Below are 57,316 nucleotides of genomic sequence, written 5' to 3' on the forward strand. Positions count from 1 at the left end.
CCAAGGCTAGCCGTTGCTGTAGTGGCGGATAATAGCTTTCATTTAGGGATTCCCGTCGCGTGTACGCCAAAGCAAAGCCATTTGTAGCATGGCGGGGACTGTGTCACGCCTTGCCGCGACTCCGCCATCGGATAAGCCTCATCAGAAATTCTTGCCCCCTATAACCGCCTCGGCCTGTGATTTCGAGAAAATCGTCAAAGTCAATTTTGGCCGGCACCGGATGCAGGGGCAAGCCCGCTTCCGCCAGAGCGTCTTTCGCCAACCTGCGCAATTTGTGCCATTCCTCGGAGTCTACAAACGATTCGTAAGTTTGGGCAAGCCCCATAGACCCGGCAAGGGCAAACAACTCGACGGCAAGGGGGCAAGGATAAAACTCGTCAATCCATCCGACCTCAAAATGCCCAAAGACACAAGCAAATAGAGAGGCTCCATTATGATTATGCTCATACTGCCTCGCCGCCAAACAGATGGTGCTGTCTTCCAAAACCGCCTGGGTCGGCAAAGGGCCGATTATTTTCACTTGGCTTTCTATGTCAAGCGCCAGGAAGCTTAAACACATCCAAATGATGTCAGCCGAACAATCAAGCTCAATAGTATATTCCGTCATTGGTGCCACATATCCCAAGAAGGAGTACAGGAAGCGAAACGGAAGTGGAGCGGTGTACGACGCCCCCCGCGTAGCCGTAGGGGCCGGGCGTGTTGACGGAGTTGGAGCGCAAGCGGAAGCGTAGTCAACATGCAAGGCCATCCCGAAACGGCGTCAAGTCATTTGCGCAGGCCAGTGGTGCACAGCGTACCGAAGGGGAGTTGTGTATCGCGGCCGGAGCAGGACGAAGGCGGGCAGCCGAAGGCAATAATCGCCAGGAAAATTTTTCGCCGCTAAAATCGGATGGATCCCATTTTAGCTTTCGCGAAAAATCCTGGCGCGCCTGTCAAGGTTTTATAGGTTCACTATATAATCGTGGAAATAGATGCTCACTCTATTGCGCCCTATGGAATGCGCTTTACTGCGTTATGAGGCGTTCTAGTGGTGACACTCCAACCGAAGCCTTGATTTTGGTTGCTCATGTCATCCATACCTCGCTCAGGCAAATAGGGCAAATCCCTTGCCTGATAAAACCGACCACAAAAGCTTGGCAACGCTCACATCGCCCGCTTTGGCATAAAGTATCATTTGATACGGCTTTATAGTCACTTGGAGGCAAGGCGACAACTTGAACTCCCGTTGAATCATCGCCAGCATCCACAAATATCACCTCAGAAATAACCAATGCCTCTTCAACGACTTCCCTGCCATCAGTTTCATCAACATACTCTATGCGGCGTGGACGAACGGCTTCATAAAACAGCCTGACAAACTCAACTTCGTTCATATTTTGTAAATAGCTTAGCACTTCACTTCGGTTTATCACCTTACCCCCTTAGAGCCGCTATCGAATGGCTTTTGCTTTTGCTTGCGCTTCGCAGTTGCCCCGCGCTTTATTATCCAGACCACCCCACGGATTTATAACATGACATCATCAGCATTTTGCTTGATTTTGAGGTGGGCCTTAAAAAAATAAAGCAGGCCAAGACAAGCAATAACATTAAGGCTTCAAAACCCGGCTGTCTTGTTGCTCGTCGGGCCATATTTGCACCCTATAATAATCATTAGTCTCGCCGTCCAGTTGTAGCGTATCTTGACCGCCATAATAGATTCTGAGGCGATAATGGCCGGGGCCGGTCTCAAGTGCGCAAAAACAGTCGGTATCAGGCCCGCCCGGACAACCCACAAACACAATGTCCTCAGATTGGATTGCCAGAGAACATTCGATAACACGGTCCCATTTGGCAAAATCATGGGGTTCGGGGGCGTTATGGTCAAACTCAACCGTAATGGGAATTTGTGAGTATTCGCTGCTTACAGACACAAGGACAATCCCTTCCCCGCAACCAAAACCGTTTTTTAACATTTCATCGTGATTGCCTTGTAAATCATCCACAGATTGCCGATCTTGGATATAAAATTGAAAATAATTTGGGGTATGAAAAATCATGAACCTTAACATGCTTATTCTCATTTAAAATGAACGTTTCCAGAACGGTCTGTATAAAAGCTTTTAGCTCCAGGTATTCCTAAAGCAATAAATCTGGATTCTGGGCTAAAGCCATCCTTCTGTATGCAGGCTACTTTATCAATACCCTCGCCACACGCGAAAAGTGATTGTTTGTTTTGATAAATCCGCGATAGGAAAAGTTTATGAGCAGGAATGCTAGCTTAATTGATATTTTGGGCGGTGTTCTTGCGATATCTTAATGTCAGAATAGTTACTTAAACTACTTTTCATAAAAACACTAATGCAATTTATATTTGTCCTAAATATCCATACAACACAGTCAATACACTGACATATTACGCCACATAAATTATCGCCTTTATTCTTGAAGAAATAAATATCCGTCCAATCAAATCCTATACACTTACCTTCTAGCAATTTTTTAAACGCCCGCGATGAAACAGAAAAATACTCGATATTATTTTCATCAAAATGGAGATGGCTTTCATATTCATACTCTGTTTCAGTGCCCAAATAGCATGGCTCGTAAATACGCCACTCACCAAGCCCAGCTAGTTCAATAATTTTTATCAAAGCTAGAGATGCCTCAGCTTCACCCATTTTACAAACAATAATATTATTTTCCATGATTGCGACGAATTTGACGTTGAGCGGCGATGCCATGAAGGCGGTGCATCAGGGTCGTTGTAGGCAACAAAGCGTTTCTGGCAGGGGTGACTGTGACTTTGCGGTTGCCGATGGGACTGAAGCAGAGCTTAAATTGGCCTGGCTACCGTTGGGACGGATTTGACGCTTTATTACAGGTTTTCGGAATTGGGAATTATGGGGTTGCAAATCCCGTATTCCGCTAACGCTGCATATCGGCTACCTCGCCCATTAAAACGGGGAGTACTTTATTTTTATCTGGCGTACGATTTGATTTCGCTGAAAACGAGCGAACGGCAAATCGCTCACCGTATTCTTTTGATTCCACGCAAAGCTCATAGTAGCGTTTATGATGCTCGTTTAGAAAAAACAAAAATGTTCCCCAAGATTCTAATTCAACTAAAGTCAGATAATGCGGGGATGGAACATAAACGGGACTGCCACTTTCAAACTTCTCCTTATCACACAATATCCTGTCGGATTCTTCGATAAAGAAAAATTCCTGTTCTAAGGGAACAATTCCGAGAAACTGTTCGTAAAGCTCAAAAAACAGGGGGATTTCGCTGATTTTAGAAGACGCATGATTTTCGATATGCCTTACCAAAGATATTGCCTCCTTTGAGTCTGCGAAGTTATTTGCCACAAAAGCTGAAAACTCCCTTACATGCCCGAAATCTAACTCACTACGCGCTACGGAAAAACCACAGATAAACCCATATAACGAGCATACCCTTTCCTCAACCCACATCTGGTAACGTTGACGAATTAAATATATCAGCTCTTTGCAGGTATTGACTTCTTCAAATGATTTCATCTAATTATCCCATTTAAATTATCGTCGGGCGCAGTTGAATGGTGAACCCATTTCTTATTCAACGGATTCCATCATTGCCCTCCTGAACCAGAATCAATATACCTAGCTGACCACCTGTTGACTAAAACGCCCATAAATTCGGATGAAAAAGTCTTACGGCTTTCAAAGCAGACGACCCTAACTTACTTGCCAAACAAAAACTAAAAATTTCAAAATAATTAATGTTTAGTTTAATTTTGAAAAAATATACTGCGCTAAATTACCATGAAAAATTAACTCTGCTAAGGCACCATTTTTTGATGTTGATATGGTAAATTCATTTGAAACCTTATGCCATTTAAAAGCGCTTAGCATACTGAATGAAATAACAACCGTATCAATGTATAAATGTATCGAAATATTTACCTTCTGAGTAATTGTAGCGTTATTAATTATTGGCTCCTCACCTCCCCTAATAGGAGTAAGTGAGAAAATGGGAAACTGTGATGATTCAATTCCAATATCAGAATAGTAGGATTTCCAAATACTGCATTGCTCTTTATTAATTAGCAGCCCATTTATTGAACAAAGCTTACCTGAAAGCAAGGATAACTGTAAATAGTGATGTGTATCTAAACCTGCAATTAAAAAATCATACGAAATAGACACTTGAGCATCCATTTTATCATCACAATCATCAAGCTGAATAGAAAATATATAAGGACTTTCTAAATTACTTTTTACTAAACATCTTGATGTACCAACATAATTGATTAGCGTTAACCAGAGCATATTTAAAAAACCTGAAGTAGGTGATAAAGTCGACCCATTTGGCCACTAACATTTGGAACGCCAATAATGATCTCATAAGTGATGCTTCCGGGAGTAGTAACAATCATTTTCTCTTTTGATTTCGGTGAGGCGGTCTTGGCTGGCGGTGGTAACGCCGCGCGGGTCGGTGTGGGCGGCGAGTTCGCCTTGGGGGTTGTAGCTATGTTGGAGGCTTTGGCCTTGGGGGTCGTGCGGCCTTAGCCGTCGCGCTGGAAGGCGACACTGGGGCCGGCGCTGTGGACGATGCCGTTTTTGCTGTAGGTCAGGGTGTTGCCGAACGGGTCTTGGACGTTGTCGAGACCCACGCCTTCGGTGAGGTAGTAGGCAGTGCCGTCTTCGGTGGTTAGCTTGAAGTGTTTGGGGTTCCTTTTCCTTTGCTTAAGTACACTCTGTAACAGTTCCACAAAATGGACATAAAGCTAATTTTTCAGAACACGTCAGATCCAAACCGCATTCAATACAAATGCCATTCTGCAAAAACTCGGTCTCATTAGTAAAAACAGTCAGCGGCAATGCCAAATATTCAGGATCCAGTAAATATTCCGCTTTTAAATAGCCTGTATTGCGATCTAAAATGCCACTATGCTCTACAACAAACCAGCGTCTTACTTCAAATTCAGTGTGGGCAAGCTTATAATCGCGTAGCCTAAATACTTCCTGTAGCAAAGCGAGGAGGTGATTACTGGGCAATGCCGCCAGAATTTCCACATAATCGCTATCATGTGGGTCATAATTAATCATGGCCATGGGGAAATATTACCATACTCAAGTATTATCATTACTTTGTCAATACGCTCTCTTCGGAAAGCCTGCACTTTATTCCAGCCTTTTTGAAAAGTCTCCCAAGTCAGACTGCCCCGGCCATCCAATACTATGCGAACTGGTTTACCTGGATTGTGCTTTTCAAATTGGTCTAAGGTTTTGTCCAAGTTAGATTTAACACTGTACGCAGAGCCATTGATTTTTTTAGTTTCTATAGCTTACCAGAAATAAAACAATCAGCACCTGCCTGACTGTTGCCACATCATTATGGCGCGTTCCCCTTACAGAGGACGGGTCGGCATCCTTTTCGCTTGCCAAACCTCCAAGAAAGGGTCAGATTTCAGTATCGGATAACGCACGTCACATGCCGCCAAATAGGCTTCCAGCTCTTCCACCACATTGTATTTTATCTCGCGCGGATAAGGATGCCGCTCTTTTATATACAACTGCTTGGCACTTTTTAAATCTTCAGTGGCCCAATCGTAAAATAAAGGCCATCCCAGTAACCGGACCAATCTTGCCCGCAAGGCGGCGATGCGCTCACCGGTATAACTACCGACAGAAAACACACACCGCCCTTTGTAACTGGTGGCGCATTGTAAGGCATCCTTGTCCATAAACACGCCATTTTCGACATCTTCAATCGCGTTGGCCAATAGCAGGCAGGACTCTTCAAATTGGCGCGGTGGTGACTCAAATAGCTGATAATCAAGCGAGGAAGGTGAATAAAGGGCTTGGTCGTCTATTTGTTCCTCAGGAAAAGGGCGGATGAAGAACCAGCCCAGGCTGTCCGCCGCCCATTCCAGCCTCGCCAAAAAAATAGCCTCGCACTCCTCGGTTTGTGGCACCAGATAAGGCTCAAATAATAATTCGCATAAAGGCTCGACTTTCCAGCCAATTCTGGATACGGCGGGTTCCGCCGCATCCCCGCTGCCATAAGCGTAAAAATTTAACGGAATTTTGGCCAGCTTTATGCCCCAGGATTGATGTTCTTTTACAAAAGCGTCGGTGATATTTTGAGGGCTAACAAAAGCCATCCGCCAACGCTGATGTGTGGAAGACAGCAACTTGTTGTGCATACCGACTATATGCCCTTTGGGCGCACAGAGCAGGTAGGAAGTCCACGGCAATGCGGTAAAGCGCAAACGCAAAACCCGGATGTCCTCCCCCCTCAATGAAGCTAGCCATCCGGCCAGATCGGGTCGTTTTAAGTCATCCCATGCCAGATCGATTATGTTTAGCTTTTCCATGGTTTGGGGTCGAATTCTTTCCGCTGCAACAGGAAACCTTTCAGTTTTGCTTTCCTGATCCGTTCCTTAAAAACGTCGTTGACATATAAACGGACTTGCGTCCTTTGGTCATCAGGCACGGTAAATATTTCCGCATCGCCGACGCGTTCAGGCAAAAATACGGGTTCCATCACTAAAGAGCCGTGACGCTTAGTTAGCGTATTGTCCAAGCCATCAATAATGGTCGTCGACCAATACCAAAAAAACTTTTCCGTACGTCCTTGCAGTTCCACCGGAAACAGCCGCCCCGACTCGGCAAGCCGCAGGGCTTCCACGGCGCGTTCTGAAAACAGCTGTAATGGTCAACAAAAACCGGACACTTTCTTAGGCAACCTTGCTGTAAAATTCCCGCTCAAATTCCAAAGGGGTTTTATAGCCCAATGTCGAATGCGAACGTCTGCCGTTATAAAAAGCGAAATAATCAATAATGCTTAGTTTTGCGGCTTCTTTTGTCTTGAACCTTTCGTAGTTCAATTGCTCGTGCTTTAGGCTCATTAGAAAAACTGCCCGTGTGGCCGAATAGCCGCATTGATGAATTGTTGCCTTTGACCCCCGAACAAATAACGGCGATTAAACAAACTTTACCTGAAAAGGCAACGTGGTAGGGACGCACGCTTACGAAATACTTGGCCATCATTGTGCGGTTTCAAGCCAAATAAATCGTTGTTGTAGCTATTCAGGCGTTCCCGAAAATTGCCGCCTAATGATAAATAAACATCATCCCGGTCAGACAACAACGGCAGATATTTGAAGTTGTCATAAACATTTTTTCGGGGTTGCTTGGCGAGATATTGATAGTTTTCTTGCCAGCGGTTGCTATTAAATGCGGGTTCGGATTCTTGTGCCGAACCCGCCGGGCTAAGCAGCAATGAGGCAAGAAGCAGCAGGGCTGGTTTCATTGGCTTTGTATGAGGATTTAGCATGCTTAATAAGCAAAACACCCGCAACCCATGGCCCATGGGTTTTCAAACTGAGGCTGTTTTTCTGTGCTATCAAGACCTAACCACCGGGAGAGTTTGCCGTCATGCCCCTTATGGTTACCATGAACGGCACAGGAAGATGCTATGCAGGCATTTGCGTGCAGGGCATAATGTGTTTCCGGCGATTGATAACCGCCAAAATGGCGTACAGGTGACCAATCGGGGCTGATAGGGGGGAGGGGGGCATCAAACTGACTAAACGCATCGGCAGCATAGACAATCTTACCGTTTACCATTGTCAGCACCGAGGTCAGGGCTTTGATGGCGGCATCGGGGATGGTCATAAAGTCACTGGAAGTCACCACCAGATCGGCATACATACCAGGCGATAGCGTGCCTTTTACCGATTCTTCATTCGATTTGTAGGCGCTGCCTGCTGTCCATAACCGTAAGGCTTCTTCGCGTTCCAGACAATTGTTTTCGCTATAGAGCGACAACCCGCCAACCGTTTTGCCTGTTACCAACCAATACAACGAAACCCACGGATTAAAGCTGGCAACACGGGTGGCATCAGTACCGCCGCCAACCGGAATACCCATTTCTAACATTTTACGGATAGGCGGAGACTGTTCAGCGGCCTTTTTGCCGTAGCGGTCAACGAAATATTCGCCTTGAAAAGCCATGCGGTGCTGTACGGCAATGCCGCCACCGAGTTTTTTAATGCGTGCCATGTTTTTTTCGCTGACGGTTTCGGCATGGTCGAAAAACCAACGCAAATCATCGAAACGGGTGTCTTGGTTAATTGACTCGAATACGTCCAGTGCCCGCCCTATGGTTTCGTCATAAGTCGCATGTAATCGGAATGGCCAACGGTTTTCCACCAGAAAGCGGACGACATCGCCCAAGTCTTTTTCCATTCTTGCCGCCATATCGGGGCGGGGTTGTAAAAAATCCTCGAAATCGGCGGCAGAAAATGCCAGCATCTCACCCGCACCATTTTGACGGAAATAACCGTCGCCACTATAGGGTTTAACGATATCGGCCCATTTTTGAAAATCTGCCAATTCATTGCCCATGTTTTGGGTAAACAAGTTATAAGCGATACGCACGGTCATTTGGCCATCGTCATGCAGTTTTTCGATGACTTGATAGTCTTCCGGGTAATTCTGGAAACCGCCGCCCGCATCAATGCAACTGGTTACGCCTAAGCGATTGAGCTCGCGCATAAAATGGCGGGTGGAATTGATTTGGTCGCTTAGCGGTAACTTTGGGCCTTTGGCGAGTGTTGAGTACAAAATCATGGCATTGGGTTCGGCAATCAACATACCCGTGGGATTGCCGTTTGTATCGCGCTGAATTTTGCCGCCGACGGGATCAGGCGTGTCTTTGGTGATGCCTGCGGCACGCAATGCCGCGCCGTTCAATAAAGCCCGGTCATAAAGATGTAAGATAAACACGGGGGTGTCAGGCGAAACGGCATTGATTTCCGCCAAAGTCGGCATTCGCTTTTCTTTAAACTGGAATTCGCTCCAGCCGCCGACTACCCGTACCCATTGTGGCGCAGGCGTTCTTGCCGCTTGCAATTGCAGCATCGCCAGCGCATCCGCGACGCTGCCGACACCTTCCCAACGCAGTTCCATGTTGTAATTCAGGCCGCCGCGAATCAAATGCAGATGCGAGTCATTTAAGCCGGGAACAACACGTTTACCCTGCAAGTCAATGGCCAGGGTCAACTCTGTGGCTAAAGCCTGAATATCCAGATCAGAGCCCATCGCAATGATTTTTCCTGCGGCTATGGCAAGTGCGGTGACTTCCGGTTGCTGAGCATCCAGCGTGGTGATTTTGCCATTAAATAAAATGGTTTCTGGGCTTGTGAGTTTCATCTGCTAGATACCTCAATGGTTTACGGCTATGTCATTCAATATAAGTGCCTAGCTATTTTTAGGCGTACAAACCGAGGTTTGTACGCCTGTCTGATTTAAACAAATCGGAACATAGGTAGCATGGGTACTTATGTGGCATTCATAAAAGAAAGGTTGCCTTCCCGACGCGCTTTACTTATTGACTTTATGAAGGTATTTCGCACGTTGGCCATAGTCATGCACCATGCTGGCCGCATAGTCGATACCCATGCCATAAGCGCCAAAATGTTCACGCGCAATATCAGTCGTGCCGACATAGGTTTCTGTCCGGCTCCAATCGCGTTGCAGTTCCAAAAGGACTTGCAGTGAGGTAATGGATTCGGCGCCATGTTGTTCGCCCCGTCTAATCGCGGCGTTATGCGCTTCTACAGAAGTGCCGCCGGAAGCATCCGTATTCATAATGACTTCATAGCCTTCGGCAAGTGCGCAGATGGTGGGGAAGATGAGGCAAGCTTCTGTCCATAACGCGGCGATGACCAGTTTTTTACGTCCGGTTTGTTTAACGGCGGCAACAAAAGCTTCATCTTCCCAGCTATTCATGCTGGTGCGCTCAATCGGGTCTTGTTGTAACACATCCATTAATTCCGGCCAGATATAGCCACTGAAAGATTCGGTTTCGACGGCGGTCAAAATAGTCGGAATATTGAACAGCTTAGCCGTTTTTGCCATGGCAATCGTGTTATTTTTGAGTAATTGGCGGTCGATATTGGTCACGCCAAAAGCCATTTGTGGCTGGTGGTCGATAAACAAAAATGCACAATTATCGGGGGTAATCAGTTTTTCGGTTGCTGCGCTCATTGTCTTTTCCTGTGAATTACGGTTAGTAAGTCAGTAACAATTACTGAACTTCATTAAAGCAGGTTGGCTTGCTTGCGTATTGAACAATATTGACTTTATTTAAATAGCTATATATTTCAGTAAATTAAATTTTATTGGCCAAGCGGCATTAAATGATTACAAATTGGCCTGGCGTTACGCCGACTTTTCTTTTAAATACACGGGTCAGGTGGCTCTGATCGGAAAAACCGCATAACATGGCGACATCCGTTAAGGCAATACCAATTGAAATGAGTTTTCTCGCTTGAATGATCCGATACGCTTGCAGATATTCATGGGGGGTAACTCCTAAGCTTTTCTGAAAATTTCTCAACAGTACAAAAGGGTTGGTTTCTGTTATTTCTGAAAGTTCTGTCAGTGAGATGTTTTTACCGTAGGAAGTCCGCAAATACTCAATGGCGACCTTGACTTTAGAAGGGGCCAGTTGATAGGGGCAATTCAATGTTCTCGCTGTGACATGCTGAAAAAATTGATTTAAAAATAGGGCCAAGCAAGTTGTTTTTTCGAGGTTGCAATGGCTAGTTTCTATCGTGCCATGCATATAAGCAAATTGATTGCGTAAAGGTAAGTTATCGATAATGGGATTTTTAAAATCCAAAAAACACTTATTTATCTGATAGTGTTGGCATAATTCTTTAAGGCGGGGCGGACTAACTTTAATTTCCCGGCAGGTTGCTCCGTCCGCGCTGATAAAAGCCGATGCTAAAGAAAATATTTGTCCGGCATCGCGCATCACGAGATAATTGGGCGTTTCAAGATAGTTTTGACCATTTTGGTGGCTTTTCCAAACGGCTCCTGAAAAGCCAATAATGACCATTTCATCATGAAAGATTTTTTCTAATAAAACGGGCTTATCAGGCGATATGTCAAACCGTGAAAAATGGCAGCCATCAATTTGCCAGTTTACAATTTTACTGCTAGCTTGTCCCATGTTGGTTAGCCTATGCCGGGTCGTTTAAGGATTGATGAAGTGATTCATTGGTTTATCGTTGTGAAAAGGCCTCACCATTAGGTGGCAAGGTAGGGCGTATGGGATTGCTTTTAGCTTTTAAAAAACCATTTGGCAATCAGCCGGACATAGATCGGCATGATGATGTAAACCACCAAGCCGACAATCACTAAAGCCAATACGCCTTGACGTGTGCCAAATTCACCTAACTGCGGATACTTTACAAACAAAGGTTCCATTGCTGGCGGCACATACATCGTCAAAGGCCAGATCACCGAAGTCGTTACCAGCCACTGTTTCCAACGGCGCGGATGTCTGCCGACCGTCGGCGGGGTGAACCAGTAATCAATGCCGGTTTTTATATCAATCGCCTCTTCACTATCCAAAATAGCGGCGATTTCCTTAATCAAGGCCTTGCGTTCTGGTGATTGCTGCCAGAATTGCAGATCATGAATGCTGGCAAAACGCACCACAATCAGGTATTCATTGTGCCCTTCCGGCGGACGGACGATTTGCACCCCTAAATGTCCGGGAAATGTCGCCGCCTTAGGGACGATTTTCGTTAACCAGTCCTCATATTTTTCGAGTTTGCCTTTGCCTTTTTTCAGCCGATGGCGGATGACAAAAAACACTTGTTCATTGTTGGGCGTGGCTTGAGTTGACGTGTCCATAATGGGCTAGCGACCAGGTTGTTCTTGTGGGCGTAAATCAAACACCAGGACTTCGGCATTATGACCTTGTTGTAGGTCAATTTGGCTTTCATTGCGTATACGCGCACCATCGCCAGCGTTTAGTGCTGTGCCATTCACCGTCAACGAACCCCGTACGACATGGACATAGGCATAGCGGTCATCCGCCAACGTTAACTGTGCCTGTTCGCCGGCACCGAAACACCCCGCATAGACCCGGACATCTTGATAAACGGCTAACGCCTCTGCATCACCGTCGGGTGACATTAGCAAACGTAACTGGCCTTGTTTATCGGCACGGCTAAAATGGCGTTGCTGATAACGTGGCTGAACGCTTTTTTTATTAGGCACTAGCCAAATTTGCAGGAAATGGACTAACTCGGTTGGCGAATGGTTAAATTCGCTATGGGCAACGCCCGTTCCGGCGGTCATGAGCTGGACATCACCCACTTCGATGATTGAGCCGGTACCCATCGAATCTTTATGTTCCAGCGCACCATCGATCACATAAGTGAAGATTTCCATATCGCGGTGTCTATGGGTGTCAAAACCTTTGCCGGCTTGGACAATGTCTTCATTAATCACCAACAAATCGGAAAAACCGCTTTGTTTAGGATCGTAATAGTTGCCAAAAGAAAATGTGTGCCGCGAGAACAGCCAGTCAAAACGGGCGATACCTCGGTGTTGGGCGGGGCGGACTTCAATCATGGTCTGATTCCTTGTAAATTATCGAATGAATGTTTGCAGGTCTTTTGCTTTATGATGTTCTGCTTTTAAGCGAGTGAATATATGATAATCCTTAGTTCGTGTTATTTATAACGAGTTAATTTGCTTTTTATATTCGATTTTTTCGAAAGTAGATTTGAGGCCATTATGAAATTATCGCTGGAAGCTATTCAGGTTATTGATGCGATCGACCGTACCGGTTCGATGTCGGGTGCGGCGGATTTGTTGCATCGCGTGCCGTCTACAATTTCCTATGCGGTCGGCAAGTTGGAAGAGCAACTGAACCTTAAGCTCTTTGACCGCAACGGCCCTAAAGTGACGTTAACGGCGGCGGGTATCGAGCTATTGCAAGAAGGGCGTTGGCTATTGCGGGCGGTTGCCGATTTGGAAAACAGGCTTTATAAAATAGCCTCAGGGTTTGAATCCGAGCTGAGAATTGTCTATGACTCACTGCTGCCCAGTACGCTCTTGATTGACGATTTACAGGCTTTTGCCGCGCTGGAATGCGGAACTAGGTTGCGGATTACTTCGGAAGAGATGACCGGAGTTTGGGAAGCTTTACGCGAAGGGCGGGCTGATTTGATTATTGCTGTCGGTGATTGTCCGAGTTGGGGCGGTTACCAAATCAAACAGATTGACACTGTGGAATTTATTTTTTGTGTCGCGCCCAACCACCCGTTGGCGCATACCAAGCAACCGGTTCCGCAAGATGCTTTACACGCTTTTACGGCTATTGCCGTTGCCGATAGTGCACGGTCGTTACCCGCCAAAACTATCGGGTTGTTGTCAGGGCAACAGCGGATTACCGTGGCAAACATCGAAATGAAACGGCAATTCCAACGCGCCGGATTGGGTGTGGGGTTTTTGCCCAAAGTGCTGGTTGCGCAAGACCTGCAAGACGGTACGCTGGTTGCTGTGACGCTTGAAGAACCACGGCAACCGGAACCTTTGTGGTTGGCTACGCGCTCCGGCGATAACGGCGAAGCCGCCAATTGGTGGTATAAAAAATTAAATCGCCCATTACTGTAATGGTCACTGATTTTACGCCGTTATTTTTGCAATATTGAAAAATGTGGCAATAAGCTGCTATCGCGACAGTTTTTTAATCGGAGAATATGTTTGAGTAACATCAGTTAGGAGTCAACTGCGTGAATCTCAAGCGCGGTGTCCGTCTGATCTGTTTACTTAGGAAAAGCGGCACATAAAAAATCCTGTTACAATTACCTGACGTTCGTGTAATTTTATTTTAAGAATATCTTGAGAGAAGTGATGCTAACAATGAAACGATATGGCTGGTTTGAGTACGGCGAAACGCCAATCGAAATAACAAACTACCTTACGGGTCAGAGATTGGCTGTTATATCTGGATATAGCCTAACGCCAAACTTGGACTTGAAATGCGTCTACTCCGATGCCGAGCTACAGCAACCCGTACATATTTCGATTTTTCGCGAAAACTGTTCTTCTGGTGGCCGTATTGAGATGGACTATGGGGACGTATTTTCGGTGCCACCGGCTTACAGCCATTGGCGCCGCTTAGACGATTTCTTGCTTGATGCCCTTTCATGCTGGCCTGAATTTGTGCTCAATGCGCTTTGGGGGTCTTTGATCATAACGGGTGGTTGGCGTAGCGGCTGTTGGGAGCCGAAGTTAAAACGTCTTTTTCTCGCTGGGAAAAGCAAGACTCCCGAACAATTAAAAAATTATCCGATTGCTGAGCCGTACGTTTATCCCCTTGACAAAACGACACCTGGGCGTTGGCGTTATTCGGATGTCGAATTACCTGCCGTCAAGGCGGAACTGATGTTTGAGAGGGACGCACCTTTATTCATTCCTTATTTGAGCGCCAAAGCGCCTATTTGCGGATTTCAAGGATCGGTGCCGTTTCTCGAACGGGAAGATAAAGGCACTTACTTATTTCCGGCAAAACTTGAACCGGCTTCAGATCGGGGCGAAGACCCGATGACATATCTCTGGTACACATATGTGGATGAGAATGTGTTTTTTACGTTCCGTACTACACCCTGGCAAAATGTAGAGTTGTTTTACTGCAAAGACTATGGGTTCAGGCGCTTTCCGCCCGAAAAAGAGTTTTGGGTTACTGATGCTATGGGGAACCTTATTCCAGGAAACACACCCAGAAATCCAGAAAATATACACGCCCGCTCATCTTACCTGTCATATCGGGCTTGGTTGCAGGTGATGACCAGTATTAACGACGCTTGGCCGATGTGGCGAAACCCACCCCGCAAAATGGAGATTGATGCTTCTGTGATCCTTCGGAAATACTACGGTAGAACTGCTTATGTTGGGGAATACGGGTCAGCAATCCGCTATGGATTTAGTGCGGGTATGAGAAACACGGATTTTAGGCTGCAATTTAAAAATAAGTAAGTCCTGTGTATGCCAAAATACCGTGAAAGCACTGCATAAATGGCAAGATAACGCTAAATGCCGCGCTTACTTATGGCTTATCTTTCAACTGCGCCAAATTGTCTTTAATGCGCTGTTTGGCCGTGTCGGATAAGGCCGTGAGCCGGGGGTTATGGTCGGTGATGATTTTTTGCATGAACAACAAATGGCGGCGGTAGCGGCGGCAGGTGGCGCAAATGAGCAAATGCAGGCGCATGGCCGAGCGTTTTGGCCAAGGCAGGCGGGTTTCTAGGCTGTCGGAGAGCAGTTGGGTCATTTGTTTGCAGCTAGGCATCGTCTTATCCTCGGTCGAACCATTGGGCTTCCAGGCATTGCCTGAGTTTCAGGCGGGTGCGCGATAACGCGACACACAATTGGTTAGTCGTGGCTATTGCCAAAAGCTTACAGCATTCTTCACTGGATAAGCCGTCTACGGTGCGTAAAATAAATAAATCCGCCATGTCTTGCGGCAAACGCGCCAGACAACGGTAAAACACCTGCCAGAACTGCTCGTCGGTGAGGGCTTTATCGGGTGTGCCCCAGTTAATCAGCGGAATTTTCCAATGGCCGTCGGCATCGAAAGAATGGGCTAACAAAGCGTCATCATCGTCGAAATTGTCCAGCGATTCGCTGTCGCGTTCGTGGCGGTATTTGCGGAAATGGTCGATGATTTTATGTTTCAGAATACCGATTAGCCAGGTCTTGACAGAAGATTGCCCATTGAATTGGGCAAACGACTGCCAAGCCGCCAGCAGCGTTTCCTGTACCATATCTTCGGCTAAGGGCTCCGAACGTAGCTGTAACAGGGCATAACGGTAGAGTGCGTCGCCGTATTCGTCAAGCCATTTGGCCGGGTCGCTGGTTGCTTGCATAACTGTCCGTTAAGCCTGTTGTTGGTTTAGTTTGCTATTAAGGCTGCAATTTGGCATACACTTGCAGATACTCTTCGGCACTGTGCCGCCAGGTAAAGTCTTTGCCCATGGCGTTGACCTGCATTTGCCGCCATTGTTCGGGTAGATGGTAGAGCAGTAGCGACCGTTTGATGGCTTCCAGTAACGCCCCTGCATTCGCTTCGTTAAAGACAAGGCCGCTGGCGGTGCCGTCGGCAAGGCTTGTCGCAGAGGTGTCTATGACAGTATCCGCCAAGCCGCCGGTTTTTCTGACCAGCGGGATAGTGCCGTAGCGTTGGCTGTACATCTGGTTCAAGCCGCAGGGCTCAAACCGTGACGGCATAAGGAACATATCGGCTCCCGCTTCAATCAGATGCGCCAAGCCTTCATCATAGCCTAAGGTGACGGCGATTTTATCCGGGTTGGCGGCTGCCAGAGCCTGTAAACGCTGTTCAAAGGTTTTATCGCCACTGCCCAGCAACACAAACTGCATGGGCATAGTAAGCATTTCCGGCAGACAATCCAGCACCATATCGATGCCTTTTTGTTCGACCAAGCGGCTAATCAGGCCGAATAACGGCACTTGGCCGTTAATGGGCAGGCCAACACGCTGTTGCAGGGCGGTTTTATTATGGACTTTATCTTGCAGGGTGTCGGCATTGTAGCGTTGCGGGATATAGCCGTCGGTTTCGGCATTCCATTGCTGGGTGTCAATGCCGTTAATAATGCCGACCAAGGCCTCTTTGCGGTAGCGCAATAAGCCTTCCAAGCCGTAACCGAAGGCGGCGGTTTGGATTTCTTGGGCGTAAGTGGGGCTGACGGTGGTGATGCAATCGGCAAACGCTAGGCCGCCTTTGATAAAGGACAGCATGTTGTGGAACTCCAAGCCTTCGGGGTTCCACAATTGTCCTGGGATGTTCAGCGTGACCATGCGGCTGGCGGAAAACAGCCCTTGGTAGGCCAGGTTGTGAATGGTAAACACCGTAGCCGGGCGGTGTTTTTCCAGCGATAACAGCGCGGGTACCAAGCCGCTTTGCCAGTCGTTGCAGTGGACAATATCGGGCCACCAATTTTGGCCGATTTTATCCAAGGCGCAGATTACCGCAATCCGGCAAAACAGCGCGAAGCGTTCGGCGTTATTCGGCCACGGGTTGCCGTTTTCGTCGGTGTAAGGGTTGCCTGGGTAATTGTAAAACTCAGGACAATCAACCAACCAGACCGGAATAGTGCTATCCGGCAATTGGGTTGCCAATATATTGATCTGGCGGTTATCGACGCGTAACGAAAAGATGTTGTGGACATCGCCGGTGAGCTTAAGTGCCTGATAGTTTGGCATGATAATGCGCACGTCTTGCGCCAGTTCCGCCAAGGCTTTAGGTAAGCTACCAGACACATCGGCAAGACCTCCGGTTTTAATCAAAGGATGTGCTTCACTGGTAACAAATAATATTTTTTTCATTATGGCTTCCTTTAGGTGATCGGCTTACAGCTTTAAGATCACGCCTCCTAAGGGGGGTAAGGTTAAGTTGATCGAATGCGGCAAATTCATCCACGGTTTCGGTTCCGAGGTCACCGCGCCATTGCCGGCGTTCGTACCCGCATAATAAGTCGAATCGGAATTGAAGATTTCCGTATAAACGCCTTCTTTCGGTACGCCAATCCGGTAATCGTGGCGGGTAACGGGTGTGAAATTTAAAACGACGCACAATTCGTCGTCGCCATCTTTACGCCGGAAACTGATGATGGATTGTTGGACATCATGGCAATCGATCCACTCAAAACCCAAATAATCAAAATCGTGCTTGTAGAGTGCCGGTTGGTTTTTATACAGGTTGTTCAGATCTTTAACTAAAGTCTGAATGCCTTGGTGGTAGGGGTATTCTAAGACATACCAATCCAGGGTTTTATTGAAGCTCCATTCGGTGCCTTGAGCAAATTCACAGCCCATAAACAGCAATTTTTTGCCGGGATAGGTGTACATCAGGGTATACAGCAGGCGCAGGTTGGCAAAGCGCTGCCATTCGTCGCCGGGCATTTTGTTTAACAACGAACCTTTGCCATGCACCACTTCGTCATGGGAGAAGGGCAGGGCGAAGTTCTCGGTAAACGCATACAGCAGGCCGAAGGTCAGTTGGTCATGGTGGTGCATCCGGTGGATAGGATCCAAGCTCATATAGGCCAAGGTATCGTGCATCCAGCCCATATTCCATTTCATCGAGAAACCTAAGCCACCTGTCCAAGTCGGGCGGGTAACTTGCGGCCAAGCGGTCGATTCTTCGGCCATGACCACCGCGCCGGGGTGCTGTTCGTGCATCACCGCATTCAGTTCCCTGATAAAGTCAATCGCTTCCAGGTTTTCGTTGCCGCCGTATTTGTTGGGTATCCAGTCGTTATGCTTGCGCGAATAATCCAAGTACAGCATGGAGGCGACCGCGTCGACGCGTAAGCCGTCCAGATGGAATTCTTCTAGCCAGAACATGGCGCTGGCCAGCAGGAAGTTTCTGACTTCGTTGCGCCCGTAATTGTAGATTAATGTGCCCCAATCGCGATGTTCGCCTTTGCGTGGGTCTTCATGTTCGTATAAGGCGCTGCCGTCAAAACGCGCCAAGGCAAACGCATCTTTAGGGAAATGCGCAGGTACCCAGTCGAGGATAACCCCAATGCCGTGTTGGTGGCATTGGTCGATAAAATAACGGAAATCATCGGGTGTGCCGTGGCGACTGGTCGGGGCGAAATACCCCGTGGTTTGATAGCCCCATGAGGCATCCAGGGGATGTTCGGTGATGGGCAGCAGTTCGATATGGGTAAAGCCCATTTTTTGTACATAGCCGATCAGTTGTTCCGCCAGCACCCGATAGTTGAGGAAGTTGCCTTGTTCGTCGCGTTGCCAAGACCCCAGATGCACTTCGTAAATGGCGATAGGTTCGTGCAGCCAGTCGTAAGCGGCGCGATCGGCTAGCCATTGCTGGTCTTGCCAAGCAAATTCGGTTTCGTCAACGATAATCGACGAGGTGCTGGGGCGGAACTCAAACTGTTGCGCGTAAGGGTCGGTTTTTAATAATAATTGGTGGGTTTTGGCATTGAGGATTTCAAATTTGTACAAACAGCCCACGGTCAGGCCAGGGATGAAAATTTCCCAGATGCCGCTACCGCCTAAGCTGCGCATCGGATTACAACGGCCATCCCAGCGGTTAAAGTCGCCGACGACGCTAATGCGTCCGGCATTGGGCGCCCAAACGGCAAACAGCACACCGTCGATACCGTCAATGGTGCGCAAGTGGCCGCCCAATTTTTGATAAATGTGCCAGTGCTTGCCTTCGGCAAATAGGTGTTGGTCAAACGCAGGCAATTGCGGGGCAAAAGTATAAGGGTCGTACATTTCATGGCTATCGCCGTCTTTGTCCACCCAAGATAGGCAATAGTGGACGGGCAGAACTTGGTCGGTGTCGGTGTAGACAAAGAAGTCTGTGCCGCTGATTCGGGTCAGGCCCGCGCCGTTGTCTTTAAAGCTGACCGTTTCCGCGTAAGGCAAGTAAGCTTTTATAATTGTTTGGTTATTAACGGTATGGCGGCCCAATACGGAAAAGGGGTCATGATGTTTGGCGGCTATGATTTTTAACGAATCAGCGTCAAGCGTACTGGTTGATTGCTTTTTCACTTTGCTTTGCCTCGATTTAGTAGAATAATGGTTGCGCAAATGTTACCAAAATAAAACAATTCTTGTGAATCTATTCCACTCGGAGATGAAAAATGTCGGCACCGACCCCCAAAAAGCATGACCTGAACATCCAGCATTTAACCCGAAATACGATTGCCTTGATTTTAGCGGGTGGGCGTGGGTCAAGGTTAATGAATATGACGGATTGGCGTGCCAAGCCTGCCGTACCCTTTGGCGGCAAGTTCCGCATCGTCGATTTTCCGTTGTCCAATTGCGTCAATTCCGGTATCCGTAAAATCGGTGTCCTGACCCAATACAAGGCCGATTCGCTGATTAGGCATATCCAACAAGGCTGGGGGTTTTTACGCGGCGAATTTGGCGAATATGTCGACCTGATGCCCGCCCAACAGCGCCATGATGAAGATTCTTGGTATAAAGGCACGGCGGATGCCATTTTCCAGAATATCGACATCCTTAGAACCCGCAAGCCCGAATATATTTTAGTATTGGCCGGCGACCATATTTACAAAATGGATTACGGCGCGATGCTGGTCGACCATGTGGAAAAGAACGCCGACCTGACCATCGGTTGCATCGAAGTGTCCTTGGAAGATGCCACGGCTTTCGGGGTGATGGATGTCGACACTAACCGCCGGGTACGCGCTTTTGTCGAAAAGCCCGAACATCCGCCGGTCATGCCGGGGCGTACCGACACCGCGTTGGCGTCGATGGGCATTTATATTTTCAATGCCAGCTTCCTGTTTGAGCAATTGCTCAAAGATGCCGACACCCGCGGCTCGTCCCATGATTTTGGCAAGGACATTATCCCATCAGTGATTGACAAATACATCGTCAATGCTTATCCGTTCTTAGACTTACAAAGCGGCGAACAGAGTTACTGGCGCGATGTCGGTACGATTGATGCCTATTGGGCGGCCAATATGGAACTGATTGGCGTTAACCCTAACTTGAACTTATACGACAACACCTGGCCGATCTGGACTTATCAGGCGCAAACGCCGCCTGCGAAATTCGTTTTTGATGACGATGACCGCCGTGGCCAAGCCGTCGATTCTATGGTATCTGGCGGTTGTGTGGTGTCCGGCGCCACCGTCCGGCACTCCTTATTATTTACTAACGTGCGGGTAAATTCCTATACCACCTTACAAGACACCATCGTGTTGCCGGAAGTCAACATCGCCCGCCATTGCCGCATCACCAAAGCCATTATTGAAAGGGGCTGCCAAGTGCCGGAGGGTACGATTATCGGTGAAGACCGCGAAGCCGATGAAAAACGCTTCCATGTCAGTGCGGGCGGTGTGGTGTTGGTGACGCCGGATATGTTGGGGCAACGCCTGCATTATGTCAGATAGGCGTGTCCGGCATTCATTTAGGCATGGGCAGGATAACCTCGGCAAAAAGCCCTGTTGTGGGGTGTTTTGCCTTGGATATGCGGTCTCTCCCGTCTGCCTAAGCGTGGGTAGCTTGGCTTAAATTATGTATTGCCATAAAATCCGATAGGTGCGGCATTTACCCTTAACTTAATAGGATACGCTTTGTGAAATTAGTATTATGCTGGCACATGCACCAGCCTGAATATCGGGATTTGCAAACAGGGGAATTTAAGTTGCCATGGACTTATCTGCATGTCATTAAAGATTATGTAGATATGGTCGCGCATTTGGAAGCCGTGCCTACGGCGAAGGCGGTGGTCAATTTCGCGCCGATCCTGTTGGAGCAGATTGAGGAATACGCCAAGCAAGTCAATAGTTATTTGCATGACCGGGTGACCATGACCGACCCCTTATTGGCGGCGCTGGTCGATGTCAGCATTCCGGCCAATTCAGAAGCGCGTTTGAAATTGATTAGGGACTGTTTGCGTGCCAATCGGGAACGGCAAATCGACCGCTATCCGGCGTATAAAAAATTGGCGGAAATGGCGGAATGGCTTGAGCTGCATTATGATGCGTTGATGTATGTCAACTCCCAGTTTTTGAGCGATTTTTTGGTTTGGTACCATTTGGCTTGGATGGGTGAAACGGTTAAATTGAGCGACAGCCGTGTCAAAAGCCTGATTGAAAAAAATACCGGCTATTCCTTGCATGACCGGATAGAGATCGTCGAAATTATTGGCGATCTGCTTGCCAATGTTATTTGCCGTTATAAAGTCTTGGTGAAAAAAGGCCAGTTGGAATTGTCGGTGACACCTTATGCGCACCCGATTATGCCGTTGTTGCTGGATTTGCAGACTACCCAAGAGGCTATGCCTAATGCCCTGATGCCGGAGTTGGCGGCCTATCCGGGCGGTGAAGAGCGGGTCGCTTATCATCTTGAGAAAGGTGTACAAGTTTTCAAACGTTTTTTTGGCTTTAAGCCGAAAGGTTGTTGGCCCTCCGAAGGTGGCATTAGCACCCAAACCTTAAAAGTGTTGGGCGACTTTGGCTTCGAGTGGACGGCCAGCGGCGGTAGCGTCTTGCGTAATAGCCTGCATTTGCCGGAAAATACCGTGCCTGCTTGCATCCATTATCCGTTTAAATTAAAAAAAACGGCCATTGCCTGTTTTTTCCGTGATGACGGCTTATCCGATCTTATTGGTTTCCAATATTCAAAATGGCACGCCGATGACGCAGTCGCCGATTTTATCCGCCATTTGGAAACCATCGCCGCCACCCAACCTGCCGATGCTGTGGTGTCGGTGATTATGGACGGTGAAAATGCGTGGGAATATTTTCCCGAAAACGGCTATCATTTTCTCAGCGCCTTATATAAAAACCTGAGCCAACACCCTGCTATTGAACTGGCCACTTTTTCCGAATGCCTAAAGGCCAAGGCGGTTGTTAAGCCCTTGGCAAAATTGGTGGCGGGCAGTTGGGTATATGGTACGTTTTCGACGTGGATAGGTGATAGCGATAAAAATCGCGGCTGGGACATGTTGGGCGAAGCCAAAGCCGCCTTTGACCAAGCGGTGGCAGGTAAGTGCCTGTCCCCCAAGCAGCTTAAGGCGGCGGAAATCCAGCTCGCCGTCTGCGAAGGCTCGGATTGGTTTTGGTGGTTTGGCGATTATAATCCCGGCGAAGCCGTCAGTAACTTTGAAAAACACTTTCGCTTGAATCTGGCTAACTTATACCGTTTGTTGGGCGAACAACCCCCTTCTTATCTGGCACTGTCATTCACTCAAGGCTCCGGTGCGCCAGCCATGGGTGGAGCGATGCGTCCAGGCGTTGAACTTTAACTTGAGACCCGCCACATTGAAAGCTATAGAAAACGATATCTTAAACAAACGCCGTGCAGGCATCTTATTGCATATCACCTCCTTGCCTGGTGCAGGCCGCCAAGGTGATTTGGGTCAGGATGCCTACTATTTTGTCGATTTCCTCCATAAGGCCGGCATTACCGTCTGGCAAACCCTGCCGTTGGGGATGACCCATGCCGACGGGTCGCCTTACCAGTGTTTGTCCGCCCATGCCGGCAACCCCGACCTAATTAATATCGATTGGCTGGTCAGGCAAGGCTGGCTGGATTTGTCCGAGCGTTGCGAAGAGTGTCAGGGAACCCATAAATTTAACAAAAACTGTCTGGTTACGAAAGCCTTTAACGGTTTTATGGAGCGCGGTACGCCGCAAGATAAGGATGGTTTTACCGCGTTTTGTCAGGACAAAGCCTTTTGGTTGGACGATTTCGCGTTATTTTTGGCTTTAAGGACGGAATTTAACCAACAATGCTGGAACCAATGGCCGGATTATTTTAAAGAGCGCGACAGCAAAGCTCTGAAAGAGGTGCGGATCCGCTTAGGCCATACGATTGACTGCATAAAATTTGAGCAATATGTATTTTTCCGCCAATGGATGGCATTAAAAAGCTATGCCAACGCCAAGGGCGTGTTGCTGTTCGGCGATATTCCTATCTTTGTCTCTTATGACAGTGCCGATGTCTGGGCGAACCGCGATGTCTTTAAGCTCGACGATAATGGGGAGATGTCGGTGGTGGCGGGTGTGCCGCCGGATTATTTTTCCGAAAACGGCCAGCGCTGGGGCAATCCGCATTATAACTGGACGTTCTTGAAAAAAACCGGCTTTAACTGGTGGGTAGAGCGGATGCAGACCCAATTGGAGCAGTTTGATATTTTACGCATCGACCATTTCAGGGGTTTGGAAGCGGCGTGGGAAATCCCCGCTTCTGAGCCGACTGCGAAGCAGGGCGAATGGGTCAAAGCGCCGGGCAAGGCCTTATTGAACGCCATTAAGGCGGAACTGGGGGCCATTCCGCTGGTCGCCGAAGATTTGGGCATTATCACCGATGAAGTCACTGCCTTGCGCGACGAATTTCAGTTGCCGGGCATGAAAATTTTACAGTTCGCCTTTGGCGGCGGCTCGGATAACCCGTATTTACCGAATAATTATGAAAAAAATTGTGTGGTGTATACAGGTACGCATGATAACGACACGACCTTAGGTTGGGCGGAGCAGTTAAATGTCGATGAAAGGAAGTATGTTTACGAATATTTGGGCAACCCCTTGGCAACCTTGCATTGTGCATTGATCCAAGCCGCCTTGGCTTCGGTCGCTAACTTGGCGATTATCCCTATGCAAGATATTTTGGAATTGGGCACTGAACACCGGATGAACACCCCCGGCACCATCGTCGGCAATTGGCAATGGCGTTTCGCTTGGGAACAGTTATCGCCCGAACGCGCTTCACGCTTGGCGCATTTGGTGGAGTTGTTTAACCGCAATTAAGGATAGGGAAAGTCGCCCCCAGATTTGTCCGGCAGTGTTTGTGCCGCCTTTATTGCCTATTTGCTATGACCTATCAAGATAAACTTTTTAAACAGATCACCCGTGTCGAGGATTTTGCTTTTGATGAGCGGGTCGCGGGGGTGTTCGATGATATGGTGGCGCGGAGTGTGCCGTTTTATAACGAAATACAACGTATCCAAGCCGATTTGATTATGGACTTTCTGCCCGCTGAGGCGGGGGTAGTCTGTGATTTGGGGTGTTCGACGGGTACGACACTGGCGCATTTGACCGCCCATCCGCGTTGCCCAAGCCAAGCCCTGTTTATCGGTTTGGACAATTCCGCCCCGATGCTGGCTAAGGCGCAGGTAAAGTTGGCGGCGCAAGCCGCTAAAGGGCAGGTGTCTTTGCGCTTGGCGGATTTAGCTGACCTTACCGACTTGCCGCCCTGCAATGTGGTGATTTTGAACTGGGCATTGCAGTTTGTCCGGCCTATTGACAGGCAAGGGCTGTTAAATACTGTTTACCAAGCCCTCAGGCCGGGTGGGCTGTTGTTGCTGTCCGAGAAAATACTCGCGCAAGACCCGTTGCTGAACCGAGTCTATATTGACCATTATTTGCATTTTAAAACCTCCCAAAGCGGCTATAGCGATACCGAAAACCAGCGCAAGCGTGAGGCTTTGGAAAATGTGCTGATTCCGTACCGCCTTGATGAAAATATGGCGCTATTGGAGCGTGCCGGCTTTGCCCATCGGGATACTTATTTCCAATGGTTCAACTTTGTTTGTATGATGGCGGTTAAGAGGTAGATACACCGCCGTTAATAGGGTTTATGGCGGCAATTAGACGTTTTAAGGATAAAGGGCAGGGCTATGTTAAAAAACCGCTTCATTAGGCAATTATTCAGCAGTTGTTTGGATTTGCTGCCGATTTTGGCGGTGGTGTTGGTTTTCCAAGTTGCCGTTATCCGCCAGCCTATTCCTGATGTCGCCCATTTGCTTGAAGGGATGGTGTTGGTTGTGTTTGGCTTGGCCTTATTCGTCCAAGGTTTGGAGCAAAGCTTGTTCCCCTTAGGGGAGTCTATGGCTTATGCTTTTGCGCGTAAGGGCAGCGTGTTTTGGTTGCTGATTTTCGCTTTTTGCTTGGGGTTCGGCACGACCGTGGCGGAGCCGGCCTTGATCGCTATCAGCGACGAGGCGGCGCGGATCGCCGCCCAAGGCCATATTATCGCCGATTCTGACGCGGCGCGTAAAAGCTATGCTTTAGGTTTGCGCCTGACGGTGGCCTTATCGGTAGGGGTGGCTGTTTTAGTCGGCGTGTTGCGCATTCTTCGCGGCTGGCCGTTGCATTATCTGATTATCGGCGGCTATTGTGTGGTGACGGCGGTTACGCCATTTGCCCCCGCTGATATTATCGGCATCGCCTACGATTCCGGCGGTGTGACGACGTCCACGATTACCGTGCCGCTGGTCGCCGCGTTAGGGGTGGGCTTGGCGACCGCCATTAAAGGCCGTAATCCGATGATTGACGGCTTTGGCCTGATTGCCTTCGCGTCCTTGACCCCGATGATTTTTGTGATGGCTTACGGGATGTTACGATGAGTGCATGGCTCTGGCATTTTGCCGATATGCTGTTGGCGACTGGCCGCGATATTTTGCCGATTGCCGCGATTATTATCGGCTTTCAGTTGTTGGTGATCCGCAAGCCCTTGGCAAACCCGCGTAAAATCGCTATCGGCTTTTTTTATGTGGTGCTGGGTATCGCCTGTTTTCTGGAGGGCTTGGACATGGCTTTATTTCCGCTCGGCAAGCTGATGGCGACACAACTGACCTCGCCAGAATTCTTAGGCATCGCCGCAACCGGGCCGCGCACTTGGCTGACCTACAGTTGGGTGTATGTGTTCGCCGCCTGTATTGGCTTTGCCACCACCTTGGCGGAGCCGTCTTTGTTGGCGGTCGCCATGAAAGCCGAGCAAATTTCCGGCGGGGCGATCCGCGCCTGGGGTTTGCGTATTGCCGTGTCCATTGGGGTGGCGGTCGGCATTGCCTTAGGCACCTTCCGAATCGTCACCGGCACGGAGCTGTATTTTTATATTGTGGTCGGCTATGTGGTAGTTATTATTCAAACAATGTTTGCACCGAAAATGATTATTGCTTTGGCTTATGATTCGGGTGGTGTGACCACTTCGACTGTGACGGTGCCGTTGGTGACGGCTTTAGGCTTGGGGCTGGCCACCACCGTACCCGGACGCAACCCTTTAGTGGACGGTTTTGGCCTGATCGCCTTTGCCAGTCTGTTCCCTATCATTGCCGTATTGGCTTACGCCCAGTTAGCGCAGACGCTAGGCAAGCCGCACCCGAAACCTTGAGGTCTATCAGTTATGCACTTTAAATTAATTATCGCTTTTGTTGATGATGACAAAACCGATCTGGTGTTGGCGACGGCGCGTGAGTATGGCGCGAAAGGCGCGACGGTCATTAACAATGCGCGGGGTGAGGGCATGAAGCAGTCCAAAACCTTTTTTGGCCTGAATTTGGAGGCCCAGCGCGATGTCTTGCTGATGCTGGTTGAAGAGCATCTGAGCCGCCATATTTTGGAAAAAATCGCCAGTGTCGCCGAATTTGACAACAAACCGGGTACTGGCATTGCCTTTCAGATTGATGTCGAAGATGCCATCGGCGTGACCCGCCAGATGGAAACCTTAACCCGGGAAATTGAGGACAAATTATGATAACTAAACCTGTGGTCATTCGTGTCAAAGATGTGATGAAAACCGAATTTGGCACGATTGACGGCATTGCCACGGTCGCCGAGGCTTTACGCACCATGAAGGCATTAAAGACCTCGGTGCTGATCGTCAATAAACGCCATGACGACGACGAGTATGGGCTGATTAATTCCGGCGATATTGCCCGCCATGTGTTGGCGAAAGACCGCGCCCCGGAACGGGTGAATGTTTATGAAATTATGAGCAAACCGGTCATTTCCGTGCATCCTGATATGGACATCCGCTATTGTTCGCGCTTGTTCGCCGACTATAATTTGGTGCGTGCGCCGGTCATTGCCAACCGTGAGGTGATCGGCATGGTCAGCCCCAATTCGTTGGTGTTGGACGGGCTATATCTGTTGTCCGAGCAACGCTGAAAATTGCCGACTGGTTCACAAATTTACGCGCTTCTGTGTTGAGAAATAGCATCGGGCAAAAAATATCAGTACAATTCGCACTCACAGAGTCAAAATGTTGAGCCAGTGGAAGTCTCTTTTAATGCTTATCCGGTTATCAATGTTGTCGATCTGTTCTAACCATAAGTTTTAATCTCAGGAGTTTTCTAATGACAACAGGCACCGTAAAATGGTTTAACAACACTAAAGGCTTTGGTTTTATCGCCCCTAGCGAAGGCGGCGAAGATGTGTTCGTGCATCATTCGGTGATTCAAGGCGAAGGTTTTAAGACGTTGGCAGAAGGCCAAAAAGTCACTTTCGATATTGAATCAGGCCCTAAAGGTTTGACCGCCACCAATGTAAGCACTAAGTAACCCGCGCTTACATAACCTTAAAAAAGCTTTTGTGGTGTTCACAAAAGCTTTTTTTATGGCCGCTGTTTAGCGGCCCAGTCCCACAGGGTTCGGCGCGGATTTAAGGGTATGTTTTAAAAACCCATGATGGGTCTTGACATTTTTCTATAATATGGATATATCAATAGAATATGTTCTAAGGAGAATGCCGTTATGCCCAAGTCCAAACAGTATTTGCAAGAACCGTCTGCTGATCCGGTCGCCGCCATTGTTAAGGCGCTGGATAAGGATGTCGAACGCGGTGAAGATATTCTAATGTTAGGCTTGGGCGTGGTGATACTGTCGTCCACGTTCGCGCCGCTCATGCCGCCGACCGTGCTGCTGCCCTCGGTCGCCTTGGTGTTTGCTGTGTCTTCCGGTTGTGCGCGGAAAAATTATCACGATATGGAACGTAAGCTGGCCGAGGCGATGGCTCAGCTTGAGCGCCGCGATAAGCTGCGGTTGCGGCCAATAGCGGCCGTATTTGCCGAGCATCAGATGCCGCCCTTGGTCGATTCTTATAACATACTGAAAAATGTCCGGCGCACTTGGAAAAGCGTGTTGGGCGGTATCCTTATTAACCCGTTTTGGATGCCTATTTTTTATGTGATGGGTATCCAGATCGGCGAAGAAAAAAATCTGGGCATTTTAAACCGTGCCGTCTATACCGTTGAGCAACGGCTGGCGCCGTCCTTGCCGGAGATTTTTGAGGAAGGTCAAGGCTAGGCGCTTGCCTGCTGCCCTTGGTTTTGCCGTTACTGCCCAGTTGCCCTTATACACAGGTAAAGGTTGCGTCGTTTTGTCAATACAGTTTTGCCTGTTCATAGCCTGTTCAGGTTATAATGCCCACCTAAAAGAATCTTAATGGATTCGTCATTGTATTATGCTTACAAATACCCTATGGCCCAACAGCGCTAAACTTGTGTCCGGCCTTAGTGATTTTCAGATGTTTACCCTAAAAATATGACCCAAAAACTGTATATTCAAACAAACGGCTGCCAGATGAATGAGTACGATTCCGACAAAATGCGGGATGTCCTCCATGCTTCGCACGGTTTTGAATTGATCGATGACCCCACCCAAGCGGATGTTTTGCTGCTGAACACCTGTTCCATACGCGAAAAAGCCCAAGAGAAAGTCTTTTCTGCGTTAGGCAAATGGCGGATGATTAAGGAAAAACGCCCTGATGTAGTGATTGGGGTCGGCGGTTGTGTCGCCAGCCAAGAAGGTGCTGACATCCAAAAACGCGCCCCGTTTGTCGATATGGTGTTCGGCCCGCAAACCTTGCACCGTTTGCCGCAATTGCTCGACCAAGTGCGCAATAAGCACTTGCCTGTGGTCGATATTTCTTTTCCCGAAATTGAAAAGTTTGATGCCTTGCCGGAACCGCGTGCCGAAGGCCCAAAAGCGTTTGTGTCAGTAATGGAAGGGTGCAGCAAATATTGTACGTTCTGTGTCGTGCCTTATACGCGCGGCGAAGAGATCAGCCGCCCGCTTGATGATGTGCTGGCCGAAATCACCTCTTTAGCCAAGCAAGGCGTGCGTGAGGTCAATTTGTTAGGGCAGAACGTCAATGCCTATCGCGGGCTGATGGATGACGGCGATATCGCCGATTTTGCCTTATTGCTGCATTATGTCGCGGCGATTGACGGTATTGAGCGCATCCGCTTTACAACGTCGCATCCGGTCGAATTTACCGATAATCTGATTGAGGCGTTCGCGGAAATTCCGCAATTGGTCAACCATTTGCATTTGCCCGTGCAAAGCGGCAGCGATTCTATTTTAAAAAAGATGAAACGCGGACATACCCGCGCCGAGTACATCGAAACTATCCGTAAATTGCGCCAAGTGCGCCCTGATATATGCTTGTCTTCGGATTTCATCATTGGTTTTCCTGGCGAAACCGATGCGGAATTTGCCGAAACCATGGCGTTTATTGAAGAAGTGGGCTTTGATTTGTCGTTCAGCTTCATTTATAGCGCCCGGCCCGGTACACCTGCCGCCGACTTGCCTGATGATGTGCCGATGGCGGTAAAAAAACAGCGTTTGGAGCAGTTCCAAAACCGCATTAATGCCATGGCGACGGCGATTGCCAACCGCATGATTGGGACGGTGCAGACGGTGCTGGTCGAAGGCCAATCCAAAAAGAACCCGTTGCAAATGCAAGGCCGTACGGAAAATAACCGCGTGGTCAATTTTATCGCCCACCCCCGCCTAGCAGGCCAATTTGTTGACGTGTTGATTGCCGAAGCTTTACCTAATTCCCTACGCGGGCGTTTGGTGGAATCGTCGGTCGCTAAAATTGCCGCCACTGTTTAATTAATCTTATGATCTCACAGGAAATCGCCCTGCTGCCTGCCGATAACGGCAGGTTATCCAATTTTTGTGGTCAGCTTGATGCCCATTTACGGCAAATTGAAGCCCGTCTGCAAGTCGAAATCGCTAACCGTGGTAACCAGTTTAAAGTGACTGGCTTAGACCGCTCTGTGAAAGCCGCTTGCGCCATTATGGAAAAGTTGTTTGCCAGCACCGAAACGGAGTGCTTGACGGCGGAAATGATCCACCTTGCCATGCAGGACTCTTCCATAGACGCAATGCTCGAAGAAGAGGCGCAAGCGCAACCCCAGCCGGCTAATGTCGCCATTAAGACCAAATGCGGCATGATTAAAGGCCGTGGGGCAAACCAGCAAGACTATTTGCGCAAAATTGTCAGCCATGACATTAACTTTGGCATAGGCCCTGCGGGTACGGGCAAGACTTTTTTAGCGGTGGCATGTGCCATTGAGGCTTTGCAGAATGAGCGGGTCAGAAAAATCATTTTAGTGCGTCCGGCGGTTGAAGCGGGCGAAAAATTGGGCTTTTTGCCGGGTGATATGGCACAAAAAATTGACCCTTACTTACGCCCCCTTTATGATGCCCTCTATGATATGCTTGGCAACGAGCGGGTCGAGAAAATGATCGACCGGGGCATTATTGAAGTGGCTCCGCTGGCCTTTATGCGTGGGCGTACCCTTAATGATGCGTTTATCATTTTGGACGAGGCGCAGAATACCACCGTCGAGCAAATCAAAATGTTTTTGACCCGTATCGGCTTCGGCTCGACGGCGGTAGTGACGGGCGACATTACCCAAGTCGATTTGCCTTCGGAAAAAATGTCCGGTCTGCGGCATGTACTGGAGGTTTTACAAGATGTAGAAGGCATTAGCTTTACCTTTTTCAATAACCGCGACGTTATCAGGCATCCTTTAGTGCAGCGTATTGTCACCGCTTATGAAGCTTACGATAAAAAATCTAAAACACTCCCCTTATGAACTGGCTTGATGTCCAGCGGGTATTTGCATCTGATGGCCAGCCTGACGATGCCAGCCTGCAACGCTGGGTCGATACGGCTTTAGCTGCCCTTAACGAAGATACTGAAATTGTCGTGCGTATTGTCGGCATTGAAGAAAGTGCTGAACTGAACAGCTATTACCGCGCCAAGCAAGGCCCTACCAATATCCTTAGCTTCCCCTTCGAAGCCCCTGACATTGACGGTTTCGAATCGGCTTTGCTGGGCGATTTGGTGGTTTGCGCCCCGGTTTTGGCAGCGGAAGCTGAGCAACAAGGCAAGCCATTGCTTGACCATTGGGCGCATATCATTATCCACGGCGTTTTGCATTTGCTCGGTTATGACCATATCGACGAGGCGGATGCCGAAGAAATGGAAAGTAAAGAAATCGTTTTTTTGCAACAATTGACTATTCGTAATCCTTATTTACAGGTAACAGACCATGAGCGATGACCATCCTCCTAGTAGACAGTCTCCGCCGAGAAGCTGGGTTGAAAAACTCGGCCATTTACTTAGCGGAGAGCCGCAAGACTTGGAAGATCTCAAGGAAATATTAAGGGAAGCCCGCGAAAATGAGTTGCTGGATACGGACGCGCTGGCAATGATCGAGGGGGTTTTGCAGGTTTCGCAAATGCGGGTCAGAGATATTATGACTCCACGCATCCAAATGGTGGTTGTGCCACAAGAAGCCGAGCTAGAAGCCATTTTTCCTTTGGTCATTGAATTTTGCCATTCCCGTTATCCGGTGATAGAGGATGACCGTAGCAAGGTGGTTGGGGTGTTGTTGGCTAAGGATCTGCTGACCCATGTCCTGCAAAATAAATCCATGACCGTGCAGCAGATTATGCGCCCGGCTTGTGTGGTGCCTGAAAGCAAACGCCTAAATGTGTTATTGAAAGAATTGCGCACCAACGGCAACCACATGGCGATTGTGGTGGACGAATACGGCCAAGCGGCCGGCTTGGTGACGATTGAAGATATTTTGGAACAAATTGTCGGCGATATTGAAGATGAACATGACGACCACGAGGATCATGGCTACATTTTTAAGCGCAACGATTATGAGTATCTAATTAAGGCACTGACTCCGATAGAGGAGTTTGACGAGTATTTTGCCACTCATTTGGCTACCGACGAGTATGACACGGTGGGGGGGTTTGTGGTCAGCCAGCTCGAGCACATGCCCAAAAAAGGCGAGAGCGTGGTGGTGAGCGACTTGCGTTTTGAGGTGGTTAGGGCCGATAACCGCCGCGTCCATTTGATTAAGCTGAAAATAAGGAAGCCTAAATGAGCGGTCAAGGCAAAATTTTGGTGACGGGCGGGGCCGGCTATATCGGTAGCCATGCTTGTGTGGAATTGCTGCAAGCGGGCTATGAGATTGTGGTGGTGGATAATCTGTCCAATAGCAAAACCGAAGCGTTGGTACGCGCACAACAGCTTGCGGGTAAGCCCCTGACGTTTTATCAGGTGGACATCCGTGATAAAGCAGCATTAACGGCCATTTTTGCCCAAGAAAGCATTACCACGGTGATCCATTTTGCAGGCCTAAAATCAGTCGGTGAGTCCTGTGCCCAACCGACCTTGTATTACCATAACAATGTCTATGGCACATTGGTACTGACTGAGGTGATGGCGGCGGCGGGTGTGAAGCAATTGGTGTTCAGCTCTTCGGCGACCGTTTACGGCGAGTCTGTGTCGCCGCAATATGCCGAAGATTTTCCTCTAGGACCTATTAACCCTTACGGGCGGTCGAAAGCGATGGTTGAGGACATTTTGCGGGATTTAGCGGCCGCCGATGCCATTAATGCGGAGCCGATGCCGTGGAAAATCGCCTTGTTGCGCTATTTTAACCCGATAGGGGCACATGCCAGCGGGTTGATTGGCGAAGATCCTAATGGCATACCGAATAACTTGATGCCTTATGTGGCGCAAGTGGCGATAGGCAAATTGCCGCAATTGTCGGTGTTCGGTAATGACTATCCGACTCCTGACGGTACGGGTATCCGTGACTATATCCATGTTGTCGATTTGGTCAAAGGCCATATTCAGGCGATAACCGCCCTGGCAGGCGAGAGTTTCGCCAAAGGCGGCTGCCGGCCTTATAACCTCGGCACGGGTCAAGGTTACAGTGTTTTAGACATCATCCATGCCTTTGAGCGCGTTACAGGCTGTCCGGTCAAGTATAAGGTAGTTGGGCGCAGGGCAGGGGATTTGGCCGAGTGTTTCGCCAATCCCGACAGGGCGTTGCAGGAACTGGGTTGGCGGGCGGAAAAAAATCTTGATGATATGGTCGCCGACACTTGGAATTGGCAGAGCAAAAATCCGCAGGGCTACACAGCTTAAAAGCCAAGAGACGTGACCGCTCCTCGGTCTATGCCAGGCTTGTGGGGCGTGGGCGGATCAGGTTAGGCTTCCCACACCAACCCATTGTCACTTTAGGCTATTGTTATGAAAAAGCTATTCAAACTGCCGTATTGGCTGCTGTTGGTGTTTTCTTGGGAAAAATCATTCCGTAACAATCCGATTATCGGCAATTACTGGCTGAACCGTTGCGGCCTGCATGTCGCCCGACTGGTGGTGGCGCATTTGCTGTTCCGGTTCCGCCTTATGCTGCTAAGCCCGTTGCTGGCTAAGCAAGACCGCCAAGCCTTTCTGGACAATGGGTTTATTTTAAAGCCTAACTTTCTGCCTGAAGCGGATTTTGCGGCCTTAAAACAGGAGCTAAAGGCTTATAACGGCCCCATCAGTGAAACGCTGGAGGGTGACACGCTGACCCAGCGCCTGTTTCTCGACCGTGCCAAGGCTAAGCTCTTGCCGCAATGCCAACGCTTTATTAACAATATCGCCTTAAGCAAGTTAATGCGCTATTGCTCTTCTAAAAACCGCCTGCCACTTTTTTATGTGGAAAACTTAAAATTCCATAGCCTTGACGCAACGGCTACCGACCCCCAACAAGACTTACATATCGATACTTTTCATCCGTGCATAAAAGGCTGGTTCTTTATGGATGATGTCGATGACCGTAATGGCCCGCATGTCTGCATTCCCGGTTCCTACCGTTTGAGCTGGCGGCGGCTGCGCTGGGAATACCGCCAAAGCCTGCTGGCAAGCCGCCCTGTGGGGCAGGATGCGGCGGCGCGGTATTGGGACGGTTCGTTCCGCGTCGGCCCCGACGATTTGGACTTTATGCAATGCCAGCCGCCGAAGGTGTTCTGCGTTCCTGCCAATACCCTGCTCATCAGTAATGTCCACGGCATCCATAGGCGTGGTGATGCCCAAGGGCAGGCCACGCGGATGGTGATATGGATGCAGGCGCGGGATAATCCTTTTAACCCCTTTTTTACGCCGTGCCCACGGTTGACGGCGCGGGCGTTTGAGTTTTTTTGGCGGCGCATGATGGCTAAGCGCGAACAACGTTTGGCAAAAAACGGCTTGCTGCGTTATACAGATACGGGGTTTTATTAACAGGCCTTAGGATAATCTAACAGCTTATGCCGATAACGACTTAAACTTTTCTTCAATGCTGGGGATATGGCTTTTATCTAAAGTAAACATCACCACATGATCGCCTTCTTCAAACAGTGTGTCATGATGTATGCCTATGGCTTCGTTATTACGGATGAGCGCCCCTAAGATAATGCCTTCGGGTAGCTTGACGGTGTCCACCTTGCGCCCTACCACAGAGTTTTCGCCGTGGCTGTGGTGGGCGATGGCCTCAATGGCTTCGGCGGTGCCGTTGCGCAATAGGCTGACTTGGGCGACATCGCCTTGCCGGACATGTTTGAGTATACCCCCTAAGGTTTCGACATAAGGCAGCACGGCGAGGTCTATGCCCGTACCCGGCAGCAATTTGTTGTAACAAAGATTGTTGAGGATGCAGATGGCCTTGCGGGCGCCATGGGCTTTTGCCAAGGCGGCGGCAATAATATTTTCTCCGTCATTATCGGTAATGGCACAAAACAGGTCGGTCTTATCAATGGATTCTTCCAGCAACAGCATTTCGTCGCCGCAATCGCCTTGCAAGACGATGGTGTTATCCAACTCATTCGCCAATTTGCGGGCCCGTTTCGGATTAAGTTCGATAATTTTCACATAATGGTCTTTTTCCAATGCCAGTGCCAAGCGTTTGCCGATATGGCCGCCTCCCGCAATGATGATGCGCTTAAGCGGTTTTTCCAAGCAGCCTAAGTCCTTTAGCAAGCGGCGCACTTCGAGTTTAGGGGCGAAAAAGAACACTTCGTCATTGGCGGCAATTTCCGATTCGCCGTTGGTCGGTTGGGCGATACCGTTACGGAAAATCGCCGCCACACGGATTTTACCTTCACTTAAACGCCCTTTGAGGGTTTTGATTTTTTTTCCGGTCAAAAAGCCGCCCGCCGCCACTTTTACCGAGAACAGGCGCACTAAGCCGTTGGCAAAATCCGAAATGTGCAATACACCCGGCAATTCTATGAGATTGCGGATGGATTCCATGACACTTTGTTCGGGGCTGATGACAATATCTATCGGAATGCCGCCTGCGCCAAACAGGTTGGGGTTTTTCATATAATCAATGGCGCGTACCCGCGCGATGGTTTTTATGCCGCCGTAGAGGGTTTTGATAATGGTACAGGCGAGCATATTGGTTTCGTCACGGTCGGTGACGGCAATAACCAAATCGGCTTCGCGCACCCCGGCCAACTCCAGGATATGGGGATAGGCGGCATTGCCGACCACGGTGCTGATATTCACGCGTTCTTTTAAGGCCTCAAGGCGGGTGGCATTATCATCGACCACGACAATGTCGTTATCTTCGCCCGCTAATGCTTCGGCAACCGATGTGCCGGTTTTGCCTGCCCCTAAAATTAATATTTTCATAACGCTCCGTTTTACTGCCGATAATTAGGGATATTGTCGCATTATTGCACGGCAATGCTAAGCGGCGAGGGGAAAAATACGCGTTTTTCAGCGAATTTTTCGCGTCGGACAGTTGCCATTTTGCCAAGAGAAAGCGATGATAAAGCCACCTATTGTTTTTAAATCCCATAACGGCAAGAATGCGCATGACTACCGATAACGACCGCCTGAAACCGATCTTATTTTCCCTTCCGTTGGCTATCGCCTTATTAAGCCCCTGTTCTGTTTGGGCGAAGACCTATACGTTTAGTGCCAGCAGCAGGCCGGGCTATTTTAGTTCGGCACCGAAAAGCAGCAGTTCTTCGGCATTTAAAAGTTATAGCGGCACCCGCTCTTCGGTAGTAAAAAGTGCTGGCAGTTCGGTGGGGGCAAAGTTTGGCAAGCCTTATAATTCATCTTTATTGCAACCGTATAGTTCGCAAGCTAAGCGAAAAGCCGTCGCTGATGCTAAAACTGCCGCCAGCAATACCTCCCAGTCACCGTCGGCGGCAAAACCCAAGCATTTTCCTGTGGCGGATTTACAAAAATATCGGCAACGTTATGCCGATAACAGCCTGTATCAACAAGCGGCCCAAGAGCCTGATGCGTGGGGGACAAGAAGCCGTTACCAGCAGGCCCAAACCCAAGCGCCTGCAATGGTTAATGGCGGCAGTGATACGTTCGGAATGCTCTCCGGGCAATTTTTGTATAAATTGCTGAATAATCCGAATGCGGCGGGCGAATATGCTTATCATCACCAAGATAATAGGGATTATCAGCAATGGCGGGCGGAAGCGGAGCGTTTGGCCGGGGCTAATGCCGAATTACGGGCGCAGTTGGTGCGATTGGATGCCGCCCGCCGCCACTATGGCACAACGCCTCCTAATCCCGGTTGGTTGCCCCAAGGGGTTCCCGCAGCGGCTGTGGTCTCCGAGGCGGCGTTAAAATCCGGGCAAGCCGATTTTAATGTCTGTGTCGGTTCGGAAGGCGGCCCTTATTATAAGGTGGCGCAAACCAACCTGTTGCCTGAATTGGTTGAATGGGTCAACGTAAACCCGGTCATTACCTTGGGTACGCCGGAGATTTTAGCAAAACTGGCGGTAGGGGAATGTGATGCGGGCTTTATCCAAGGCGATGCGCAGGCCGATAGCCAACAAATGGACGTGGTGTTTAGGCCGTTTCTTGAAGCTGCCCACTTAGCCTGTCATGTTAGCGCCCAGACCTCCACCATTGCCGATATGACAGGGCAAACGGTATGGATTCCCCGGTCTTCCGGGGCGCGTCTGACTTGGGATAAGTTTGTCGCCCTGAATCCCCGGTATGGGCAGGTCGCCGTCAAAGATGCCGCCAGTTACGTCGATGCCATTAATAAGGCAGTGCAGACCAAAGCGTGCCTGCTTTATATGGCCGCACCCCACGCGGCGGCAATAGACCGTTTATTAAACCGTAAAACGCTGAAGTTAGTGGCCATTGATGACCCGGCGTTACTGGGCAGTGGCGGTTATCAGGCCACCTCATTGTCATCTGGCGATTACAGCCAAGCCATTCCCGATGCTTATAGTATCCAGACAGTAGCGGCACCGGCGACCTTTGTGGTCAGTAAAACGTGGCAAAGCCAACATGCTGACATTGCCGCGAAAGTGACCCAGAAATTGGCGGATGTTGAGCAGCAAATCACGCGTAATGTGCAGCAATAAAGGCTAAAAAAACGGGTAAATATCCCCTGCCGGGCTTTTTTGGCATTGTTATTGCCGATTGGGGCGGCGGGGTTAGCGTAAATTGTGTTGAAAAAATACGTCATGGCTTATATCCTGAGCCACATACCGTTTTTTTATCGTCAATTTATCAGGAATACCCATGTCAAGCATAGATAAGGCAACTGTCGAGCAGTTGCTGAGAACGTTTATAGACCCTAACCACGGGGTCGATTTAGTCACGGCAAAATCAGTAAAGGCGATTACCGTAGACGGCGACCATGTCACGGTCGCTATTGAATTGGGCTATCCTGCCCAAAGCATTGTAGCGACGATGCAGGCCGCTGTTGAGCAGCACTTGCACAGTTTGGCGACTTTTGGCAGTTTAACGGTGACGGTTGGGGTTAAAATTATTGCCCATGCCGTCCAACAAACCTTAAAGCCCTATCCGCAAATTAAAAATATTATTGCCGTCGCATCGGGTAAGGGCGGGGTGGGCAAATCGACCACAGCAGTGAATTTGGCCTTGGCCTTAGCCGCAGAAGGCGCGACAGTGGGCATTTTAGATGCCGATATTTATGGGCCGAGCATCCCGACCATGTTAGGCCTGTCGGGTACGCCGGAAAGCCACGATAACAAAACCATGATGCCCAAGGTGGCCTATGGGGTGCAGACCATTTCTATCGGCTATTTGGTACAGGCCGAGCAGGCGATGATTTGGCGCGGGCCGATGGCGACCAATGCCTTGCAGCAATTGCTCCGCGATACCAATTGGCAAGGCCTGGATTATCTGGTGATTGATTTGCCGCCGGGTACGGGCGACATCCAATTGACCTTGGCGCAGCAGATTCCGGTCAGCGGTGCGGTCATCGTCACCACACCGCAAGATATTGCCTTGATTGATGCGCAACGCGGCCTAAGCATGTTCGCGAAAGTCAATGTGCCGGTCTTGGGGATTGTCGAGAACATGAGCCTGCATATCTGTTCGCAATGCGGCCATGAAGAGGCGATTTTTGGCACGGGCGGCGGCGTGGTGATGGCGGAAGCCAACCGGGTGGATTTTCTGGGGGCGTTGCCGCTGGACATCGCTATCCGCCAAGATGCCGATTTGGGCAGACCGACCGTGGTCGCCGACCCTGATGGCCGTGCTGCCGAAATTTATAAGTCGATTGCGCGTAAAACGGCGGCAAGGCTGGCGTTAAAAGCCAAAGATTTCAGTAGCCGTTTCCCGACGATTGTCGTGCAGAACAGCTAAGGGGTAGGGGAGTTTGCCCGTTCCAAGCCGCTACCACTGGTAGTGGTGGTAGCGGCTTGGAATGTTATAGGGGCTTACTACTTGTAATCGCTATGCCATGATTATGGGGCAGCATCAATTTTGCCATAAAGCCCATTGGTTTCGTCGTTCGGGCCTGCCGTAAAGAACAGGCTATTAGTGGCTTGATTAACTACGCCGTTGCCGAATGCTAGCCCCCACAGGCCGTCAATCTTGATTTTCTTACCGTCCAAACCGCGTAATGCCCCACCAGGACGGGCGGTTACGGGATTAAATGTGTTGATGGCGCCATCGCCAAAATTACCGATCAGCACTTGGTTGCTATGGATACCGAAATTGGCGGGAGCCACGGCCACTGCCCACGGGGCGTTTAATGCCCCTTGGGAAGCGAAACGTTTGATCAGGCAACCATTGGCATCGAACACATTGACATAACCTAGGCCTGGGCCTGAGACATTATCTTCCTTAGCGGCATCTTGTTGGGCATAGGTCACATATAAAGCGCCATTGATGTTTTGGATGCCGAACGGGGCAAAACCGGCTGGGATGCTGGGGTCGGTAAAATCACAGCCCAAGGTTTGTTTGGCGTTCACCAAGGCAAACGTGCTGTCAAATACCCGGACTTTGGCATTATGGAAGTCGGTGGCATATAAGAAATGTGCTGTGCCGTTAGCGGCCAGTGCCAAGCCTTTATAAATGGGTTTTCCGGCGATAGGCGTACCGACAACTTTGGCGTTGTGCAAGTCGACAGTGGGGTTCCAAGCGGCTAACGAGCCGCTTTCATTGGCAAAAATGAAAGCCGCCGGATTATTGGGGGTGATATTAAAATCTTTGCTGGAATTAAACACAGCCCCGGTCGGACTGCCTACCGCGCCGCTGGCATCCGGCACGTTCACCACAGGTAGGCCGGCAATAGGTACGCCGTTGCCGTCGTACAGCGTAGTGGTGCCGGTATGGTTGTTGGCTATCCATACCGCCCCGTTCGGATTAAAAGCAATGCCCCACGCATTTTGGAGATTGGGATCGGTTTGGGCTGCAACACCGGGTTGGTCGGCTACCAGATTAGTTTGGCGGTAGGTGCCGTTAGTATCGGCTTGTGCAGTCGTGCTAATGCCCACTAGCCAATAAGTGGCGGCCAATGCTATAAAAGGGAAAGTAGGCGTTGGGGTTAGGTTTTTCATAAATGTTGTCCTCGGACATTAAGTAAAAGCGGAATGTTGGCTTTATTGACGGCCTGAAAATTTGGGTTTGTTATAGCTGGCTTAAGCGCTGCCGTTCCATAACATATTTGTATCCCCGATAATGCCGGGAAGGTTCAGCCGGGTAGTGGAATAGGGGAGGGGAAGCCTTAGGTAGGTTCCGGTCATAATGGGAATACCAAGTCTGTGCAGCCAGACGTGTTGCCGCCAGTTTATGATAAAATGGCGGCATTTTTAGTTAATTATGGGATTTATAAGACAATGAGCATTAAGTGCGATAAATGGATACGCCGTATGGCACAGCAGCAAGGGATGATCGAACCTTTTGCGGAAGGTCAGGTCAGACAGTCGGAACGCGGGCCAATTATTTCTTACGGTACGTCCAGTTATGGTTATGATGTCCGTTGCTCGGACGAGTTTAAGATTTTTACCAATATCAGTTCGGCGATTGTTGATCCGAAAAACTTCGATTCCAGTAGCTTCGTCGATGTCCAGTCGGATGTCTGTATTATCCCGCCCAATTCTTTCGCCCTGGCGCGTACTGTCGAATATTTCCGCATCCCGCGTGATGTGCTGGTGATTTGTTTGGGCAAATCCACTTATGCCCGTTGCGGCATTATCGTCAATGTCACGCCGTTAGAACCGGAATGGGAAGGGCATGTGACCTTGGAGTTTTCCAATACTACAACCCTACCCGCGAAGATTTATGCCAATGAAGGCGTGGCGCAAATGCTGTTTTTAGGAGCCGACGAAGTCTGCGAGACTTCGTATAAAGACCGGGGCGGAAAATACCAAGGGCAAACTGGCGTGACCTTACCTAAAGCCTAACGGACAAGCCCCTTGCCGAAGGGGCTGCCACCTTTTCTTTTCTACCGCCATTATCAGGAACCTTAACCATGCAGGTCGATACCCTTATCCACGCCCGTTGGGTGATTCCCGTAGAGTCCGACAGCACCTTAGAACACCATTCGCTGGTCATTCACGAGGGCAGGATTATTGATTTATTGCCGACCGCACAGGCTATCGCCCAGTATCAGGCCGCAAGCACAGAAGACTTGCCCGACCACGCGCTATTGCCCGGTTTTATCAATAGCCACACCCACGCGGCCATGACCTTGCTACGCGGCAGGGCAGATGATTTGCCGTTGATGGATTGGCTGCAAAACCATATCTGGCCTTTGGAACAACGCTGGGTCAGTGAAGAATTTGTCAAAGACGGTACCGATTTGGCGATTGCCGAAATGCTGATGGGCGGGACGACCTGTTTTAATGACATGTATTTTTTCCCGAACATCAGTGCCCAGCAAGCCATACAGCACGGGATACGCGCCAGTATCGGCCTGGTAGTGTTCGACTTTCCGACCGTGTGGGCGGACAACAGCGAAATGTATCTGAGCAAAGCGGTGGCCTTGCATGAAGCGTTGCACGGCGAGCCGCTGATTACCACCACGTTTGCCCCCCATGCCCCTTATACCGTTTCCGATGCACCTTTACAAAAGGTCTTAGCCTTATCCGGGCAATACCAAACCCCCATCCATATCCACGTCCACGAAACCCGCCACGAAGTGGAACAGGCGCAAGCGGACGACGGCAAGCGGCCTTTACAGCGCCTGCATGAACTGGGGCTGGTTAACCCGTCGTTATTGGCCGTCCACGCGACCCAGTTAAATGACGAAGAAATCCGGTTAATGGCTGATGCGGGGGCGCATATCATCCATTGCCCCGAATCTAACCTTAAGCTGGCAAGCGGTTTTTGTCCGGTCGCTAAATGCTTGGCGGCGGGCATTAATGTCGCCTTAGGTACAGACGGTGCCGCCAGCAATAACGACCTGGACATGCTGGGCGAAATGCGCACGGCGGCGTTATTGGCGAAAGCCGTCGCCGAAGATGCCAGCGCCGTACCCGCCATGACAGCGTTGCGGATGGCGACGCTAAATGGCGCGAAAGCCTTGGGCTTGGATAAGGAAATCGGTTCTTTAAGCATCGGTAAAGCCGCCGATGTGATTGCCATAGACTTAAGCGGCTTGGAAACCCAACCCGTGTATTGCCCGGTTTCGCAAATCGTTTACGCGGCTAACCGTCGGCAAGTGACCGATGTTTGGGTGGCGGGAAAACAGTTGTTGAAGCAAGGCCAGTTAACGGCCTTAGACATCGCCGCGTTGCGGGCCAAAATCGCGGTGTGGCAACAGCGGTTGGCAGGTTGAGCTGGCTATGCTGAAGCCGCCCATTCTTGCCGTTGAGCATTTGCGTGTCGCCTTCAAGCAAGGCCAGCCAGTCGTCGATGACATCAGTTTTGCCGTGTATCCGGGCGAAACCTTCGCGCTGGTCGGCGAGTCCGGTTCGGGCAAGTCAATTACCGCCTTATCGGTGTTGCGCCTATTGCCCGACACAGCGCATATCAGCGCCGAAGCCATTACATTGCAGGGTGAAAACCTCTTGGCTTTGGCGGAACTGCACTTATGCAAAATCCGGGGCCGCCGCGTCGCCTATATATTTCAAGACCCCATGTCGGCGTTAAATCCGGTGATGACGATTGGTCAGCAAATCGCCGAAGTCATTAGCCTGCATTTTACGTTATCGGCGCAAGCCTTAGCGCAACGGGTGTTGGAATTGTTGCAACAAGTGGAAATCCCTAACCCCCAGCAACGCCTGAAAGATTTTCCGCACCAATTGTCCGGGGGGCAGCGCCAGCGGGTGATGATTGCCATGGCCTTAGCCGGGCAACCGGATTTGTTGATCGCCGACGAACCGACCACCTCCTTGGATGTGACCATACAAGCGCAAATTTTGGCATTGTTAAAACAGATCCAACAGCAAACAGGCATGGCCTTATGGTTAATCAGCCATGATTTGGCCTTGGTCTCCAGCATCGCCGACCGTGTCGCCGTCATGCAGCAAGGCAAAATTGTCGAAACCGGATTGGCCGGGCATTTTTTCCGGCAACCCCAGCACCCTTATACCCAGAAACTGCTGGCGGCGTTGCCGTCCATCAACCACGCCAAAACCCCATCTGAAACGGCTACGACACCGTTATTGCAAGTCAAAGATTTTTGTTGTTATTACCCCATCCGCAAAGGCCTGTTCCAGCGCGTCGTCGATTACGTTAAGGCCGTGGATGGGGTCAGTTTTGAACTGCCTGCTGGCAAAACCTTAGCCTTAGTCGGCGAATCGGGCTGCGGCAAAACCACCCTAGGCAAAAGCCTGTTAAACCTATTGCCGCATAACAGCGGCCAAGTGTTTATGGACGGCATAGCCTTGCATGAATTAAGCGGCGAAGCCTTAAGGCAGCAACGCGCGGCGATGCAGATGGTGTTTCAAGACCCGTTTGCGGCCATGAACCCCCGGATGTTGATAGGTGACATTATCGCCGAAGGCATTACCGCCTTATACCCCGAAGTCAGCGCGATCGAACGCGCCAGCCGTGTCCGGCAATTGCTGCAACAAGTCGGCTTGCCGGAAGCCGCAGCCTTGCGCTATCCGCACGAGTTTTCAGGCGGCCAACGCCAACGCATCTGCATTGCCAGGGCGTTGGCGGTCAAGCCCCGCCTGATTGTCTGCGATGAGCCGACCAGCGCCTTGGATGTGTCGGTGCAAGCGCAGATTATCAGCTTGCTGAAAACCTTACAGCGCGAGCAAGGTGTGAGTTATCTGTTCATTACCCATGATTTGGCGGTGGTGGCGGAAATCGCCGATGCCGTGGCGGTGATGTATAAAGGCAAAATCATCGAACAAGGCGATGCCAAACAAGTGCTGACCCAACCCCAACAAGCTTACACGCAAAAATTATTGGCGGCGGTGCCGGTTTTGCGGGTGGGGTGAGGGGATGTTTGTTATTGCGGTTGAAAGAAGATGATTGACGGGATTAAATTTACCTAAAATGGCTAACTGTTTACATAAAAACTGATTGTACCGGATTATGGGGTGCATATAAATCGGGTATTTTGTTGATTTTGTTGCCTAAGTGGAGTAATTTGACCCCCAAAGCGTTGAGGGTGTGCCATGAAAACCAAGCTAAGGAAAAGCCATACCATTTGCCTTCCGTTCGAGAAAAACCGCTATGACGGCCTAATAAAAGACCCCAAGACATTCAGGGGGCATGTTGACGGCCAATGGTCGGCACACCCTGAGCTGTTCCCGGAGGGGATGGGGCGGGGCTATGCCATGAAGGACATCCGCCGCTCAAAGAAACTGGGCATCGCCATCCGGCGGATAACGGTTAGCGGCACGGACTACAGCATACGCCCGTCATTCGCCATGCCTTATATGGGCGGTTTCACCACCGATACCGAAAAGGCGCTGTATTTGCGCAAGTACGGGGTACCCTTCCATGCGTTGGCCCACGTTTTCGGGCGCGGCCCGATGTATTGGTACCGGCTGGAAAACCACTTGGGGCGGAACAGCGTGGTGGGGACGACCGTGCGGGGCGGCACCGCCTTGCCTAAGCATGTGCTTGCCGACGAGAAGCACACCCGTTTGGGCGGGGGGAAGTGCTATGTCGCCACCACCGTGGCCAAGGAATGCGTCTTGGGGGTCGCGGTGGCCGAAAACGCGGGCACGGAAGCCCTGACCGAAGCTTATGGTGTGTTTGCCGGAGAGGCCAAGGCCGCCGGCCCGGGTTACCGCCCCGAAACCGTCAACACGGACGGGTGGGCGGCCACTCAAAACGCCTGGGCCGCCCTGTTCCCCGGCATCTTGGTGCTGTGCTGTTTCCTCCATATCTTCATCAAGATGCGTGACCGCGCCAAGCTGAAATATGGCGCATTGTTCCTTGGGGCCGCCACCAAGCTGTGGGGCTGCTACCGTGCGGCCAGCAAAGCCGCCTTCAGCCAACGGGTCAGAAGGCTGGTGGAATGGTGCGCGGCGGGGCCGGCCTTGCCGGCCGCCATTACCGGCCCCATCAGGAAACTGGGGGAAAACCGTCGGCGCTACTCCGCCGCCTACGGCCATCCGGGGTGCCACAGGACCAGCAACATGCTTGACCGGGTCATGCAACGGATGGACAGGCACCTTTTCGGCACCCAATACTTCCATGGCGGGCGCGCCACGGCGGAACTCAATATCCGGGGCTGGGCGCTCATTTACAACTTTGCGCCGTCAAACCCGATGACGGTAAAGAAACACTTGGGTAAAAAGAGTCCGGCGGAGAGGTTGAACGGTTTTTCATACCAAGACAACTGGTTGGAAAACCTACTGGTTTCCGCTTCCTTGCAGGGAGTTCGGGCCTCCCCATAATCCGGTACAATCAGCATAAAAATCAATTAAGTTGCGGTATATTCGCCAAGTGGCTTACCAAAATACGCTAGGGATTGAGTTTCCTCTCCCCGTATTGCTTTTAGGAGAAAATAGCTATAGCCTAGTACGATACCGTTAGAAAGTTTAGCTATGGCACACGAAAAAAACTACACGCTACGCATCCTACATATCTCCGACTTGCACGAACGCGGCCCGCGCGAGACGGAATCTTGGCGGCGGCAGCGGGTTTTGGGGGCAACCTGGGAACATAATCTGGAAGCCTTCACCGCTGCCGGCCCTATTGATTTGGTGTGTTTTACTGGCGATGCGGCGGATTGGGGTAAGCCGGGGGAATATGCCGCCGCCACTGCATTCTTCCACGCCGTATTGAAAAAGCTGTCCCTGCCACCTGAGCGGTTTTTCCTTGTGCCCGGCAACCACGACATTGACCGAGGCCTCCATCTGGCGGAATGGCAAAAACTGCGCGAAACCTTCAGCCAAATGGATGGCCTGACGTTATCGCGTTGGCTGAGAGGCAGCGGTAAACCGCCGCCCGGTGCGGATACGGGTTGGCTTGAACCGGTGTTGGCACGGCAGGCCGCTTATCGCCAATGGCTTACGGAACTGGGTCGGGAAGCATTGCTGCCGGAGCGTCATGACCACGGACGGGTGGGTTATCACGTCTGCCCGGATTTTCCGGCTTTGCCTTTTCCGATACACCTTATTGGTCTGGATACCGCCTGGCTGGCTGGGGACGAGCACGATGCCCAAAAGCTTTGGCTCACCGATGACCAAATCATGCTTCATGCCACCGACAAGAAAGGCAACAAATTCCCTGGTTTGCGCCTTGTCCTCTGCCATCATCCGCTTTGGGATCTGGCCGATCACGCCGCTGCTAAAAATCTGTTAGCTGAACATGCCGACCTGTTGCTGCGCGGCCATTTGCACAACGCCGTTCTTGAACGCAGTGACGACCCCGACCGGGGGCTGGTGGAATTGGCGGCTGGCTGTTTGTACGAAGGCCACCACGCAGACCAATACCCTAACGGTTGCCAACTCATCACCTTACAACTTGATGGGCAAAGGCGGCCCATCAAGTTGAACCTTGGTTCCGGGCTTGGTCAGAGCGAGGCCATTGGCACGACGATGACAGCCGTTACAAGCAAAGCCACCAAGGGCGGCTGTTGTGGCCATTAGCCCAAGCCATAGCCCGGATTGACCCTAGCTCCAATCCCTACGATTTCAATCGTCCGGCCCTTCCGCCTAATTTCGTGGGTCGGGTGGCCTTAATGGATAGCCTGATTCAAGCTTTGGAAGAGGGTTCCAGTGTGTCCTTGGTTGGTGACCGATGTATCGGCAAAATGTCGGTGCTGAAAAATTTCGAACAAAAAGCCCGCACCATGGCCCGGACAGTGGTTCTGCTCCGTGGTGAAGGGTCGGAAGCGGCTTCGCTGTCTGCTTTTGTGGCCGCCATTACTGGTAACGCTTGTGCTGACTGCGCCGACCCTGCCGCCGACCGGCTGGCGGCTTGGGTCGACAGTGTTGGCCTGCCCGGCCTGCCGCCTGTGCTGTTGCTGGATGAAGCGGAAATCTTCCTGCGCAAGTTTGAATACCGTTTCTTTGAGCGGCTCCGGGGGCTTTTGGATAGGTTGTGCTTGGTGCTGGCCACCCATCAGCCTATTGACTTGGTGTTCGAACAGCTGGGGCGTGGCTCGCCTTTTGACAATAAACTGCGCATCGAACGGCTAGGCCTGCTCGAATCCGCCGCCGCCGAGCAATTGGTGCGGCGCGGTGAGGGTAAGCTGGACGGGGAAGACCAAGCGCTGATGCGCCGCTGGGCTGGTCACCACCCCTATTTTTTGCAACTTCTGGGTTATCGCTTGGCCGAAGCCCGCCGTCACGGCAAATCCCGCGAATGGGCGGTAGACCAAGCCCGATCAAATGCCTACCCCCGCCTGCGCCAGCTTTGGAAAACCTTACGCGACAAGGATAAGCAGGCCTTGCGGAATGTTGCAACTGGCGGTTTTCCTTCCACTAACAGTGCCTTACGACTGCGGGGCTTGCTGGATGAGAACGGTCGGTTATTCGGTGAGGTTTTACGTCAATGGCTGGAAGAAGAGGACGAAGCGTGATGGTTGCCAGCACACAGCCGAAGGCACGCTTACCAGGCTATTGGGAACTGCTCTGGCTGCTGTTCATGCAGCCAATGACCTTGCATAGGCGTTTGCGTGCTTTGGGGATTGATAAGCCTGATGCACTCGCTTGGCGGTTCTGGCGGTGGGGTGGGGTGGAACGGGCTTTTATCTTACGGATGCTTGTATTGCTTGTGACGGCTACACCACTGTTAACTGGCGCATTGGTTTTAGCTTTCCAATCCCGCGGGTTCGTAGTGGATTACTTGAACGTGGTTTTTGGCGTGGCTTCGGGCGTGGCTGTGGGCGTGGCTTTGGGCGTGGCTTGGGGCGTGGCTTCGGGCGTGGCTGCGGGCGTATCTTATATCCGGTTGCCGTTTTATCTTATGGAGATTCAGGCTGAATTCCTCTCGTATTTCATCCAGCGTTTCACGGGTCGGCCTACCCTAAGTTGGTCTCCGGTGCTGCACCATGACTTGATCTATTTTCCCTTGCCTTTCTTAGTCAGCCATATAACACTCACAGCAGAAACCGACCCGTCCTTGGCGCGCCGGACACTTGATGCTTGTGCCATCGCGCCGGGTCAGCGGCGGCTTGGCCGCATCGCTTTAGCCCGCTTGCAAGCGCGGGAACTGGCTCAATATGCCCAGACCAGCCGCTTTGCCGAGGCAGCGGAACTCCAGGGGGATTGGTTGCCGGGGGTAGAGGGTGCAGACCCGCTGCTGTCGGGTTTGGCCGAAATGGCCCGTTATTTTCAAGCGGCGCAACAATCCGAGATCGCCTATCACCGTTTAGGCCATCTGGAACGGGGAGAAAAGGCTTTTAAGTCGCTGGAAAACCAGTTGCTCAATACCCCCTCCTTTTTAGCCCGCGAACTGCGGCCTATCCTACCTGCTTGGTACGCCGCTCTGGCCGCTTTGCGGCGGGAGGCGGAACAAGCCGCCGAACAGCAATTGCCCAATCCCTTCCGCTCTGGGAATCCTCTGGAGCCGGAAACGGGGCGGGAGGTTTTTCGGGGGCGGGAAAATCTGGTGCGGCAGGTGGATGAGCTGCTGGCCGATGCCGGGAATGCCGCGTCTTTGGCGCTTTTAGGGCCGCGCCGTTGCGGCAAGACCTCGTTGCTTAAAATGCTGCCGTCGATGTTGCCGGATGCGGTGGTGGTATTGTTCGACCTTCAAGACAACCCCGTGGATAGTTTATCGGCGTTGTTCGAAGCCATGGATCGGCAGATCCGTATTCAAGCCCGGCGTGACCGGCAATTGGAACTGCCTGCCTTAGACCGGAAACGCCTATTGACGGCCCCTTTCGAGACCGCCAAAGACTGGCTGGACGCACTGGAAACAGCCGTCGGTGAACGGTGCTTGTTGCTCTGCATCGACGAATTTGAGCGTCTGGAAGACCTGTTTCCCGGCGAGCGACGGGAACTCTTACAATTCATGGGCTTACTGCGGGCCACCATCCAGCACAAGCGGCGGGTGCGGCTGCTGGTTTCCGGTGCCGCCCCCTTTGAGGAATGGGGAGAGTTATGGAGCGACCATTTCATTAATGTCCGCGAAATAGCTATCGGGCATTTGGATAGGCAAACAACGGTAGGGCTTTTGACCCGCCCCATTCCGGTATTTCCCGCCGAGGCCATCCCCGTAGGCGTGGCCGAAAGTATCTATCAGCGTACAGGTGGTCAGCCCTATTTGGTGCAGTTGTACGGCAGTCTCTTGGTCAGCCGCCTTAATGAAACCCAGTGCCGCACCGCCGAGCTGGCTGATCTGGAAGCGGTGGAGCGCCGCGCACTGGAACAAAGCGCCTATTATTTCCGCCATTTGTACCGCACCGCCCCCGAATCTGCCCGCGCGGCTTTGCAGGGGCTGGCTCAAGGCGAAACCACGTCCCTCGATCCGCGTACCCGCCGTTGGCTGGAACGGCGGCTGCTAATTGATGGGCAAGGCCAGCTTAATATCCCTGTATTGGGGCGTTGGCTTGTTGAGGAAGAGTTATGACCGGGTTTTGTGCTGAAAGCCATACTCGGACAGTTCGGACAGTTTTGCCCAGCAGCAATTAAAACCTAATAAATTGTCTTGCTACATGTTTAATGCGATTGTCCTAAGGCAGCGACCTGTCTGTTTTTCGTCCAGCCAACTTTGTGCGTAAACCATCATCACCCTAAGGGGAAATATATGCAAAAAAAGAATACCTTGTCGGCGTTGCGGGCCTGTTGCAAACTGGCCGCTGTTCCCTTATTGATGGCCGTGGTCTTGCCAAATTGGGCGCAGGCTACCCAGCTCACCACCCTGCTTGATTTTGACGGCAACAACGGTGCCTATCCTGATTCTACATGGGTATTGGACGGGGCGGGCAGTTTGTACGGGACGGCAAAAGGCCTAGGCTATGCCGGCTCGGTACTCAAACTGTCGCCGCCAGCACCCGGATACACCGCGTGGACGTTAACGCGGCTCAGCAAATTTAACAGCCCTAGTGACGGTTATCAGCCAGGCCCTTTGCTGCAAGGCCAAGACGGCAATTGGTACGCAGTCACCGTCAGCGGTGGCACCAACGGCGTAGGCACGATATTCCGGCTAGCCCCGCCTGCGGTCGGGCAAACCAAATGGACGCGGACTACACTGTTCAATTTTGACAGTACACAAGCCCCCTTATCTTCCGCCCGCTTGCTGAGGGATGTGTCCGGCAACCTCTATGGTACAACATTTGATGGTGGGGCAGGCCATGGCGGCAGCGTGTTCAGGCTAGCGCCGCCTGCCGCCGGAAAAAAAGGCTGGACACTGAGCACGTTGGTCAACTTTAATGGCACCAACGGCGCCCTGCCGTTTGGTGGGTTGATTATGGACGCGTCCGGCAATCTGTACGGGACAACTTGGTGGGGCGGCGTTGACGATGACGGCACGGTGTTCCGGCTGTCGCCGCCTGCGGTCGGACAGAGCGAATGGGTGCTGACCACGCTGGTTGATTTTGACGGCACACACGGGAATTTTCCGGTTGCCGGACTGGTGGCCGATAAAGTCGGCCACCTCTATGGCACAACCACCCGTGGTGGGGCAAACGGCTTAGGCACGGTGTTCAAACTGTCGCCGCCCTTGCCGGGCAAAACCACCTGGAGGCTGACCACACTGGCCGACTTTACCGCGACCAGCGGCCACTACCCCTTTGCGCCGCTGCTGAGGGATGCATCCGGCAACCTTTATGGCACAGCCTTTATCGGCGGTGCTGACGACGATTTTGGTACTGTTTTCAAGCTGTCGCCGCCCGTGACCGGACAAACGGCGTGGACATTAGCGACACTGGTTGATTTTGACGGTACCAACGGGAAATCTCCTTTTGCCGGACTGGTGCGGGATGCCTTAGGTAATCTCTATGGGGCAACCAACTCAGGAGGCCAATACGGTTTTGGCACGGTATTTAAGGTCAGCCCATAGGTGTAACAGTTCAGCGGTTTGTGGCTACTTTGTGGGTGGCAGTGGCTAAAAGCCCGGTTAAGGAACGTGCATAAAATAATGTTGCCATTTAAGTTCAGTGGCAAAAAATACCCCCGATTAGGCTAAAAACTGTAGTGACGTTACCATGTAACGTTTTTACAACAGATTTTATTTCATGCGCGTTCCTAAGCCATTCGGCAAGGCCTAAAGCCCTTTACCTTCCGCTTGCATAAGGGGTATTTCATAAGCCATTGATTGTTTAGTCCATCTATGGGCATTACCCACGAAAAGACACCATCAACTAATGCTTGCGGCGGGTAGTTGGCATATAATGGGGCGTTTATTTGTTCTCACTAGGAAATGACTATGAAAAAAATTGCTTTATTGGGGTTCTCAGCTATGCTCATGTTTACGGCGGTTGCTAATGCCCACGGCCCAGTCCGCCAAAAAGCGGAAGAAGAAGTGACAATTAACGCCCCTGCCGAAAAAGTATGGCATATCATTAAAGATTACGGTGATATGTCCTGGTTGCCGGGCGTTAAAAGCACCACTGTCGATAAGGGTAACAATAAAGGCTCAGTCCGCGTGTTGACCTTGGATGCCGGCGGCACTATCACGGAAGAGCTGAAAAAGTATGACGAAAAAAATATGTCTTACGCCTATAAAATTATCGACATGAGCACCGTCAAGACCATTAACCATTCGGGTGTGGACGAAAAAGTACCCGTATTGCCAGTGGACAACTATGCGGCCAGCATTGAAGTGGAAGCGAAAGGCGGTGCAACGGTAGTTTCTTGGAAAGCCGGTTACTACCGCGCTTATATGAACAACAATCCGCCAGCGGAAATGAACGAAGAAGCCGCCAATACCGCCGTTACGGCGATTTTGAAAGGTGGCTTGGCCAATTTGAAAGCCTTGGCTGAAAAATAGGCCATCCGGTGCGGGCTAAGCTTGTGCAAGCGGTAGCAATAGCTACCGCTTTTTTTACGTCTGCGGCGGTTGCCGCCCCGTTTGCTTATATCAGCAATCAGTTGGGCGATAGCGTCTCTATTATTGATACGGCGGTGGGCGAGGTGGTGGCGACGGTTGCCGTGCCGGGCAAGCCTGCCGGGGTGGCAGTTGCCCCCGACGGTAAGCGCTGTTATGTCAGCACCCCGGAAGCGCACGGTTTTGCCGTTATCGACACCGCGCAACGCGCGTTGGTGGCGGAGGTTAAGGTCAGTGACGGGGCGTTGGGCATTGCCGTTAGCCCGGATAGCCGCCGTATTTATGTCGCCGATTGGTATAATAATAGCGTCGGGGTGGTCGATGCCGCTAGCCTTAAAGTGGTGCAAACCATTGCTGTGGGGCAATCGCCGTCCGGCTTGGCGGTCAGCCCCGATAACCGTTGGCTGTATGTGGCGAACCGTTTGGACAATTCGGTCAGTAAGGTGGATTTGGGCAGCGGCACGGTGAAGCAAACTGTGGCGGTCGGTAAGCATCCGTTTGGCTTGACCTTAGATAGCCGTGGCGAGCGCTTGTATGCCGCTAATGTGCAAAGTGATGATGTGACGGTGCTGGATGCCCGGCGGATGCAGGTGTTGGCGACGGTTAAGGTCAGCATGTTGCCTTATGCGGCGGCGTTGGCTTTAAATGACAGCCGTTTGTTGGTGACTAACCAAGACGACGGCTCGGTGTCGGTGATTGATACCGCCACCTTGACGGCGATAGGTTTGGTGCCGGTCGGCGAAAAGCCGGAAGGTATCAGTACCCATCCTGATGACCGCCATGTCTATGTCGCCAATTGGTTTGACAATTCTGTCTCGGTTGTGGACGCGCAAACCTTGCGTGTCATTAAGACGGTTAAGACGGGTGAGGGCAGCCGGGCTTTTGGGCAATTTATCGGCAAATAACGCCGTTTTTTAAGCGGATATTGCCGGGCGATATGATAGACTCCGAACCATTTGGTAATAGTTGAGGAATAACATGGCTGAAACAGTAGATGAATTGACGGTAAGTTATCAGGACGGCGATATTGAGACCGTTAAGGAACTGGATAAAAAAGTTTTGACCAAGGGGGCTTGGGCGACGGTGATGTACCGTTATCAAGATTGGAACCGCGCTAAGGAAGAATACGGCCCGGATAAATATACTATCCGCCGTTACCAAAAACGCAACGGGGAATATCAGCAAAAATCCAAGTTTAATATTTCCAGCAAAGACCAAGCGAAGAGCATCATTGCGGCCTTAGAGGAATGGATCGATAAAGAGTAGCCGTGCGGCACTAATGCCGGCACGGCTGCTTTTGCCTTATTTGCCGGCGGCGGTGGCTTCCGGCACTTCGATCAGGCGGCCTGATTTAACGTCATAAATATAGCCGTAAACCGGAATGTCGCTAGGCACTAAGGGATGTGCTTTAATGCGTTGGACATCTTCTAAAACGCTTTGGGCTTGGTCTTTAATGGTCAGCCAGCTAATGTGGTTGGCTTCGGCGGAGCCTGGGCCTTCGCAGCAGTCATGCCAGCCGTGTTCGTCAACTGAGGCGGTTTTTAAGCTGGAGGCCAGTAAGCCGCGCATAATGTCGTCGGTGAAGGTTTCCATGCCGCAATCGGTATGGTGGATAACAAACCATTCGCGGGTACCGAGCAGTTTGTAGGAAATGACCAAGGAGCGTATGGCATCATCACTGGCTCGGCCACCCGCATTACGGATAACATGCGCGTCGCCTTCTGACAAGCCGGCATATTTGGCAGGGTCCAGTCGTGCGTCCATACAGGTCAAAATGGCAAAACGCCGTCCTGGAGGCATAGGCAGGTCGCCTTTGTCAAAACTGGCCGCGTAACCGCGGTTTGCCAGCAGCACTTCATTTAATACGTTACTCATGGGTTTTCCTCAGGATTCTTTATAGTTATAAGTTGCTTAAGGAATGGACATGAAACAAATTGTTTGGATATCCAATCCCATATCATTCATTGCCAAGCGCCTAAAAGGGTTTTAGGCCTTATAAGCATCTTAGCGGTCTTTAATGTATCATAAAAAATGTCTTTGAAAACCCAAAACGGCAAAAATGCCGGACTTGTTGGGAATTGGATTATTCTGCGGTCATTTTAACAAAATAATTTTATGCAAACACTACCGCCGACACTGTACAACACGGCACAAATTCAGGAACTCGAACAGCGGCTTATCCATCAGCGGGGCATTTCCGGTTTTGCGCTGATGACTAAAGCCGGTGCCGCCGTTTTTGCCCAACTGCATAAAAAATGGCGGCACGCGCGGACAGTTGCGGTTTTTTGTGGGGCAGGCAATAATGCCGGGGACGGCTATATTGCCGCCGCGTTGGCTTTGTCAGCGGGTTTGTCCGTTGACGTTTACGCTTTGGTTAGCCCGGATGTGTTGAAAGGGGATGCGTTAACCGCCTACCAACACTATAGGGCGGCACACGGTAGCGTCAGCACGTTCAGTTTGGGGCAGCCTATAAACGCGGATGTTATTGTCGATGCGTTATTCGGCACCGGACTGGACAGGCCGGTGACTGGCCAGTATCTGGCGGCTATCCAAGCGATTAATGACAGCGCCAGTCCGGTGATTTCGGTAGACTTGCCGTCCGGCCTGAATGCCAATACCGGAACCGTCCTGGCAGCAGCCGTTAAGGCCGATTGTACGGTGACTTTTATTGGCCTGAAACGGGGTTTGCTGACAGGAGAGGCGGCGGAATATTGTGGGGACATTATTTATGCCTCATTGGATGTGCCGGAAGAAGTCTTTCAGGATGTGCAATCCACGGTGTATCGGGTCTTACCGAAGACTTTTCCGCGCCGTGACCGCTGTATACATAAAAGCAAAAATGGTCATGTGCTGGTGATTGGTGGCGACCGTGGCTATATTGGGGCGGTAATGTTAGCGTCGGAAGCCGCTTTGCGGGTGGGGGCGGGTTTGGTGAGTGTCGCCACGCGTAAAGAGCATACCGGATTTATCAGTGTCCACCGCCCTGAGCTGATGTGCCACGGTGTCGATAATGCCGAGCAGCTGACCAGCCTGTTGGAAAAAGCCAATGTAGTCGTTATCGGCCCCGGCCTAGGCCAAAGCCATTGGGCAAAGGAATTGTTATTGGCGGTGATCCATTCCCGGAAGGTATCGGTGATTGATGCTGATGCCCTCAATATTCTGGCGAAAATTCCGGCTGCACATAACAATCTGCTGCTGACCCCTTACCGGAGTATCTTGACCCCGCATGTCGGCGAGGCCGCACGGTTGATGAACTTGCCCATAGCGAAAATAAAAGAAGACCGTTTTACGGTGGTCGCCAATGTCCAAAAAAAATATGGCGGCATCGCCATCCTTAAGGGGGCGGGTACGTTAATCGCCACCGCCGATGATATTGGCGTATCCACTAGCGGTAATCCGGGCATGGCTTCAGGCGGTATGGGGGACGCGCTGTGCGGCGTTATAGCCGGATTGTTGGCACAAGGTTTTTCGTTAAAAGATGCCGCCCAGCAAGGCGTGTATATCCACGGTAAAGCCGCCGATATGGCTGCGATGCAAGACGGTGAGCGCGGCTTGCTTGCCAGTGATCTGATGCCGCATTTACGGCGTTTGGTTAACCACTGATGCGCCGTTACTTGGCCGACACTGCGGCGACCGAACAGTTAGGCGGCGAATTACGCGAACTGTTACCCGCGCAAGCTGTGGTGTTTCTGCAAGGTGATCTGGGGGCGGGTAAGACTACGCTGGTACGGGCGTATCTGCGTGCAGCCGGGTTTGTGGGGGCGGTCAAAAGCCCCACTTATACCTTAGTGGAAGAATATGTCATTAAAGGGCAAACCATCTACCATTTCGATTTATATCGGCTTGCCGAACCGGAAGAGCTGGAATGGATAGGTATAAGTGACTATTTTAGCCAGCCTTGCCTGTGTTTTATCGAGTGGGCCGAAAAAGGCTTGGGGTTTTTACCGCCGCCTGACATCATCATCCGTTTGGAAGCCGAAGGCAATGGACGGCTGATGACCTTGGAGTGGGGTAAGCCGTAAAAAATCATCCGGTTTAGAGAGTCCGGTTTGTATATATCTTGTATATATCTAAGGATAAGCTACTATATAATCTCGACTGAGATATTATTTTTTGGCGTTGTCTATGAAAAATTACCATAAAATACTGTGTATTTTAGCCTTGCAATCAGGGGCTGCTATGGCGTTGCCAGAACCCATCCAAGTGGGGGCATTAGCTTACGATAATCGACAAGGCCATCTGTCGGTTGCCGTTACGGCCTCACCTAAGCATCGCGTTTTTGTTATGGATAACCCGCCACGCTTAGTCATCGTCATTAAAAATGCCGCTTTGCAGGGCAGTTTACAACAGCCTCCGGCTGACCACCCCTTATTTGCTAAGACCCGTTTGGCGGTTCAGGATGCGGCTGGCGTAAAGCTGGTGATCGATTTAAAAAAAGCCATTAGCCCGGAAAAATTCTCCTTATCGTCCAATAACCGTAACGAACACCGCTTGACGGTTGACCTTACCCATAAGGCGATATCCGCTAATGACCCTAAAGCCGTTGCAGCAGTAGCACCTAAGGTTGCTAAGCTTAAGCCTGCCGCCGAACCCAAAGCCATTATTCATAAAGGCCGTGATATTGTTATTGCCATTGACGCAGGGCATGGCGGTAATGATCCGGGTGCCCATGGCCCGCAAGGTACCGAAGAGAAGGTGGTCACGTTTGCCATTGCCCAAAAGCTTGCCGTGCTGATTGATGCCCAGCCGGGTATGAAAGCGGTGATGGTACGTAAGGGTGATGATTATGTCGGCCTGCGGGAAAGGATGCAGGTTGCGCGTGCCGCCAAAGCCGATTTGTTTATTTCCGTACATGCCGATGCGTTTAATGATACTTCGGTGCGTGGGGCTTCCGTATTCACCTTATCGACTCAGGGCGCATCCAGCGAAGCCGCCCGTTGGCTGGAAAAGTCGGAAAATGCCGCCGAATTGGTGGGCGGGGTCAATTTAAGCGATAAAGAAGACGTGTTGGCTTCGGTGCTGTTGGATTTGTCGCAAACGGCCACCTTATCCGCCAGCCAACAAGTTGCCGACAGTGTGTTAAGGCATTTTGACGGAGTGAACCAATTACATCGTGATGCGGTGCAAAAAGCCGCTTTTATTGTCCTTAAGTCACCTGATATCCCCTCCATTTTGGTGGAGACGGCTTTTATTTCCAATCCTCTGGAAGAGCAGAATTTAGTTAATCCGCGCTACCAGACGCAAATGGCCAGGGCCATTTTTGCAGGCGTGTATGATTATTTTAAAAAATCTGCGCCCATCGATAGCCGTATGGCGGCACTGTAAAAAAACGATTTAAGGCTTAATGCGCATACATCCCTTACCGACCCAACTGGTTAACCAAATTGCTGCGGGTGAAGTTGTCGAAAGGCCGTCCTCGGTAGTTAAGGAGCTGGTCGAAAATAGTTTTGATGCCGGAGCCGGCCACATCCATATAGAGATAGAGCAGGGCGGCATCCGGCTGA

General features: G+C 50.7%; 60 protein-coding genes (1 of these 60 running past the window's edge). 36 read left to right on the forward strand and 24 right to left on the reverse strand.

The window, feature by feature from the left end:
• Positions 1–103: 103 nt before the first annotated feature.
• From CEK71_RS02880 to CEK71_RS22390, 6 genes are all read right to left on the reverse strand, one after another.
• Positions 104–607 (reverse strand): hypothetical protein, encoded by a 504-nt coding sequence (locus CEK71_RS02880; RefSeq protein ID WP_088617976.1) that lies wholly within the window; start codon positions 605–607, stop codon positions 104–106.
• Positions 608–1,064: 457 nt separating this feature from the next.
• Positions 1,065–1,373 (reverse strand): hypothetical protein, encoded by a 309-nt coding sequence (locus tag CEK71_RS22385; protein ID WP_157678941.1) that lies wholly within the window; start codon positions 1,371–1,373, stop codon positions 1,065–1,067.
• A gap of 213 nt (positions 1,374–1,586) precedes the next feature.
• Complete coding sequence (locus tag CEK71_RS02885; protein ID WP_157678943.1) at positions 1,587–2,048, reverse strand: hypothetical protein; 462 nt, start codon at positions 2,046–2,048, stop codon at positions 1,587–1,589.
• 204 nt (positions 2,049–2,252) lie between these two features.
• Positions 2,253–2,684, reverse strand: coding sequence for a hypothetical protein (locus tag CEK71_RS02890; protein WP_157678945.1), 432 nt, complete (start codon positions 2,682–2,684; stop codon positions 2,253–2,255).
• A 220-nt stretch (positions 2,685–2,904) separates the two neighbouring features.
• Complete coding sequence (locus CEK71_RS02895) at positions 2,905–3,516, reverse strand: hypothetical protein (protein ID WP_088617979.1); 612 nt, start codon at positions 3,514–3,516, stop codon at positions 2,905–2,907.
• Positions 3,517–3,741: 225 nt separating this feature from the next.
• Positions 3,742–4,287, reverse strand: a complete 546-nt coding sequence (locus tag CEK71_RS22390) for a hypothetical protein (protein ID WP_157678947.1) — start codon at positions 4,285–4,287, stop codon at positions 3,742–3,744.
• Between the two features lie 78 nt (positions 4,288–4,365).
• Here CEK71_RS22390 and CEK71_RS23460 point away from each other — a divergent pair, with 78 nt between their 5' ends.
• Positions 4,366–4,527: a hypothetical protein gene (locus tag CEK71_RS23460; protein ID WP_232463751.1), complete on the forward strand. Its 162-nt coding sequence runs from the start codon at positions 4,366–4,368 to the stop codon at positions 4,525–4,527.
• On the opposite strand, the gene CEK71_RS22395 is transcribed toward CEK71_RS23460, so the two are convergent.
• From CEK71_RS22395 to CEK71_RS02950, 11 genes are all read right to left on the reverse strand, one after another.
• Positions 4,524–4,730 carry a hypothetical protein gene (locus tag CEK71_RS22395; protein ID WP_157678949.1) on the reverse strand — a complete coding sequence of 69 codons (207 nt, stop codon included), beginning with the start codon at positions 4,728–4,730 and terminating at the stop codon, positions 4,524–4,526. The two genes, CEK71_RS23460 and CEK71_RS22395, sit on opposite strands and share 4 nt — an antisense overlap.
• On the reverse strand, positions 4,705–5,073 hold the full coding sequence (locus CEK71_RS02905; RefSeq protein WP_088617980.1) for a hypothetical protein: 369 nt from the start codon (positions 5,071–5,073) through the stop codon (positions 4,705–4,707). Before CEK71_RS02905 ends, CEK71_RS22395 begins: the two co-directional genes overlap by 26 nt.
• 296 nt (positions 5,074–5,369) lie before the next feature.
• Positions 5,370–6,338, reverse strand: a complete 969-nt coding sequence (locus CEK71_RS02910) for a hypothetical protein (RefSeq protein ID WP_088617981.1) — start codon at positions 6,336–6,338, stop codon at positions 5,370–5,372.
• The gene (locus CEK71_RS02915) at positions 6,326–6,652 is read right to left on the reverse strand and encodes a hypothetical protein (RefSeq protein ID WP_088617982.1); all 327 of its coding nucleotides are present in this window, start codon (positions 6,650–6,652) and stop codon (positions 6,326–6,328) included. The genes CEK71_RS02910 and CEK71_RS02915 overlap by 13 nt, the downstream gene beginning before the upstream one ends.
• A gap of 49 nt (positions 6,653–6,701) precedes the next feature.
• Positions 6,702–6,872, reverse strand: a complete 171-nt coding sequence (locus CEK71_RS02920; protein WP_088617983.1) for an IS3 family transposase — start codon at positions 6,870–6,872, stop codon at positions 6,702–6,704.
• A gap of 86 nt (positions 6,873–6,958) precedes the next feature.
• Positions 6,959–7,300 (reverse strand): hypothetical protein, encoded by a 342-nt coding sequence (locus CEK71_RS02925; RefSeq protein ID WP_198328441.1) that lies wholly within the window; start codon positions 7,298–7,300, stop codon positions 6,959–6,961.
• Positions 7,301–7,302: 2 nt separating this feature from the next.
• The gene (locus CEK71_RS02930; RefSeq protein ID WP_088617985.1) at positions 7,303–9,180 is read right to left on the reverse strand and encodes an amidohydrolase; all 1,878 of its coding nucleotides are present in this window, start codon (positions 9,178–9,180) and stop codon (positions 7,303–7,305) included.
• A gap of 171 nt (positions 9,181–9,351) precedes the next feature.
• Positions 9,352–10,017, reverse strand: coding sequence for a hydrolase (locus tag CEK71_RS02935; protein WP_088617986.1), 666 nt, complete (start codon positions 10,015–10,017; stop codon positions 9,352–9,354).
• 148 nt (positions 10,018–10,165) lie between these two features.
• Positions 10,166–10,987: a helix-turn-helix transcriptional regulator gene (locus tag CEK71_RS02940; RefSeq protein WP_088617987.1), complete on the reverse strand. Its 822-nt coding sequence runs from the start codon at positions 10,985–10,987 to the stop codon at positions 10,166–10,168.
• A 110-nt stretch (positions 10,988–11,097) separates the two neighbouring features.
• Positions 11,098–11,676 (reverse strand): antibiotic biosynthesis monooxygenase, encoded by a 579-nt coding sequence (locus CEK71_RS02945; protein ID WP_088617988.1) that lies wholly within the window; start codon positions 11,674–11,676, stop codon positions 11,098–11,100.
• A 6-nt stretch (positions 11,677–11,682) separates the two neighbouring features.
• On the reverse strand, positions 11,683–12,402 hold the full coding sequence (locus CEK71_RS02950; protein ID WP_088617989.1) for a pirin family protein: 720 nt from the start codon (positions 12,400–12,402) through the stop codon (positions 11,683–11,685).
• Between the two features lie 165 nt (positions 12,403–12,567).
• Here CEK71_RS02950 and CEK71_RS02955 point away from each other — a divergent pair, with 165 nt between their 5' ends.
• The gene (locus CEK71_RS02955) at positions 12,568–13,449 is read left to right on the forward strand and encodes a LysR family transcriptional regulator (protein WP_198328442.1); all 882 of its coding nucleotides are present in this window, start codon (positions 12,568–12,570) and stop codon (positions 13,447–13,449) included.
• Positions 13,450–13,698: 249 nt separating this feature from the next.
• A complete protein-coding gene (locus tag CEK71_RS02960) occupies positions 13,699–14,814 on the forward strand; it encodes a hypothetical protein (RefSeq protein ID WP_088617990.1) in 1,116 nt (371 codons plus the stop codon).
• Positions 14,815–14,884: 70 nt separating this feature from the next.
• On the opposite strand, the gene CEK71_RS02965 is transcribed toward CEK71_RS02960, so the two are convergent.
• From CEK71_RS02965 to glgB, 4 genes are read right to left on the reverse strand one after another with little or no spacing between them, the layout of a single operon-like run.
• On the reverse strand, positions 14,885–15,127 hold the full coding sequence (locus CEK71_RS02965) for a zf-HC2 domain-containing protein (RefSeq protein ID WP_088617991.1): 243 nt from the start codon (positions 15,125–15,127) through the stop codon (positions 14,885–14,887).
• A 4-nt stretch (positions 15,128–15,131) separates the two neighbouring features.
• Positions 15,132–15,704 carry a sigma-70 family RNA polymerase sigma factor gene (locus CEK71_RS02970; protein ID WP_088617992.1) on the reverse strand — a complete coding sequence of 191 codons (573 nt, stop codon included), beginning with the start codon at positions 15,702–15,704 and terminating at the stop codon, positions 15,132–15,134.
• A 37-nt stretch (positions 15,705–15,741) separates the two neighbouring features.
• Positions 15,742–17,181: a glycogen synthase GlgA gene (glgA, locus tag CEK71_RS02975; protein ID WP_088617993.1), complete on the reverse strand. Its 1,440-nt coding sequence runs from the start codon at positions 17,179–17,181 to the stop codon at positions 15,742–15,744.
• Positions 17,182–17,205: 24 nt separating this feature from the next.
• Entirely contained in the window at positions 17,206–19,380 is a 2,175-nt protein-coding gene (gene glgB / locus CEK71_RS02980) for a 1,4-alpha-glucan branching protein GlgB (protein WP_088617994.1), read from the reverse strand.
• A 92-nt stretch (positions 19,381–19,472) separates the two neighbouring features.
• Between glgB and glgC the strand changes: the two genes are divergently transcribed.
• The 16 genes from glgC to CEK71_RS03060 all read left to right on the forward strand — a co-directional run bounded on the left by glgC (position 19,473) and on the right by CEK71_RS03060 (position 34,460).
• A complete protein-coding gene (gene glgC / locus CEK71_RS02985) occupies positions 19,473–20,753 on the forward strand; it encodes a glucose-1-phosphate adenylyltransferase (protein ID WP_088617995.1) in 1,281 nt (426 codons plus the stop codon).
• A 209-nt stretch (positions 20,754–20,962) separates the two neighbouring features.
• The gene (locus tag CEK71_RS02990) at positions 20,963–22,612 is read left to right on the forward strand and encodes a glycoside hydrolase family 57 protein (protein WP_088617996.1); all 1,650 of its coding nucleotides are present in this window, start codon (positions 20,963–20,965) and stop codon (positions 22,610–22,612) included.
• Positions 22,613–22,628: 16 nt separating this feature from the next.
• Positions 22,629–24,116: a 4-alpha-glucanotransferase gene (gene malQ, locus CEK71_RS02995; RefSeq protein WP_232463752.1), complete on the forward strand. Its 1,488-nt coding sequence runs from the start codon at positions 22,629–22,631 to the stop codon at positions 24,114–24,116.
• Positions 24,117–24,181: 65 nt separating this feature from the next.
• Positions 24,182–24,922 (forward strand): carboxy-S-adenosyl-L-methionine synthase CmoA, encoded by a 741-nt coding sequence (cmoA, locus tag CEK71_RS03000; RefSeq protein ID WP_088617997.1) that lies wholly within the window; start codon positions 24,182–24,184, stop codon positions 24,920–24,922.
• A 63-nt stretch (positions 24,923–24,985) separates the two neighbouring features.
• Positions 24,986–25,714: a DUF1538 domain-containing protein gene (locus tag CEK71_RS03005; RefSeq protein WP_088617998.1), complete on the forward strand. Its 729-nt coding sequence runs from the start codon at positions 24,986–24,988 to the stop codon at positions 25,712–25,714.
• On the forward strand, positions 25,711–26,481 hold the full coding sequence (locus tag CEK71_RS03010) for a DUF1538 domain-containing protein (RefSeq protein WP_088617999.1): 771 nt from the start codon (positions 25,711–25,713) through the stop codon (positions 26,479–26,481). Before CEK71_RS03005 ends, CEK71_RS03010 begins: the two co-directional genes overlap by 4 nt.
• A 12-nt stretch (positions 26,482–26,493) precedes the next feature.
• A complete protein-coding gene (locus CEK71_RS03015) occupies positions 26,494–26,844 on the forward strand; it encodes a P-II family nitrogen regulator (RefSeq protein ID WP_088618000.1) in 351 nt (116 codons plus the stop codon).
• Entirely contained in the window at positions 26,841–27,257 is a 417-nt protein-coding gene (locus tag CEK71_RS03020; protein ID WP_088618001.1) for a CBS domain-containing protein, read from the forward strand. The genes CEK71_RS03015 and CEK71_RS03020 overlap by 4 nt, the downstream gene beginning before the upstream one ends.
• Before the next feature lie 188 nt (positions 27,258–27,445).
• Entirely contained in the window at positions 27,446–27,649 is a 204-nt protein-coding gene (locus CEK71_RS03025) for a cold-shock protein (RefSeq protein WP_088618002.1), read from the forward strand.
• 192 nt (positions 27,650–27,841) lie between these two features.
• On the forward strand, positions 27,842–28,393 hold the full coding sequence (locus tag CEK71_RS03030) for a hypothetical protein (RefSeq protein ID WP_088618003.1): 552 nt from the start codon (positions 27,842–27,844) through the stop codon (positions 28,391–28,393).
• Between the two features lie 237 nt (positions 28,394–28,630).
• Positions 28,631–29,986, forward strand: coding sequence for a tRNA (N6-isopentenyl adenosine(37)-C2)-methylthiotransferase MiaB (gene miaB / locus CEK71_RS03035; protein WP_088618004.1), 1,356 nt, complete (start codon positions 28,631–28,633; stop codon positions 29,984–29,986).
• A gap of 8 nt (positions 29,987–29,994) precedes the next feature.
• Positions 29,995–30,978 carry a PhoH family protein gene (locus CEK71_RS03040; protein WP_088618005.1) on the forward strand — a complete coding sequence of 328 codons (984 nt, stop codon included), beginning with the start codon at positions 29,995–29,997 and terminating at the stop codon, positions 30,976–30,978.
• Positions 30,975–31,448: an rRNA maturation RNase YbeY gene (gene ybeY / locus CEK71_RS03045; RefSeq protein WP_088618006.1), complete on the forward strand. Its 474-nt coding sequence runs from the start codon at positions 30,975–30,977 to the stop codon at positions 31,446–31,448. The genes CEK71_RS03040 and ybeY overlap by 4 nt, the downstream gene beginning before the upstream one ends.
• Positions 31,438–32,286, forward strand: a complete 849-nt coding sequence (locus CEK71_RS03050) for an HlyC/CorC family transporter (RefSeq protein ID WP_088618007.1) — start codon at positions 31,438–31,440, stop codon at positions 32,284–32,286. The genes ybeY and CEK71_RS03050 overlap by 11 nt, the downstream gene beginning before the upstream one ends.
• Entirely contained in the window at positions 32,283–33,338 is a 1,056-nt protein-coding gene (galE, locus tag CEK71_RS03055; RefSeq protein ID WP_088618008.1) for a UDP-glucose 4-epimerase GalE, read from the forward strand. Before CEK71_RS03050 ends, galE begins: the two co-directional genes overlap by 4 nt.
• 105 nt (positions 33,339–33,443) lie before the next feature.
• The gene (locus CEK71_RS03060) at positions 33,444–34,460 is read left to right on the forward strand and encodes a phytanoyl-CoA dioxygenase family protein (protein WP_088618009.1); all 1,017 of its coding nucleotides are present in this window, start codon (positions 33,444–33,446) and stop codon (positions 34,458–34,460) included.
• A gap of 24 nt (positions 34,461–34,484) precedes the next feature.
• Here CEK71_RS03060 and trkA read toward each other — a convergent pair whose 3' ends face one another.
• A complete protein-coding gene (gene trkA, locus CEK71_RS03065) occupies positions 34,485–35,852 on the reverse strand; it encodes a Trk system potassium transporter TrkA (RefSeq protein ID WP_088618010.1) in 1,368 nt (455 codons plus the stop codon).
• 185 nt (positions 35,853–36,037) lie between these two features.
• Here trkA and CEK71_RS03070 point away from each other — a divergent pair, with 185 nt between their 5' ends.
• Together CEK71_RS03070 and apbC are read left to right on the forward strand one after the other, a co-directional pair.
• Entirely contained in the window at positions 36,038–37,567 is a 1,530-nt protein-coding gene (locus CEK71_RS03070) for a TAXI family TRAP transporter solute-binding subunit (protein ID WP_088618011.1), read from the forward strand.
• A gap of 160 nt (positions 37,568–37,727) precedes the next feature.
• Positions 37,728–38,819, forward strand: a complete 1,092-nt coding sequence (gene apbC, locus CEK71_RS03075) for an iron-sulfur cluster carrier protein ApbC (RefSeq protein WP_088618012.1) — start codon at positions 37,728–37,730, stop codon at positions 38,817–38,819.
• 101 nt (positions 38,820–38,920) lie between these two features.
• Here apbC and CEK71_RS03080 read toward each other — a convergent pair whose 3' ends face one another.
• On the reverse strand, positions 38,921–40,018 hold the full coding sequence (locus CEK71_RS03080; RefSeq protein ID WP_088618013.1) for a TIGR03118 family protein: 1,098 nt from the start codon (positions 40,016–40,018) through the stop codon (positions 38,921–38,923).
• A gap of 279 nt (positions 40,019–40,297) precedes the next feature.
• Between CEK71_RS03080 and dcd the strand changes: the two genes are divergently transcribed.
• The 11 genes from dcd (at position 40,298) to CEK71_RS03135 (ending at position 53,078) form a co-directional block, all read left to right on the forward strand.
• Entirely contained in the window at positions 40,298–40,864 is a 567-nt protein-coding gene (dcd, locus tag CEK71_RS03085) for a dCTP deaminase (RefSeq protein WP_088621484.1), read from the forward strand.
• A gap of 68 nt (positions 40,865–40,932) precedes the next feature.
• Positions 40,933–42,240, forward strand: a complete 1,308-nt coding sequence (locus CEK71_RS03090; protein ID WP_088618014.1) for a TRZ/ATZ family hydrolase — start codon at positions 40,933–40,935, stop codon at positions 42,238–42,240.
• A gap of 10 nt (positions 42,241–42,250) precedes the next feature.
• The gene (locus CEK71_RS03095; RefSeq protein ID WP_088621485.1) at positions 42,251–43,855 is read left to right on the forward strand and encodes an ABC transporter ATP-binding protein; all 1,605 of its coding nucleotides are present in this window, start codon (positions 42,251–42,253) and stop codon (positions 43,853–43,855) included.
• A gap of 180 nt (positions 43,856–44,035) precedes the next feature.
• A complete protein-coding gene (locus CEK71_RS23075; RefSeq protein WP_198328443.1) occupies positions 44,036–45,268 on the forward strand; it encodes a hypothetical protein in 1,233 nt (410 codons plus the stop codon).
• 150 nt (positions 45,269–45,418) lie between these two features.
• Positions 45,419–46,465: a metallophosphoesterase family protein gene (locus CEK71_RS03105; RefSeq protein ID WP_088618015.1), complete on the forward strand. Its 1,047-nt coding sequence runs from the start codon at positions 45,419–45,421 to the stop codon at positions 46,463–46,465.
• A gap of 92 nt (positions 46,466–46,557) precedes the next feature.
• Positions 46,558–47,400 carry a hypothetical protein gene (locus CEK71_RS03110; protein WP_088618016.1) on the forward strand — a complete coding sequence of 281 codons (843 nt, stop codon included), beginning with the start codon at positions 46,558–46,560 and terminating at the stop codon, positions 47,398–47,400.
• Positions 47,400–49,394, forward strand: a complete 1,995-nt coding sequence (locus tag CEK71_RS03115) for an nSTAND1 domain-containing NTPase (RefSeq protein ID WP_088618017.1) — start codon at positions 47,400–47,402, stop codon at positions 49,392–49,394. The genes CEK71_RS03110 and CEK71_RS03115 overlap by 1 nt, the downstream gene beginning before the upstream one ends.
• A 177-nt stretch (positions 49,395–49,571) precedes the next feature.
• Positions 49,572–50,825 (forward strand): choice-of-anchor tandem repeat GloVer-containing protein, encoded by a 1,254-nt coding sequence (locus tag CEK71_RS03120; protein ID WP_088618018.1) that lies wholly within the window; start codon positions 49,572–49,574, stop codon positions 50,823–50,825.
• A 366-nt stretch (positions 50,826–51,191) separates the two neighbouring features.
• Positions 51,192–51,755 (forward strand): SRPBCC family protein, encoded by a 564-nt coding sequence (locus CEK71_RS03125; protein ID WP_088618019.1) that lies wholly within the window; start codon positions 51,192–51,194, stop codon positions 51,753–51,755.
• Between the two features lie 8 nt (positions 51,756–51,763).
• Entirely contained in the window at positions 51,764–52,717 is a 954-nt protein-coding gene (locus tag CEK71_RS03130; RefSeq protein WP_088618020.1) for a YVTN family beta-propeller repeat protein, read from the forward strand.
• A 73-nt stretch (positions 52,718–52,790) separates the two neighbouring features.
• A complete protein-coding gene (locus CEK71_RS03135; RefSeq protein ID WP_088618021.1) occupies positions 52,791–53,078 on the forward strand; it encodes a hypothetical protein in 288 nt (95 codons plus the stop codon).
• Positions 53,079–53,114: 36 nt separating this feature from the next.
• Here the strand turns inward: CEK71_RS03135 and CEK71_RS03140 are convergent, their stop codons facing one another.
• Complete coding sequence (locus CEK71_RS03140; RefSeq protein WP_088618022.1) at positions 53,115–53,687, reverse strand: beta-class carbonic anhydrase; 573 nt, start codon at positions 53,685–53,687, stop codon at positions 53,115–53,117.
• Positions 53,688–53,927: 240 nt separating this feature from the next.
• Here CEK71_RS03140 and CEK71_RS03145 point away from each other — a divergent pair, with 240 nt between their 5' ends.
• The 4 genes from CEK71_RS03145 to mutL form a co-directional block, all read left to right on the forward strand.
• Positions 53,928–55,415, forward strand: coding sequence for an NAD(P)H-hydrate dehydratase (locus tag CEK71_RS03145; RefSeq protein WP_088618023.1), 1,488 nt, complete (start codon positions 53,928–53,930; stop codon positions 55,413–55,415).
• Entirely contained in the window at positions 55,415–55,834 is a 420-nt protein-coding gene (gene tsaE / locus CEK71_RS03150) for a tRNA (adenosine(37)-N6)-threonylcarbamoyltransferase complex ATPase subunit type 1 TsaE (RefSeq protein ID WP_088618024.1), read from the forward strand. The genes CEK71_RS03145 and tsaE overlap by 1 nt, the downstream gene beginning before the upstream one ends.
• 103 nt (positions 55,835–55,937) lie before the next feature.
• The gene (locus tag CEK71_RS03155) at positions 55,938–57,137 is read left to right on the forward strand and encodes an N-acetylmuramoyl-L-alanine amidase (protein ID WP_088618025.1); all 1,200 of its coding nucleotides are present in this window, start codon (positions 55,938–55,940) and stop codon (positions 57,135–57,137) included.
• Positions 57,138–57,156: 19 nt separating this feature from the next.
• Positions 57,157–57,316 carry the 5' portion of a DNA mismatch repair endonuclease MutL gene (gene mutL, locus CEK71_RS03160; RefSeq protein WP_088618026.1) on the forward strand. Its footprint extends 1,643 nt past the window's final position, so 160 of the gene's 1,803 nt are visible here — the first part of the coding sequence; the start codon lies at positions 57,157–57,159; the stop codon falls past the right edge of the window.

Origin of the sequence: Methylovulum psychrotolerans, assembly GCF_002209385.1 — a bacterium.
In the GTDB taxonomy this organism is placed as follows: Bacteria; Pseudomonadota; Gammaproteobacteria; order Methylococcales; family Methylomonadaceae; genus Methylovulum; species Methylovulum psychrotolerans.

Coding starts and splice junctions, on each gene's coding strand:
- CEK71_RS02880 (WP_088617976.1), bottom strand. CDS start 607: ATGACGGAATATACTATTGAGCTTGATTGTTCGGCTGACATCATTTGG.
- CEK71_RS22385 (WP_157678941.1), bottom strand. CDS start 1,373: ATGAACGAAGTTGAGTTTGTCAGGCTGTTTTATGAAGCCGTTCGTCCA.
- CEK71_RS02885 (WP_157678943.1), bottom strand. CDS start 2,048: ATGTTAAGGTTCATGATTTTTCATACCCCAAATTATTTTCAATTTTAT.
- CEK71_RS02890 (WP_157678945.1), bottom strand. CDS start 2,684: ATGGAAAATAATATTATTGTTTGTAAAATGGGTGAAGCTGAGGCATCT.
- CEK71_RS02895 (WP_088617979.1), bottom strand. CDS start 3,516: ATGAAATCATTTGAAGAAGTCAATACCTGCAAAGAGCTGATATATTTA.
- CEK71_RS22390 (WP_157678947.1), bottom strand. CDS start 4,287: ATGCTCTGGTTAACGCTAATCAATTATGTTGGTACATCAAGATGTTTA.
- CEK71_RS02905 (WP_088617980.1), bottom strand. CDS start 5,073: ATGGCCATGATTAATTATGACCCACATGATAGCGATTATGTGGAAATT.
- CEK71_RS02910 (WP_088617981.1), bottom strand. CDS start 6,338: ATGGAAAAGCTAAACATAATCGATCTGGCATGGGATGACTTAAAACGA.
- CEK71_RS02920 (WP_088617983.1), bottom strand. CDS start 6,872: ATGAGCCTAAAGCACGAGCAATTGAACTACGAAAGGTTCAAGACAAAA.
- CEK71_RS02925 (WP_198328441.1), bottom strand. CDS start 7,300: ATGCTAAATCCTCATACAAAGCCAATGAAACCAGCCCTGCTGCTTCTT.
- CEK71_RS02930 (WP_088617985.1), bottom strand. CDS start 9,180: ATGAAACTCACAAGCCCAGAAACCATTTTATTTAATGGCAAAATCACC.
- CEK71_RS02935 (WP_088617986.1), bottom strand. CDS start 10,017: ATGAGCGCAGCAACCGAAAAACTGATTACCCCCGATAATTGTGCATTT.
- CEK71_RS02940 (WP_088617987.1), bottom strand. CDS start 10,987: ATGGGACAAGCTAGCAGTAAAATTGTAAACTGGCAAATTGATGGCTGC.
- CEK71_RS02945 (WP_088617988.1), bottom strand. CDS start 11,676: ATGGACACGTCAACTCAAGCCACGCCCAACAATGAACAAGTGTTTTTT.
- CEK71_RS02950 (WP_088617989.1), bottom strand. CDS start 12,402: ATGATTGAAGTCCGCCCCGCCCAACACCGAGGTATCGCCCGTTTTGAC.
- CEK71_RS02955 (WP_198328442.1), top strand. CDS start 12,568: ATGAAATTATCGCTGGAAGCTATTCAGGTTATTGATGCGATCGACCGT.
- CEK71_RS02960 (WP_088617990.1), top strand. CDS start 13,699: ATGAAACGATATGGCTGGTTTGAGTACGGCGAAACGCCAATCGAAATA.
- CEK71_RS02965 (WP_088617991.1), bottom strand. CDS start 15,127: ATGCCTAGCTGCAAACAAATGACCCAACTGCTCTCCGACAGCCTAGAA.
- CEK71_RS02970 (WP_088617992.1), bottom strand. CDS start 15,704: ATGCAAGCAACCAGCGACCCGGCCAAATGGCTTGACGAATACGGCGAC.
- glgA (WP_088617993.1), bottom strand. CDS start 17,181: ATGAAAAAAATATTATTTGTTACCAGTGAAGCACATCCTTTGATTAAA.
- glgC (WP_088617995.1), top strand. CDS start 19,473: ATGTCGGCACCGACCCCCAAAAAGCATGACCTGAACATCCAGCATTTA.
- CEK71_RS02990 (WP_088617996.1), top strand. CDS start 20,963: ATGCACCAGCCTGAATATCGGGATTTGCAAACAGGGGAATTTAAGTTG.
- cmoA (WP_088617997.1), top strand. CDS start 24,182: ATGACCTATCAAGATAAACTTTTTAAACAGATCACCCGTGTCGAGGAT.
- CEK71_RS03005 (WP_088617998.1), top strand. CDS start 24,986: ATGTTAAAAAACCGCTTCATTAGGCAATTATTCAGCAGTTGTTTGGAT.
- CEK71_RS03010 (WP_088617999.1), top strand. CDS start 25,711: ATGAGTGCATGGCTCTGGCATTTTGCCGATATGCTGTTGGCGACTGGC.
- CEK71_RS03015 (WP_088618000.1), top strand. CDS start 26,494: ATGCACTTTAAATTAATTATCGCTTTTGTTGATGATGACAAAACCGAT.
- CEK71_RS03020 (WP_088618001.1), top strand. CDS start 26,841: ATGATAACTAAACCTGTGGTCATTCGTGTCAAAGATGTGATGAAAACC.
- CEK71_RS03025 (WP_088618002.1), top strand. CDS start 27,446: ATGACAACAGGCACCGTAAAATGGTTTAACAACACTAAAGGCTTTGGT.
- CEK71_RS03030 (WP_088618003.1), top strand. CDS start 27,842: ATGCCCAAGTCCAAACAGTATTTGCAAGAACCGTCTGCTGATCCGGTC.
- miaB (WP_088618004.1), top strand. CDS start 28,631: ATGACCCAAAAACTGTATATTCAAACAAACGGCTGCCAGATGAATGAG.
- CEK71_RS03040 (WP_088618005.1), top strand. CDS start 29,995: ATGATCTCACAGGAAATCGCCCTGCTGCCTGCCGATAACGGCAGGTTA.
- ybeY (WP_088618006.1), top strand. CDS start 30,975: ATGAACTGGCTTGATGTCCAGCGGGTATTTGCATCTGATGGCCAGCCT.
- CEK71_RS03050 (WP_088618007.1), top strand. CDS start 31,438: ATGAGCGATGACCATCCTCCTAGTAGACAGTCTCCGCCGAGAAGCTGG.
- galE (WP_088618008.1), top strand. CDS start 32,283: ATGAGCGGTCAAGGCAAAATTTTGGTGACGGGCGGGGCCGGCTATATC.
- CEK71_RS03060 (WP_088618009.1), top strand. CDS start 33,444: ATGAAAAAGCTATTCAAACTGCCGTATTGGCTGCTGTTGGTGTTTTCT.
- trkA (WP_088618010.1), bottom strand. CDS start 35,852: ATGAAAATATTAATTTTAGGGGCAGGCAAAACCGGCACATCGGTTGCC.
- CEK71_RS03070 (WP_088618011.1), top strand. CDS start 36,038: ATGACTACCGATAACGACCGCCTGAAACCGATCTTATTTTCCCTTCCG.
- apbC (WP_088618012.1), top strand. CDS start 37,728: ATGTCAAGCATAGATAAGGCAACTGTCGAGCAGTTGCTGAGAACGTTT.
- CEK71_RS03080 (WP_088618013.1), bottom strand. CDS start 40,018: ATGAAAAACCTAACCCCAACGCCTACTTTCCCTTTTATAGCATTGGCC.
- dcd (WP_088621484.1), top strand. CDS start 40,298: ATGAGCATTAAGTGCGATAAATGGATACGCCGTATGGCACAGCAGCAA.
- CEK71_RS03090 (WP_088618014.1), top strand. CDS start 40,933: ATGCAGGTCGATACCCTTATCCACGCCCGTTGGGTGATTCCCGTAGAG.
- CEK71_RS23075 (WP_198328443.1), top strand. CDS start 44,036: ATGAAAACCAAGCTAAGGAAAAGCCATACCATTTGCCTTCCGTTCGAG.
- CEK71_RS03105 (WP_088618015.1), top strand. CDS start 45,419: ATGGCACACGAAAAAAACTACACGCTACGCATCCTACATATCTCCGAC.
- CEK71_RS03110 (WP_088618016.1), top strand. CDS start 46,558: ATGGATAGCCTGATTCAAGCTTTGGAAGAGGGTTCCAGTGTGTCCTTG.
- CEK71_RS03115 (WP_088618017.1), top strand. CDS start 47,400: ATGGTTGCCAGCACACAGCCGAAGGCACGCTTACCAGGCTATTGGGAA.
- CEK71_RS03120 (WP_088618018.1), top strand. CDS start 49,572: ATGCAAAAAAAGAATACCTTGTCGGCGTTGCGGGCCTGTTGCAAACTG.
- CEK71_RS03125 (WP_088618019.1), top strand. CDS start 51,192: ATGAAAAAAATTGCTTTATTGGGGTTCTCAGCTATGCTCATGTTTACG.
- CEK71_RS03135 (WP_088618021.1), top strand. CDS start 52,791: ATGGCTGAAACAGTAGATGAATTGACGGTAAGTTATCAGGACGGCGAT.
- CEK71_RS03140 (WP_088618022.1), bottom strand. CDS start 53,687: ATGAGTAACGTATTAAATGAAGTGCTGCTGGCAAACCGCGGTTACGCG.
- CEK71_RS03145 (WP_088618023.1), top strand. CDS start 53,928: ATGCAAACACTACCGCCGACACTGTACAACACGGCACAAATTCAGGAA.
- tsaE (WP_088618024.1), top strand. CDS start 55,415: ATGCGCCGTTACTTGGCCGACACTGCGGCGACCGAACAGTTAGGCGGC.
- CEK71_RS03155 (WP_088618025.1), top strand. CDS start 55,938: ATGAAAAATTACCATAAAATACTGTGTATTTTAGCCTTGCAATCAGGG.